The 57,671-nt window shown below is 57.2% G+C and carries 48 protein-coding genes, 1 pseudogene and 1 CRISPR repeat array (2 of these 50 only partly in view); of the genes and pseudogenes, 21 read left to right on the top strand and 28 right to left on the bottom strand.

What is annotated here, in order from left to right; all coding sequences use genetic code 11:
* The 4 genes in view from cas7e to cas2e are tightly spaced (at most 25 nt apart) and all read left to right on the top strand, a layout consistent with a single transcriptional unit that may run on beyond the window.
* Positions 1-794: the 3' portion of a type I-E CRISPR-associated protein Cas7/Cse4/CasC gene (gene cas7e / locus ABLV78_RS14315; protein ID WP_047046565.1), read on the top strand. 241 nt of this gene lie to the left of the window's left edge; the window shows 794 of its 1,035 coding nt (coding positions 242-1,035); its start codon lies off the left edge, out of view; it ends in the stop codon at positions 792-794.
* A gap of 12 nt (positions 795-806) precedes the next feature.
* Positions 807-1,523 carry a type I-E CRISPR-associated protein Cas5/CasD gene (cas5e, locus tag ABLV78_RS14310; protein ID WP_047046562.1) on the top strand — a complete coding sequence of 239 codons (717 nt, stop codon included), beginning with the start codon at positions 807-809 and terminating at the stop codon, positions 1,521-1,523.
* Positions 1,523-2,398 carry a type I-E CRISPR-associated endonuclease Cas1e gene (cas1e, locus tag ABLV78_RS14305; protein ID WP_047046557.1) on the top strand — a complete coding sequence of 292 codons (876 nt, stop codon included), beginning with the start codon at positions 1,523-1,525 and terminating at the stop codon, positions 2,396-2,398. Before cas5e ends, cas1e begins: the two co-directional genes overlap by 1 nt.
* A gap of 25 nt (positions 2,399-2,423) precedes the next feature.
* A complete protein-coding gene (gene cas2e / locus ABLV78_RS14300; protein ID WP_047046555.1) occupies positions 2,424-2,663 on the top strand; it encodes a type I-E CRISPR-associated endoribonuclease Cas2e in 240 nt (79 codons plus the stop codon).
* A gap of 47 nt (positions 2,664-2,710) precedes the next feature.
* A CRISPR array of direct repeats spans positions 2,711-4,324; the repeat unit is 28 nt; unit sequence GTCTTCCCCACGCACGTGGGGGTGTTTC.
* Between the two features lie 68 nt (positions 4,325-4,392).
* On the opposite strand, the gene ABLV78_RS14295 is transcribed toward cas2e, so the two are convergent.
* Complete coding sequence (locus ABLV78_RS14295; protein WP_047046552.1) at positions 4,393-4,767, bottom strand: VOC family protein; 375 nt, start codon at positions 4,765-4,767, stop codon at positions 4,393-4,395.
* Between the two features lie 511 nt (positions 4,768-5,278).
* Between ABLV78_RS14295 and ABLV78_RS14290 the strand changes: the two genes are divergently transcribed.
* The 5 genes and pseudogenes from ABLV78_RS14290 to ABLV78_RS14270 all read left to right on the top strand — a co-directional run bounded on the left by ABLV78_RS14290 (position 5,279) and on the right by ABLV78_RS14270 (position 11,951).
* Positions 5,279-6,028 carry a gluconate 2-dehydrogenase subunit 3 family protein gene (locus ABLV78_RS14290; protein WP_161799853.1) on the top strand — a complete coding sequence of 250 codons (750 nt, stop codon included), beginning with the start codon at positions 5,279-5,281 and terminating at the stop codon, positions 6,026-6,028.
* A 2-nt stretch (positions 6,029-6,030) separates the two neighbouring features.
* Positions 6,031-7,815 (top strand): GMC family oxidoreductase, encoded by a 1,785-nt coding sequence (locus tag ABLV78_RS14285; RefSeq protein ID WP_045397725.1) that lies wholly within the window; start codon positions 6,031-6,033, stop codon positions 7,813-7,815.
* A gap of 10 nt (positions 7,816-7,825) precedes the next feature.
* Positions 7,826-9,169 (top strand): c-type cytochrome, encoded by a 1,344-nt coding sequence (locus ABLV78_RS14280; RefSeq protein WP_165430695.1) that lies wholly within the window; start codon positions 7,826-7,828, stop codon positions 9,167-9,169.
* A gap of 79 nt (positions 9,170-9,248) precedes the next feature.
* Positions 9,249-11,360, top strand: a pseudogene (ccmI, locus tag ABLV78_RS14275) (c-type cytochrome biogenesis protein CcmI); the annotation flags it as partial.
* 66 nt (positions 11,361-11,426) lie between these two features.
* A complete protein-coding gene (locus tag ABLV78_RS14270) occupies positions 11,427-11,951 on the top strand; it encodes a tetratricopeptide repeat protein (RefSeq protein WP_430915640.1) in 525 nt (174 codons plus the stop codon).
* 265 nt (positions 11,952-12,216) lie between these two features.
* On the opposite strand, the gene ABLV78_RS14265 is transcribed toward ABLV78_RS14270, so the two are convergent.
* The 3 genes from ABLV78_RS14265 to budA are packed head-to-tail and all read right to left on the bottom strand — an operon-like array spanning position 12,217 to position 15,478.
* Positions 12,217-12,987: a (S)-acetoin forming diacetyl reductase gene (locus ABLV78_RS14265; protein WP_045397690.1), complete on the bottom strand. Its 771-nt coding sequence runs from the start codon at positions 12,985-12,987 to the stop codon at positions 12,217-12,219.
* Positions 12,988-13,009: 22 nt separating this feature from the next.
* Entirely contained in the window at positions 13,010-14,689 is a 1,680-nt protein-coding gene (gene alsS / locus ABLV78_RS14260) for an acetolactate synthase AlsS (RefSeq protein ID WP_047046546.1), read from the bottom strand.
* 9 nt (positions 14,690-14,698) lie between these two features.
* The gene (gene budA / locus ABLV78_RS14255) at positions 14,699-15,478 is read right to left on the bottom strand and encodes an acetolactate decarboxylase (RefSeq protein WP_015705188.1); all 780 of its coding nucleotides are present in this window, start codon (positions 15,476-15,478) and stop codon (positions 14,699-14,701) included.
* Between the two features lie 106 nt (positions 15,479-15,584).
* Between budA and ABLV78_RS14250 the strand changes: the two genes are divergently transcribed.
* On the top strand, positions 15,585-16,457 hold the full coding sequence (locus ABLV78_RS14250) for a LysR family transcriptional regulator (protein ID WP_045397688.1): 873 nt from the start codon (positions 15,585-15,587) through the stop codon (positions 16,455-16,457).
* Between the two features lie 62 nt (positions 16,458-16,519).
* On the opposite strand, the gene ABLV78_RS14245 is transcribed toward ABLV78_RS14250, so the two are convergent.
* The 6 genes from ABLV78_RS14245 to ABLV78_RS14220 are packed head-to-tail and all read right to left on the bottom strand — an operon-like array spanning position 16,520 to position 22,245.
* Positions 16,520-17,290 carry a 3-hydroxybutyrate dehydrogenase gene (locus ABLV78_RS14245; RefSeq protein ID WP_032707870.1) on the bottom strand — a complete coding sequence of 257 codons (771 nt, stop codon included), beginning with the start codon at positions 17,288-17,290 and terminating at the stop codon, positions 16,520-16,522.
* Between the two features lie 23 nt (positions 17,291-17,313).
* A complete protein-coding gene (locus ABLV78_RS14240) occupies positions 17,314-18,705 on the bottom strand; it encodes a GntP family permease (protein WP_045397687.1) in 1,392 nt (463 codons plus the stop codon).
* Positions 18,706-18,752: 47 nt separating this feature from the next.
* Positions 18,753-19,676 carry a 3-hydroxyacyl-CoA dehydrogenase family protein gene (locus ABLV78_RS14235; protein ID WP_047046543.1) on the bottom strand — a complete coding sequence of 308 codons (924 nt, stop codon included), beginning with the start codon at positions 19,674-19,676 and terminating at the stop codon, positions 18,753-18,755.
* 11 nt (positions 19,677-19,687) lie between these two features.
* Positions 19,688-20,869 (bottom strand): acetyl-CoA C-acetyltransferase, encoded by a 1,182-nt coding sequence (locus ABLV78_RS14230; protein ID WP_047046541.1) that lies wholly within the window; start codon positions 20,867-20,869, stop codon positions 19,688-19,690.
* Between the two features lie 9 nt (positions 20,870-20,878).
* The gene (locus ABLV78_RS14225; protein WP_047046538.1) at positions 20,879-21,535 is read right to left on the bottom strand and encodes a CoA transferase subunit B; all 657 of its coding nucleotides are present in this window, start codon (positions 21,533-21,535) and stop codon (positions 20,879-20,881) included.
* A gap of 2 nt (positions 21,536-21,537) precedes the next feature.
* Complete coding sequence (locus ABLV78_RS14220; protein WP_047046533.1) at positions 21,538-22,245, bottom strand: CoA transferase subunit A; 708 nt, start codon at positions 22,243-22,245, stop codon at positions 21,538-21,540.
* A 140-nt stretch (positions 22,246-22,385) separates the two neighbouring features.
* Between ABLV78_RS14220 and ABLV78_RS14215 the strand changes: the two genes are divergently transcribed.
* The gene (locus ABLV78_RS14215; protein ID WP_020079025.1) at positions 22,386-23,276 is read left to right on the top strand and encodes a LysR family transcriptional regulator; all 891 of its coding nucleotides are present in this window, start codon (positions 22,386-22,388) and stop codon (positions 23,274-23,276) included.
* A 45-nt stretch (positions 23,277-23,321) separates the two neighbouring features.
* On the opposite strand, the gene ABLV78_RS14210 is transcribed toward ABLV78_RS14215, so the two are convergent.
* Positions 23,322-23,462 carry a hypothetical protein gene (locus ABLV78_RS14210; RefSeq protein ID WP_015705194.1) on the bottom strand — a complete coding sequence of 47 codons (141 nt, stop codon included), beginning with the start codon at positions 23,460-23,462 and terminating at the stop codon, positions 23,322-23,324.
* 314 nt (positions 23,463-23,776) lie between these two features.
* Here ABLV78_RS14210 and ABLV78_RS14205 point away from each other — a divergent pair, with 314 nt between their 5' ends.
* Together ABLV78_RS14205 and ABLV78_RS14200 are read left to right on the top strand one after the other, a co-directional pair.
* Positions 23,777-24,691: a DUF535 family protein gene (locus ABLV78_RS14205; protein WP_047046530.1), complete on the top strand. Its 915-nt coding sequence runs from the start codon at positions 23,777-23,779 to the stop codon at positions 24,689-24,691.
* Positions 24,692-25,011: 320 nt separating this feature from the next.
* Complete coding sequence (locus ABLV78_RS14200; protein WP_047046527.1) at positions 25,012-27,411, top strand: membrane-bound PQQ-dependent dehydrogenase, glucose/quinate/shikimate family; 2,400 nt, start codon at positions 25,012-25,014, stop codon at positions 27,409-27,411.
* 68 nt (positions 27,412-27,479) lie between these two features.
* On the opposite strand, the gene ABLV78_RS14195 is transcribed toward ABLV78_RS14200, so the two are convergent.
* On the bottom strand, positions 27,480-27,938 hold the full coding sequence (locus tag ABLV78_RS14195) for a winged helix-turn-helix transcriptional regulator (RefSeq protein ID WP_047046525.1): 459 nt from the start codon (positions 27,936-27,938) through the stop codon (positions 27,480-27,482).
* Positions 27,939-27,998: 60 nt separating this feature from the next.
* Between ABLV78_RS14195 and ABLV78_RS14190 the strand changes: the two genes are divergently transcribed.
* Positions 27,999-28,229 (top strand): tautomerase family protein, encoded by a 231-nt coding sequence (locus ABLV78_RS14190; RefSeq protein ID WP_045397673.1) that lies wholly within the window; start codon positions 27,999-28,001, stop codon positions 28,227-28,229.
* Between the two features lie 17 nt (positions 28,230-28,246).
* Here the strand turns inward: ABLV78_RS14190 and ABLV78_RS14185 are convergent, their stop codons facing one another.
* From ABLV78_RS14185 to ABLV78_RS14155, 7 genes are all read right to left on the bottom strand, one after another.
* Entirely contained in the window at positions 28,247-29,239 is a 993-nt protein-coding gene (locus ABLV78_RS14185) for an ABC transporter ATP-binding protein (protein WP_047046522.1), read from the bottom strand.
* Complete coding sequence (locus ABLV78_RS14180) at positions 29,236-30,216, bottom strand: ABC transporter ATP-binding protein (protein WP_047046519.1); 981 nt, start codon at positions 30,214-30,216, stop codon at positions 29,236-29,238. Before ABLV78_RS14180 ends, ABLV78_RS14185 begins: the two co-directional genes overlap by 4 nt.
* On the bottom strand, positions 30,213-31,160 hold the full coding sequence (gene opp4C, locus ABLV78_RS14175; protein WP_045397668.1) for an oligopeptide ABC transporter permease: 948 nt from the start codon (positions 31,158-31,160) through the stop codon (positions 30,213-30,215). The genes ABLV78_RS14180 and opp4C overlap by 4 nt, the downstream gene beginning before the upstream one ends.
* A gap of 2 nt (positions 31,161-31,162) precedes the next feature.
* On the bottom strand, positions 31,163-32,119 hold the full coding sequence (locus tag ABLV78_RS14170) for an ABC transporter permease (protein WP_015705201.1): 957 nt from the start codon (positions 32,117-32,119) through the stop codon (positions 31,163-31,165).
* 44 nt (positions 32,120-32,163) lie between these two features.
* Positions 32,164-33,867 carry an ABC transporter substrate-binding protein gene (locus ABLV78_RS14165; protein ID WP_047046514.1) on the bottom strand — a complete coding sequence of 568 codons (1,704 nt, stop codon included), beginning with the start codon at positions 33,865-33,867 and terminating at the stop codon, positions 32,164-32,166.
* Between the two features lie 183 nt (positions 33,868-34,050).
* A complete protein-coding gene (locus ABLV78_RS14160; protein ID WP_047046932.1) occupies positions 34,051-34,701 on the bottom strand; it encodes a CatA-like O-acetyltransferase, family 1 in 651 nt (216 codons plus the stop codon).
* A 29-nt stretch (positions 34,702-34,730) separates the two neighbouring features.
* Positions 34,731-35,114: a VOC family protein gene (locus ABLV78_RS14155; RefSeq protein WP_047046511.1), complete on the bottom strand. Its 384-nt coding sequence runs from the start codon at positions 35,112-35,114 to the stop codon at positions 34,731-34,733.
* 92 nt (positions 35,115-35,206) lie between these two features.
* Here ABLV78_RS14155 and ABLV78_RS14150 point away from each other — a divergent pair, with 92 nt between their 5' ends.
* The 3 genes from ABLV78_RS14150 to ABLV78_RS14140 all read left to right on the top strand — a co-directional run bounded on the left by ABLV78_RS14150 (position 35,207) and on the right by ABLV78_RS14140 (position 39,984).
* Positions 35,207-35,977 carry a DeoR/GlpR family DNA-binding transcription regulator gene (locus ABLV78_RS14150; RefSeq protein WP_045397662.1) on the top strand — a complete coding sequence of 257 codons (771 nt, stop codon included), beginning with the start codon at positions 35,207-35,209 and terminating at the stop codon, positions 35,975-35,977.
* Between the two features lie 289 nt (positions 35,978-36,266).
* Positions 36,267-39,482 carry a molybdopterin cofactor-binding domain-containing protein gene (locus ABLV78_RS14145; protein ID WP_047046508.1) on the top strand — a complete coding sequence of 1,072 codons (3,216 nt, stop codon included), beginning with the start codon at positions 36,267-36,269 and terminating at the stop codon, positions 39,480-39,482.
* Between the two features lie 43 nt (positions 39,483-39,525).
* Entirely contained in the window at positions 39,526-39,984 is a 459-nt protein-coding gene (locus ABLV78_RS14140; protein WP_015366918.1) for a (2Fe-2S)-binding protein, read from the top strand.
* Between the two features lie 187 nt (positions 39,985-40,171).
* Here the strand turns inward: ABLV78_RS14140 and ABLV78_RS14135 are convergent, their stop codons facing one another.
* The 4 genes from ABLV78_RS14135 to ABLV78_RS14120 form a co-directional block, all read right to left on the bottom strand.
* Positions 40,172-40,579 (bottom strand): hypothetical protein, encoded by a 408-nt coding sequence (locus ABLV78_RS14135; RefSeq protein ID WP_226473579.1) that lies wholly within the window; start codon positions 40,577-40,579, stop codon positions 40,172-40,174.
* A gap of 118 nt (positions 40,580-40,697) precedes the next feature.
* Positions 40,698-42,845: a formate dehydrogenase subunit alpha gene (gene fdhF / locus ABLV78_RS14130; RefSeq protein ID WP_165430645.1), complete on the bottom strand. Its 2,148-nt coding sequence runs from the start codon at positions 42,843-42,845 to the stop codon at positions 40,698-40,700.
* A gap of 11 nt (positions 42,846-42,856) precedes the next feature.
* The gene (locus ABLV78_RS14125; RefSeq protein ID WP_015366915.1) at positions 42,857-42,985 is read right to left on the bottom strand and encodes a hypothetical protein; all 129 of its coding nucleotides are present in this window, start codon (positions 42,983-42,985) and stop codon (positions 42,857-42,859) included.
* A 2-nt stretch (positions 42,986-42,987) separates the two neighbouring features.
* Positions 42,988-44,457, bottom strand: a complete 1,470-nt coding sequence (locus tag ABLV78_RS14120; protein WP_015366914.1) for a nucleobase:cation symporter-2 family protein — start codon at positions 44,455-44,457, stop codon at positions 42,988-42,990.
* Positions 44,458-44,989: 532 nt separating this feature from the next.
* Here ABLV78_RS14120 and ygfT point away from each other — a divergent pair.
* On the top strand, positions 44,990-46,927 hold the full coding sequence (gene ygfT / locus ABLV78_RS14115) for a formate-dependent uric acid utilization protein YgfT (protein WP_045392547.1): 1,938 nt from the start codon (positions 44,990-44,992) through the stop codon (positions 46,925-46,927).
* Entirely contained in the window at positions 46,927-47,403 is a 477-nt protein-coding gene (locus ABLV78_RS14110) for a 4Fe-4S dicluster domain-containing protein (RefSeq protein WP_047042737.1), read from the top strand. Before ygfT ends, ABLV78_RS14110 begins: the two co-directional genes overlap by 1 nt.
* Positions 47,404-47,538: 135 nt before the next feature.
* Here the strand turns inward: ABLV78_RS14110 and ssnA are convergent, their stop codons facing one another.
* The 3 genes from ssnA to ABLV78_RS14095 form a co-directional block, all read right to left on the bottom strand.
* Positions 47,539-48,873, bottom strand: a complete 1,335-nt coding sequence (ssnA, locus tag ABLV78_RS14105; protein ID WP_047042739.1) for a putative aminohydrolase SsnA — start codon at positions 48,871-48,873, stop codon at positions 47,539-47,541.
* Positions 48,870-51,974, bottom strand: a complete 3,105-nt coding sequence (gene ygfK, locus ABLV78_RS14100; protein WP_047042741.1) for a putative selenate reductase subunit YgfK — start codon at positions 51,972-51,974, stop codon at positions 48,870-48,872. The genes ssnA and ygfK overlap by 4 nt, the downstream gene beginning before the upstream one ends.
* A gap of 269 nt (positions 51,975-52,243) precedes the next feature.
* Positions 52,244-52,813 carry an NTP transferase domain-containing protein gene (locus ABLV78_RS14095; protein ID WP_047042744.1) on the bottom strand — a complete coding sequence of 190 codons (570 nt, stop codon included), beginning with the start codon at positions 52,811-52,813 and terminating at the stop codon, positions 52,244-52,246.
* A gap of 34 nt (positions 52,814-52,847) precedes the next feature.
* Between ABLV78_RS14095 and yqeC the strand changes: the two genes are divergently transcribed.
* Positions 52,848-53,606 (top strand): selenium cofactor biosynthesis protein YqeC, encoded by a 759-nt coding sequence (yqeC, locus tag ABLV78_RS14090; protein ID WP_047042747.1) that lies wholly within the window; start codon positions 52,848-52,850, stop codon positions 53,604-53,606.
* Between the two features lie 42 nt (positions 53,607-53,648).
* Entirely contained in the window at positions 53,649-55,274 is a 1,626-nt protein-coding gene (gene yqeB / locus ABLV78_RS14085) for a selenium-dependent molybdenum cofactor biosynthesis protein YqeB (protein WP_047042750.1), read from the top strand.
* A 232-nt stretch (positions 55,275-55,506) separates the two neighbouring features.
* On the opposite strand, the gene arcC is transcribed toward yqeB, so the two are convergent.
* Positions 55,507-56,439 (bottom strand): carbamate kinase, encoded by a 933-nt coding sequence (gene arcC, locus ABLV78_RS14080; RefSeq protein WP_047042754.1) that lies wholly within the window; start codon positions 56,437-56,439, stop codon positions 55,507-55,509.
* An 11-nt stretch (positions 56,440-56,450) separates the two neighbouring features.
* On the bottom strand, positions 56,451-57,671 hold the 3' portion of the coding sequence (gene hydA, locus ABLV78_RS14075) for a dihydropyrimidinase (RefSeq protein WP_047042757.1). The gene runs 186 nt beyond the window's last position; only the last 1,221 of its 1,407 coding nucleotides appear in the window; its start codon lies beyond the right edge, outside the window; the stop codon is at positions 56,451-56,453.

Genomic DNA, 57,671 nt, shown 5'->3' with positions numbered 1-57,671 from the left:
CACTAGGAGCGAGCGATGAGCAGGCCAACCGCTGCGGTGAGGCGATGGCTGCTTTTTTCTCCGATGATACCTTGTTGTTTCTCAGCGAGTCTGAGGCCGCCGCTTTCGCCGCTTACGCGCAGGAAAAGGACTTTGAGGCCGCGAACCTGAAAGACAAAGAACTGGTAAAGGTCGCCAAAAAAACGGTTAACAAAACGCTGGACGCCCTGGATATTGCGCTATTCGGCCGCATGGTGGCCAAAGCGGCGGATATGAACGTTGAGGCGGCGGCCTCGTTCGCGCATGCGATTTCAACGCATAAAGTGAGTAACGAGGTCGAGTTTTTTACCGCCGTGGATGATTGTAAAACGGAGGAAGAAAGCGGTTCGGCACATATGGGCAGCCTGGAGTTTAATTCGGCGACCTATTATCGCTATGTGAGTCTGGATCTGGGGCAGCTGAAACAGACGTTGGGTGAGGATGCTGACATCAAAACCGCCGTCGCCGCGTTTGTTAAGGCGCTGTATGTCGCCGTTCCCGCTGCCCGACAAACAACGCAGTCCGGGGCCTGCCCGTGGGATTATGCCCGCGTGTTGTTGCGTAAAGGCCAGGGTCTGCAGGCTTCTTTCGAACAGCCCGTTAAGAGCCAGGGCGAAGGCTTCTTATCCCCCAGTAAAGCGGCGCTGAAAGAGTGGCTGAATAAAAAAGAAAAACTCTCAGGTTCCCTGTTTGGCAAACAAGGCGATTACGAGTGGGGCGAGGATCTCGACTACAGCATTGACCGCCTGATTGCTGACTTACAGTCACATCTGTAATGGACGGTGGAGATGAGCCAATCTATGCGATATATGCTGCTGTGGCTTGAAGGGCCGCTGCAGTCCTGGGGATTCGATTCAAAATTCGGCGTACGCGATACGCTGAATTTCCCGACCCGCTCGGGCATTCTGGGGCTGATTTGCTGTGCGCGAGGCGCCGCGGGGCCAGAAGTCGAGTGGCTGGCGGAGATGAATAACCTGGCGATGGAAGTTCGCGCCTATGCCCGTACCGACAAGCAGGGCCAGCCGCAAGTCCGTGAGCCGACGCTGTGCGACTTCCATATGGTCGGCAGCGGTTATGACGACAGCGATCCCTGGCAAAGTCTGCTGATTCCCAAGACATCAGATGGAAAGAAAGCGGTGGGTGGCGGAACTAAAATGACCTACCGCCACTACCTCCAGGATGCGGTTTTTGCCGTGGTGATGGCGCTTGGCCGCCAGCAGGCCGAGTCGTTGCCGGAGGCTTTACAAAACCCCGTCTGGGATTTGTATCTGGGGCGTAAAAGCTGCGTGCCCAGCGAGCTGATCTACCAGGGGATATATGACAGCGCCGGGGAGGCCTGGCAGCAGGCGCAGAAGTTAGCCGACAGCAAGCAGCGCACGCTAAGCTATACGGTTATTGAAGGGGAAGGAGAGGGTGACATCATCACGCTAAACGATGTCCCGGTGCAGTTCGGTCGACATAAGCGTTATCGGGATCGTCAGGTGACCGTGCTGGAGTGCCGCTAATGGCCCAGGGAGAGAGGCTGTTTGTTAAGGTCACCCGCGAACTACTGCCACAGGTGAAGGACAAATATCCTTTTTTATACCTTGAGCGCGGGCGGCTGGAGATTGATGACAGCAGTGTTAAATGGGTTGATGCCGATTGCAACGTAGTACCTCTGCCGGTGGCGACCATCAACGCGCTGCTGCTTGGCCCAGGAACCACGGTGACACATGAGGCGATCAAAACCGCGACCGCCGCTAACTGTGCGGTGTGCTGGGTGGGCGAGGATAGCCTGCTGTTTTATGCCGCCGGTTTTTTGCCCACTGCGGATACCCGCAATCTCAAAGCACAGATGGCGCTGGCCTGCAATGAGTCGTCTGCGCTCAAGGTTGCCGCGGCGATGTTTGCTAAACGCTTTCCGGATGCTGAGCTCGAGGGCAAAAGTTTAAATAGCATGATGGGCATGGAGGGGAGCCGGGTTCGCGCGCTGTATCAGCAGAAAGCGCAAGAGTATGGCGTCGGTTGGAAAGGACGTCAGTTTACCCCCGGAAAGTTTGAACTGAGCGACCTGACAAATCAGGTGCTGACCTCCACCAACGCGGCACTGTACGGCATTTTATGCTCAGTGGTGCATGCGATGGGGTACTCGCCGCATATCGGTTTTATCCATTCAGGTAGTCCTTTACCGTTTGTCTATGATCTGGCTGACCTTTACAAAGAGCGGCTCTGTATCGATCTGGCGTTTTCGCTGTCGAGGGAGATGGCGGGGCGATACGATAAACATAAAGTTTCTGAGGCATTCAGAAAACGAGTGATAGCCCTGGATTTGCTCAACCTGATTGCGGCCGATATTAATGAGCTAATGGGAGGAAAACGTGCTCGTCGTACTGGCAAATGATTTGCCGCCAGCGGTTCGAGGGCGAATGAAACTGTGGTTTGTCGAACCCCGGCCGAACGTTTTCGTCTCAGGCGTCAAAGATTCGGTTGCGCAAACCGTCGTTGATTACCTGATGCAGTACACGCCCGCGGAATCAGGCCTGATGCTGTTTCGCAGTATTCCTCAACCGCCTGGCTATGAAATTCGCTACAAGGGCGAGGTCAGGAAGCCGATTATTGAGGTCAGTGGGTTACAGCTTATTATTGAGACCCTAAAACTGTCGTAATACATGGATATAGTGTTTTAATTGTCGCTCTTTCACAATATATTGGTGTCTTCCCCACGCACGTGGGGGTGTTTCTTGAGGTAATGGCGCAGTCTTCACAGCAAACACGTCTTCCCCACGCACGTGGGGGGGGTTCTTATCCTGCTGCCAGCCTAAGCGCCCGTAGTTTGTCTTCCCCACGCACGTGGGGGTGTTTCTAGTTTGCTCTGGCAGCATCGATTAAAAATTTTGTCTTCCCCACGCACGTGGGGGTGTTTCCTTATCAACCTCTATCGCTGAGGGGTCAGGCGCGTCTTCCCCACGCACGTGGGGGTGTTTCTATTGTCCCAACCAGCGCCCTCTTTCGGGTACAGTCTTCCCCACGCACGTGGGGGTGTTTCCGTAGCCAGGCTTGCTCGTACACCTCAAGACGAGTCTTCCCCACGCACGTGGGGGTGTTTCTTGTAGAAATTAAGACCTGCTATATCCTGTAGCGTCTTCCCCACGCACGTGGGGGTGTTTCTCAACATTGCTGAAAAAGCTGAACGACGGAAATGTCTTCCCCACGCACGTGGGGGTGTTTCTTCCGGGTTGGTGATGATGATCATATCGGTACCGTCTTCCCCACGCACGTGGGGGTGTTTCCCGGGGAATCTACTGCCTGAAGGGTTGAGCCAAGTCTTCCCCACGCACGTGGGGGTGTTTCTAAATTTTATCGTCGCGGTCTTTGTGGTCGGGGGTCTTCCCCACGCACGTGGGGGTGTTTCCACACACCAGGAGAAATAAGTGTCGACTATTGGGTCTTCCCCACGCACGTGGGGGTGTTTCCACCGATTGATGCCGCGCCGTAAGCACGATTGAGTCTTCCCCACGCACGTGGGGGTGTTTCTTTATCGACTGGTCGAAAGATGCGCTGCTCACTGTCTTCCCCACGCACGTGGGGGTGTTTCCGACAGCCACAAGTGAATGAGGTTAATAGTGGCGTCTTCCCCACGCACGTGGGGGTGTTTCCGGTGAACGCGTTGCACTGCGTAGCGGTGGCGTGTCTTCCCCACGCACGTGGGGGTGTTTCTCCGCTTTAACAGCCAGCGACGCCAGCGCGTATGTCTTCCCCACGCACGTGGGGGTGTTTCTCCTCAAGTGGTACGAGGACGGCGACAATAGCGGTCTTCCCCACGCACGTGGGGGTGTTTCTAATTACCGCGCCTTGCGGGACGTAGGTCTCGGGTCTTCCCCACGCACGTGGGGGTGTTTCTGAGCACGGGCTGACCATCAGTTTTGCTCGCAAGTCTTCCCCACGCACGTGGGGGTGTTTCCAATTCACTGCGCTTGATGGCAAGGTGGATGAAGTCTTCCCCACGCACGTGGGGGTGTTTCCGGGATTATCTCACCCTCAGAGAGCGAATCGCCGTCTTCCCCACGTACGTGGGGGTGTTTCTTGTTTTTCTGCCTGGGGGATTGTGCCGCCTGCGTCTTCCCCACGCACGAGGGGGTGTTTCTGGACGGCGACGTTGATCCAACCTGGTACCCTGGTCTTCCCCACACACGTGGGGGTGTTTCTACGGCACCGAATCGCAGCTGCTGGCTCAGGTTGTCTTCCCCACGCACGTGGAGGTGTTTCCGATGAATGGCCAATGATGACGGCATCCCAGTCGTCTTCCCCACGCAGGTGGGGGTGTTTCCAACTTCGACTGCGTTATCGCCCGTAGTGTGGAAGCTTGCTCCCAGCAGGCAAGGCGTTTTATGGGTTTTAGCCGTCTGCCAGATGACACACCGCTTCGATATTGTGTCCATCTGGCGCAATGACAAAGGCGGCGTAGTAATTGGCGTGGTAATTAGGCCGCAGTCCCGGCGCGCCGTTATCCTTGCCTCCGGCGGCCAGCGCCGCGTGCCAGAAGGCATCAACCTGCTCGCGGCTGTCGGCGCAAAAGGCGATATGCAGCGGCGCGGGTTTATCTTCGCTTTGATAGAGGCATAAAGAGGCATCGTTCGCCCCGGCTAGCTCCGCGCCGTAAGCCGGCTCGCCTTCGCCTGCCAGCGTCACGCCGAGCGGCGCCAGCGCCTGTAAAAAGAATGCCTTGCTCGCGGCATAATCACTGACGCCAAATTTGACATGATCGAACATAAATTCTCCTCGGTATTGGAAATATCTGTACGACATCACCGTGTCGTTAAAATGAGAAGGACACAGATACTGTTTTAATTAACAACGGTGATTAACTAATTTAACAGCTCGAATTGTTTAATTATTCATTAAGCGAGTATTTACAGGTGCTTAATCTGCCATGTACCATAAACAAAAAATAACAAATGTGATACATATCACCCTTTATTGGCGCTTTGGTAAAACCAAAGGCGCGTAATTTCCGCATGACTTACCGCACTCAGGTTATTAAATGCCCGATCTTATCGTGACAACCCGGTGAATATTTACGCCATTTTCCCGCGTTACGTTGAGAATCGTCTAATATCCAAACGATAACCCTATAAATCTTATCGCTATTGGCGATTTATTGTACGTCTTATTGGCCAAAGCCAGACGGTCTGTTTCGCAACAGTTCAATGGTATCGGTACCAGAGCGGGATTTGCTGGGCTTGTAAGCGACAAAACAGTATTTTTAATTGACAGGAATGTGATTATGTCGAGCGAGAAAACCAACAATTCAAGGCGTGATTTTTTAGTAAAATCAATGGCCTTGATTCCAACGGTCGTCATCGGCGGCGGCAGCGTGGGCGCCATTGGCGTGGCGGCGAGCGCCACGGCACAGGCGGCCTCCGCACCCTCAGCCGGTGGCAACGCGGCATCCAGCGACTGGAAGCCGCAATTCTTCAACGATCGCGAGTGGCTGTTTATCAACGCCGCCGTCGCTCGCTTAATCCCGGCTGATGAACTCGGTCCAGGCGCCAAAGAGGCCGGTGTGCCGGAATTTATCGACCGTCAGCTCAACACCCCTTATGCTACCGGTTCCATCTGGTATATGCAGGGGCCATTTAACCCCGACGTGCCGAAAGAGATGGGCTACCAGCTGCCGCTGGTACCAAAACAGATTTATAACCTCGGTATCGCCGATGCCGAAGAGTGGTGTCAAAACCAGTATCACAAGAGCTTTGCTGAACTGAGCGGCGAGCAGCAGGATGAGGCGCTCGGTCTGTGGGAATCCGGCAAGGCGCAGTTCAAACAGCTGCCGGCCTCGCTGTTTTTCTCCTATCTGTTGCAAAACACCCGCGAAGGCTTCTTTAGCGACCCTATCCATGGCGGCAATAAAGGTATGGTCGGCTGGACGCTGATTAATTTTCCCGGCGCGCGCGCCGACTTTATGGACTGGGTTGAACGAGGCGAACGCTATCCCTTCCCACCGGTATCAATTAATGGGGAGAGGGCGTAATCATGGCGACCGTATTGAAAAAAACCGATGTGGCGATCGTTGGCTTCGGCTGGGTTGGCGCGATCATGGCCAAAGAGCTGACCGAAGCGGGGCTCAACGTCGTCGCGCTGGAACGCGGTCCGATGCGCGATACCTGGCCGGACGGCGCTTATCCGCAGGTTATCGATGAACTGACCTATAACATCCGCCGCAAGCTGTTCCAGGATCTCTCTAAAAGCACGGTGACGATTCGTCACAATACCAGCCAGCAGGCGGTTCCCTACCGTCAACTGGCCGCCTTCCTGCCGGGCACCGGCGTTGGCGGCGCGGGTTTGCACTGGTCCGGCGTGCATTTCCGCGTCGATCCGATCGAACTGCGTATGCGCAGCCACTATGAAGAGCGCTACGGCAAAAACTTCATTCCCCAGGATATGATCATCCAGGATTTCGGCGTCACCTACGACGAACTGGAACCGTTCTTCGATAAAGCGGAAAAAGTCTTTGGCACCTCCGGTACCGCCTGGTCGGTCAAAGGGAAGGTTGTCGGTAAAGGCCGCGGCGGTAACGCCTTCGCGCCGGATCGCTCGGACGATTTCCCGCTGCCGGCGCAGAAAAATACCTGGTCGGCGCAGCTGTTTGAAAAAGCGGCGCTGGAAGTGGGCTATCATCCCTATAACCTGCCGTCAGCAAACACCTCCGACTCCTATACCAACCCGTATGGCGCGCAGATGGGGCCGTGTAACTTCTGTGGTTTCTGCAGCGGCTACGCCTGCTACATGTATTCGAAAGCCTCGCCGAACGTGAACATCCTGCCGGCGCTGCGCCAGGAAAAACGCTTTGAACTGCGTACCAACGCCAACGTACTGAAGGTCAATCTGACTGACGATAAATCCCGCGCCACCGGTGTGACCTATGTCGACGGTCAGGGCCGTGAAATGGAACAGCCGGCGGATCTGGTGATTATCGGCGCCTTCCAGTTCCATAACGTGCATCTGATGCTGCTTTCCGGGATTGGTAAACCGTACAATCCTGAGACTGGCGAAGGGGTGGTCGGGCGTAACTTCGCCTATCAAAACATGACCACTATCAAGGCCATTTTCGATAAAGATACCTTCACCAACCCGTTCATCGGTGCGGGCGGCAACGGCGTTGGCGTCGATGACTTCAACGCCGATAACTTCGATCACGGCGCGGCGGGCTTCGTCGGCGGTTCGCCGTTCTGGGTTAACCAGGCGGGGACCAAGCCTATCTCCGGCCTGCCGGTGCCTCCGGGTACTCCGGCGTGGGGCAGTAAGTGGAAATCGGCGGTGGCCGACACCTACACGCACCACCTGTCGATGGATGCCCACGGCGCGCATCAGTCCTATCGCCAGAACTATCTCGATCTCGATCCGAACTACAAAAACGTCTTTGGTCAGCCGCTGCTGCGCATGACCTTCGACTGGCAGGAAAACGACATCAAGATGGCGCAGTTTATGTTCGATAAGATGGCGCCAATCGCCAAAGCGATGAAACCGAAATATATGCTCGGCAGCCCGAAAAACGCCAATAGCCACTTTGACACCACCAGCTACCAGACCACCCATATGAACGGCGGCGCGGTGATGGGCGAAGATCCGAAGACCAGCGCGGTGAACCGTTATCTGCAGAGCTGGGACGTGCATAACGTCTTTGTCATCGGCGCTTCCGCTTTCCCGCAGGGGCTGGGCTACAACCCGACGGGTACCGTTGCCGCGCTGGCCTACTGGTCGGCGAAGGCTATCCGCGAACAGTACCTGAGAAATCCGGGTCCATTGGTGCAGGCATAAGGGAAAGCAAATCATGAAAATGCAATGGTTATCGGCACTGGTTCTCGGTGCGTTAAGCTGCGCGGCGTTCGCCGAAGAGGTGCCCGCGGACAGCAATCTGATTAAGCAGGGCGAATATCTGGCGCGCGCCGGCGACTGCGTGGCCTGCCACACCAACGGTAAAGAGGGCAAACCTTTTGCCGGCGGTTTGCCGATGGAAACGCCGATCGGCACCATTTATTCCACCAACATCACGCCGGACAAAGCGAACGGTATTGGCGGTTATACCTTCGAAGAGTTTGACGACGCGGTGCGTAAAGGCGTGCGTAAAGACGGCTCCACGCTCTATCCGGCGATGCCGTATCCTTCCTTCGCCCGTATCAACGAAGCGGATATGCGCGCCATGTACGCCTACTTTATGCACGGCGTGGAGCCGGTGAACGTCGCCAACAAAGACACGGACATCCCGTGGCCGCTGTCGATGCGCTGGCCGCTGGCGTTCTGGCGCGGCATCTTCGCTCCGACGCCGAGCGACTTTGTCGCCAATCCGCAGGTGGATCCGGTACTGGAGCGCGGTCGTTATCTGGTGGAAGGGCTTGGCCACTGCGGCGCCTGCCACACCCCGCGTAGCCTGACGATGCAGGAAAAAGCGCTTAGCGAAAGCGAAGGCGATGATTACCTGGCGGGTAGCAATGCGCCGATTGACGGTTGGGTGGCTTCCAGCCTGCGCGGTGAAAATCGCGACGGTCTGGGGAGCTGGAGCGAAGCCGAGCTGGCCGAGTTCCTGAAAACCGGGCGCAATGATAAATCCGTGGTCTTCGGCGGCATGAGCGACGTGGTTGAGCACAGTCTGCAGTATCTCTCGAATGACGATATCACCGCTATTGCCCGCTATCTGAAGTCGTTACCGCCGCGCGGCGGTAAACAGACGCCAGCTCCGGTTGAAGATAGCGTGGCGAAAGATCTGTGGAAAGGCGATGACAGCAAAACCGGCGCGGCGCTGTACGTCGATAACTGCGCCGCCTGCCACCGTACCGACGGCGTCGGTTATAAACGCGCGTTCCCGTCGTTGAAAGGCAACCCGGTGGTACAGACTGAAGATGCGACCTCGCTGATTCACATCATTCTGACCGGCAACACCACGCCGGCGGTGAAGGATGCGGTCTCGAACCTGACCATGCCGTCGTTCGGCTGGCGCCTTGACGATCAACAGGTCGCGGATGTGGTCAACTTCATCCGCACCAGTTGGGGCAACAACGCGCCGCCGGTGAGCGCCAGCGATGTGGCGAAAGTACGTAAAGATAAGTCGATGATTCGCGATGAAAAGGCGTTAGGTAACGCCGACGTCTCGAAACTGCCGGCTGCTGCAGAGTAACTGGGCCGGGGCGGGGCACTGGATTCGCCCCGCCTGAGGTAAAAAACGTGATGACACCTGAACAACAGGGGACACAGCCATGATGCCGGAACTGGGCAACTATCTGCTGTGTCTGGCGGCGGGGCTGGCGCTGCTGCTAAGTATCTTTCCGCTATGGGGCGCGGCGCGTCAGGAACGATGGTTGATGGCATTAGCCCGGCCGCTGGCCTGCGCGCTGTTTATTTGCATCATCGGCGCGTTTGCGCTGCTGGTGCATGCCTATGTAATCAATGACTTCACCATCCGCTACGTGGCGGAAAACTCCAACACCGCGCTGCCGGTGTGGTACCGGGTGGCGGCTACCTGGGGAGCGCACGAAGGCTCTTTGCTGCTGTGGGTGCTGCTGCTCAGCGTGTGGACGTTCGCCGTCGCGCTCTTCAGCCGACAGATGCCGTCCGACGCGGTGGCGCGGGTGCTGGCGGTGATGGGGATGATCGCCTTCGGTTTCCTGCTATTTATCCTGTTCACCTCCAATCCGTTCAGCCGCAGCCTGCCGCTGTATCCCGTAGATGGCCGCGATCTCAATCCTATGTTGCAGGATATCGGGATGATTTTTCATCCACCAATCCTTTACATGGGCTACGTTGGCTTCTCGGTGGCCTTCGCCTTCGCGATTGCGTCGCTGCTGGCGGGGCGGCTGGATACCGCATGGGCGAGATGGTCGCGCCCGTGGACGCAGGCGGCGTGGATGTTCCTGACACTTGGGATCGTGCTGGGCTCGGCGTGGGCCTATTACGAACTGGGCTGGGGCGGCTGGTGGTTCTGGGACCCGGTGGAAAATGCCTCGTTTATGCCGTGGCTGGTTGGCACCGCGTTGCTGCATTCCCTGGCGGTAACCGAAAAGCGCGGCAGCTTCCGCGCCTGGACCGTGCTGCTGGCGCTGGCTGCGTTTTCGCTGTGCCTGTTGGGGACTTTCCTTGTGCGATCTGGCGTGCTGGTATCGGTGCACTCCTTTGCCTCCGATCCGGCGCGCGGGATGTTTATTCTTGCCTTGCTGACCCTCGCGATTGGCGGCTCGCTGCTGCTGTATGCGGTGAAAGGTGGGCGAGTGCGGGCGCGAGTGGAACATACGCTCTGGTCGCGCGAGTCGTTCCTGCTTGGCAACAATATTCTGCTGATGGCCGCGATGCTGGTGGTGCTGTTAGGCACGCTGCTGCCGCTGGTGCACAAAGCGCTGGGTCTGGGGACGATATCGATCGGCGAACCGTTCTTCAATACCATGTTCACCGCGCTGATGGCGCCGTTTGCGCTGCTGCTGGGGCTGGGGCCGCTGATTCGTTGGCGGCGCGACCAGCCGGGTAAACAGCTTAAACGACTGGCGATATCTCTTCTGGTGACGTTGTCACTTTCTCTGGCGTTGCCATGGCTGCTTCAGGACCGCATCACCGCGATGGCGGTCATCGGCCTGATGATGGCGCTGTGGGTGCTTATCTTCGCGCTGATTGAAGTCCACGAGCGGGCCACGCATCGCCACGGTTTCTGGCGCGGCCTGCGTACCTTAACGCGCAGCCAGTGGGGCATGGTGCTCGGCCATGTCGGCGTGGCGGTAACCGTTATTGGCATCACCTTCAGCCAGAACTACAGCATCGAGCGCGATGTCCGCATGCGGGCTGGCGACAGCCTCGATATTCATCGTTATCACTTCGTCTTCAAGGGCGTGCGTAATATCGTCGGGCCGAACTGGAGCGGCGGCGAGGGCGTGATTGCCGTCAGCCGCAACGGTCGCCCGGAAGCCACGCTGTATGCTGAAAAACGCTTTTACACCGCCAGCCGAATGATGATGACCGAAGCGGCCATCAGCGGCGGGTTTACCCGCGATCTTTACGCCGCGCTGGGTGAAGAACTGGATGATGGCAGCTGGGCGGTGCGTCTGTACTATAAACCGTTCGTGCGCTGGATCTGGTACGGCGGCGTACTGATGGCGCTGGGTGGGCTCTGTTGCATGCTCGATCCGCGTTACCGCCGGTCGCGGCAACAGAAAACAGCAGCGGATCGCAATGACATCAACCGCTCGCTGTACCAGTCCCGACTGCGCGAACTTGAGCAGGAGCGTACTGATAGTAATGAAGCGATGATCGTCGAGCTGCAACGTACGTTGTTGGCGGATATTTCGCCGCAGGAACCGACGCGCGTTCGGCCGCTTAGCCGCTGGTTGCTGTTACCGGGGGCGCTATTATTGGTTTTCGTCAGCGGCGGGCTCTATCTGAAAACCAGCGATGTGGGTCAGGTGCTGCTGTGGCGACAAAGCGAGCGCCATTATCCCGCGCTGCTGGCGCAGGCGAAAGATCCGACCGCGGCGCCGCTGCGGATGGATGAGTTGGCCCAGTTGAGGCTTGGGCTGCGCAGCCATCTGCAGGATAGCCCTGACGATCTCGCCGGCTGGCAACTGCTTGGGCGGCTTGGCCTGCTGCTAAACGATGGCGAGACGGCGATCGGCGCGTTCGGGCGGGCGCATAAGCTGGCGCCGGATGACCCGGCGGCAAGTTTTGATTACGCCAGCGCGCTGGTACGGGCGGGCGATAACGCGCAGATGCGGATGGGCGAGCTGTTGCTGCGCGAGCTGCATCAGCGGCAGCCGAAAAACCTGCCGGTGCTGGAGATGCTGGCGCTCAGCGCGGTACGTAATGAAGACTATCCGCAGGCGGTAGCGGCGCTACAGCAGCTACTGATGTTGTTGCCGGAGGGCGATGCCCGCCGCGAGGCGATTGCCCGCCAGTTGGCGCAGGCGCAGCAGGCTCGGTAGTAGATACTGTTATCGGTTGGCAACGGTTTTGTCGCACAGGGGGGGGCCCGGAGGCGGCGCGTTGCGCCTTCTCCGGGCTACCAAACCGTACAGCGCTGTAGCCCCGGTAAGCGGCAGCGCCACCGGGGGTTTGGAGGCCATTGGTACCGGCAGGGCCGCAGGCCGGGTAAGGCGTAGCCGCCATCCGGCAAAATAACGGCGTAACAGACGAAAAAAAGCCCCTGCGAACAGGCAGGGGCAAACCATGTCAGAGCTTATTTTTTTATTAATTAAATACCATGCCGCCATCGATCAGCAGCGATTGACCGGTCATATAATCGGAATCCGGGCTGGCAAGATAAGAGACGCAGGCGGCGACATCTTCTGGCTCCGACAGGCGACCAAGGGTGATGCGTTTGGCGAATTCTGCGGTGCCATAGCCCAGAGGTTTACCGGCCGCTTCAGAGACCTGACGATCGATCTCGGCCCACATCGGCGTTTTCACAATCCCCGGGCAGTAGCCGTTGACGGTAATACCCAGCGGCGCCAGGTCGCGGGCGGCGGTTTGCGTTAAACCGCGTACAGCGAATTTGCTCGAGCTGTAGACCGCCAGTTCCGGGTTGCCGACGTGGCCGGCCTGCGAACAGGCGTTGATGATTTTGCCGCCGTGACCCTCTTTTTTAAAGGCATCGACTGCCGCCTGAATCCCCCAGATCACCCCTTTAACGTTGATGTTGTAGACCTTGTCGACAATCTCCGGCGTAATGGATTCGATAGGCGTCGATGGCGCAACCCCGGCGTTGTTGACGATGACGTTGAATCCGCCCAGCGTTTTCCGCGCCTGTTCGACGGCGGCAAACACCTGCTCGCGGTCGGAAACATCGACTTTGACTGCGATTGCCCGGCCGCCGTGCTGATTGATTTCATCCGCCACGGCTTTTGCAGTAGCGTCATTGTAATCGGCGATCGCCACGGCAAAACCGTCCTTCACGAGGCGTAACGCGATAGCTTTACCAATGCCCTGACCGGCGCCGGTGACAAGTGCGACTTTTTTCATTTCCATTTCCTTTTGTGATGACTTAAAGAATCTGACTCAGGTGTAGCTGGCCCATCAGCAGCGGGTTATCGCGATAATCCACGGGGATGGCGACCACCGCAGGGCCGTCGACGTCCATCGCCGCGCGTAGCGTCGGCTCCAGCGCATCAGCGCTTTCCACCGCAAACCCTTTCGCGCCGAAGGATTCGGCATAGGCTTTAAAATCCATTGGCCCGAACTCGACGCCGGACAGGCGTTGATATTTTTTCTCTTCCTGGATAGCAACCATGTTGTAGCCGTTATCGACCCAGATAAGATGCAGGATGTTGGCTTTGAGGCGGACCGCCGTTTCCAGCTCCATACTGGATTGCAGAAAACCGCCATCGCCGGAGACCGAGACCACTTTGCGCTGCGGATTGACCAGCCAGGCCCCGATGGCCCACGGCAGGGCGACGCCCATGGTTTGCTGACCATTGGAGATCATCACCTGACGGGCGCGGAAGCTGTAGAGATAGCGGGCGATCCAGATATGGAAGCTGCCCATATCGACCGTCAGCGTGACGTCGCTGTTGACGATATCCTGCATGGCGCGAACGATGCGCAGCGGGTGCAGGGCGAACTGATTCAACTGCGCTCCGCGGCGGTCAAGCAGTTCCCGCTGATGCTGGCGGTCGTGGAGGATTTCAGCGGCCTGCGGCGAGAGCACCAGCCGATGATCGATATTTTGCGCCAGCTTGTTCAGCGTGCCGGCGATGTCGCCCACCAGCTCGACATCCGGCGTGTAGTTACGCTCTTCATAGGCGGGCAGTACGTCGATATGTACCAGCGTCGCGTTGCCGCTGTTCCACATCGCCGGTTCGTATTCCACCGGGCTATAGCCGATGCAGATAACCAGGTCGGCCAGTTGCAATAAGCGGTCACCGGCCTGATTGTTAAACAGCCCGACGCGCCCGGCGAAGCGCGAGAAGTTATCCTGATTGACCGCCCCGGCTGCCTGATAGGTGCTGGTGACCGGAATATGGCTGGTTTCCAGCAAACGATGCAGCGCGGCGCTGTTTTCCGTCTGGCTGGCCATCAATCCAAGCAGGAACACCGGATTCTTCGCCTGGGCAATCAACTTCGCGACCTGATTGATTGCCTCGTCAGGCGCGGCGCCCATCTGCGGCGCGCTGCTGGCGGGCAGCACTTTGCCGGTCGCCGGACCATCGACGACATCCTGCGGCAAGCTGACGAAGGCGCTGCCCGGGCGCCCCTGCTCGGCGGCGCGAAAGGCATTAGAAACCACTTCCGCCAGCGCATCCGGCGAGGTCACTTCCACGGCGTATTTGGTGACCGGGCTGAACATCGCCACCGTGTCCATACTCTGATGCACCTGTTTGGCTTTATCGGCGCGTTTGACCGCGCCGCCCAATGCCACCACCGGGTCGCCTTCGCTATTAGCGGTGGCCATGCCGGTTATCAGGTTGGAACAGCCCGGACCGGAGGTCACCAGCGCGACGCCCGCTTTGCCGGTAATACGCCCGACCGCGGCGGCCATAAAGGCGGCATTGGCCTCGTGGCGCACTGGAATAATGCGGATTGAGGAGTCCAGTAACGAGTCGAAAACCTTATCGATTTTAGCGCCGGGGATCCCGAAGACCTGGCGTACACCTTGCGCTTCCAGTTGGCTGACGACCAGATCGGCGCCGTGCGCCCACTGGCGCAGCGGATACTGTTTGTCCATGTGAACCTCCTAACTTTCTACTGAACGGATGGCGGCATCGAGATTGTCGGGATGCAAATTGGCCTGCAGGAACGCGCTGTCGGCGGGAAGATCGATCATCAGCTTATGAATTTCGCCGAAGGTCAACACCCCATGGTCGAGCTGGTAGTCCAGCAGGTGGCCGCCGCCCTGGCGGTCATCGGTGATAAAGTGTTCGTGATAGCCGGCGACGTTAATTCCCTGCATATGCTGTGGGGTACGAAAACCGACCAGTACGCCGTCACGCTGGTTAAAGCGGAACACCGGCTGATCGTCGAGTACGTCGGTCATCGCCCGGTAGGGCGGCGTCTGACGCGGCACGGTGCGGGTATGGGCGTGGCGGAAATGACCATCGATTCGCAGCGCGCAGAACAGATTGTCGGAAGGGATTTGCTGGTCAATAACCTCATGCAGCTGCTGGCGGCTGACCGGATGGTCAAAGGTTTTACGGTACTGCGGCTGAAACCAGGTCATTACCGCAAACGGGGTTTTCTGTTCCGGACGCGCTTTACGCGCGCTGCCGTCGGCACGCAGTTGATACACCTGGCTGCTAAACGCGATCAGCTCGCCGTCGAGTTCATTAAAAGTGCCGAGCCCGAAATCGCCGTGCTTCAGCAGGTCCGCAATGGTGGTGGTACCTTCGTAGACGCCGCTAAGCAGGGCGCTCATCAGCGAAGTTTGATATAGCACGCTATCGGGATGCTGGGCGGAAAACGCGCGTAGCGTTTCACACAGACTCTCTTCGCAGGTGCAATCTGAAGCATGATTCATGAGCCACTTCCTCGTTCAACAAATATAAGAAAGGTTAAATAAAGGTTGACCCGATTCAGCTCACAGTTCCAATATAGAAACCATGCTGGTTTGAGACGTTTTCGATATGGAACTTCGTTATCTACGCTATTTTGTCGCCGTCGCCCGGACGCGGCACTTCACCCGGGCAGCGAAAGAACTGGGTATCTCACAGCCACCGTTAAGTCAGCAAATTCAGCGGCTTGAGCGAGAGGTTGGCACTCCGCTGTTGCGTCGGCTAACCCGCGGGGTGGAGCTGACCGAAGCCGGGGAGTCCTTTTATGAAGATGCCTGCCAAATCCTCGCGCTGAGCGATGCGGCGCTGGAAAAGGCCAAGGGCATTGCCCGCGGCATGAACGGCAGTCTGTCGTTAGGTATTACCAGTTCTGATGCTTTCCATCCGCAAATCTTCACCTTGCTGCACCGTTTTCAGCTAGAACATCCGGGCGTCGCCCTCCATCAACAGGAAGGCAACATGGCGAATTTGATGGCGGCGCTGAGCGAGGCGGAGATCGATATCGCCTTTGTCCGCCTGCCGTGCGAAAGCAGCAAGGCGTTTAATCTGCGTATCATTGATGAGGAGCCAATGGTCATCGCACTGCCGCGCGATAATCCATTGTCAGCGGAGCCAACGCTGGCGCTGGAGCAGCTGCGGGACGTCGCGCCGATCCTCTTCCCGCGTGAAGTGGCGCCGGGTTTGTATGAGCTGGTGTTCAATAGCTGCCTGCGCGCCGGTATTGATATGAACCGCGCCAGGCAGTCGTCGCAGATTTCATCGTCGCTGAGTATGGTAAACGCCGGATTTGGTTTCGCGCTGGTGCCGCAGTCGATGACCTGTATCGCGCTGCCCAACGTCAGCTATCAATCGATACAGGGGACGCCGGTTAAGACCGATATTGCCATCGCCTGGCGCCGTTTTGAGCGCTCGCGTACGGTGAAGCGATTTTTGGAGATGTTCTAATTCCCGGGGCGCATAGCGTGACCCAACGGAGATACGCTGACCTTTTCTCCGTTGGGTTAGCGTTACTGCGCCACCCAGCCGCCATCCATATTCCACGCCGCGCCGCGAACCTGCGCGGCGGCGTCGCTGCATAAAAATAGCGCCATTTCCCCCAGTTGCTGAGGCGTCACGAATTCGCCGGAGGGTTGTTTTTCGGCAAGCAGCTGCGCTCTGGCCTGCTCCGGGTCGGCCCCCTCGGCGATACGTTTATCGATCTGCTGCTGAACCAGCGGCGTCAGCACCCAACCGGGGCAAATCGCGTTGCAGGTAATGCCGGTACGCGCGGTCTCCAGCGCCAGCGTTTTGCTAAAACCAATCACCCCATGCTTAGCGGCGACATAGGCGGATTTCTCTTTCGAGGCGACTAACCCATGCACGGAGGCAATATTAATAATCCGCCCCCAGTTGCGCTCGCGCATGCCCGGCAGCGCCAGGCGGCTGGTGTGGAAAACGCTGGACAGATTTATCGCCAGAATATCGTTCCATTTTTCCACCGCGAACTGCTCCACCGGCGCAACATGCTGGATACCGGCGTTATTAATCACAATATCGACGCCGCCAAATTCGCTTTCGGCATAGCGCATCATGGCTTCAATTTGCCCGACGTCGCGCAGGTCGGCATCGTGATAGCCGGGAATTTTACCCAGCGCGGCAACCTCGGCTCGCGCGCTCGTGCTGTCGCCAAAACCATTCAACACCAGCTGCGCGCCGGCCTGCGCCAGTACTTTGGCAATGCCTAAACCAATACCGCTGGTGGAGCCGGTGACCAACGCTGTTTTACCGTTTAAATTCATTTCGTTACTCCTTACATCAGGCATCAGACAATGCCGGTTAAATAGAACACGGCAATGACAAACAGAACCGCGAGGCTTTTGATAAGCGTAATGGCGAAAATGCCGCCGTAAGCCTGGCGATGACTTAAGCCGGTGATTGCCAGCAGCGTGATGACGGCGCCGTTATGCGGCAGGGTATCCATGCCGCCGCTGGCCATCGACGCGACGCGGTGCAGTACCTCAAGCGGGATATTGGCGGCGTGCGCGGCGGCCACGAAGGTATCTGACATCGCCGCCAGCGCGATGCTCATTCCGCCGGAGGCGGAACCGGTGATCCCGGCCAGTACGGTGACGCTTATCGCCTCGTTTAACAGGGGATTGGGAATAGCGGTCAGTGCTTTCGACAACACCAGGAAACCCGGCAGGGCGGCAATCACCGCGCCGAAACCATATTCCGAAGCGGTATTCATCGCCGCGAGGATCGCGCCACCCACCGCCGTACGGCTGCCTTCCGCCAGACGGCCGCGGATATTGCGAAATCCGAACAACAGCACCACGACGATGCCGGACAGCAGCGCGGCCTCGACGGCCCAGATAGCGGTGATTTTGCCGACCTCGGTGACGATGGGTTTGGCAAGCCCAGGCAGGGTCAGCTCGTGGCTGGCGCCATACCACTGCGGGATCCAGCGGGTAAACAGCAGGTTCAGCACGCCGACCAGCAGCAGCGGGGCAATGGCGATCAGCGGATGCGGCAGATTGATGTTATCCGGCGTCTGCGGCTCGTTTTGCAGATCGGTACCGTAACCCTCGCCATTCGCGAGCGCTTTACGCCGCTGTCGTTCCAGCCACAGTAAACCGAAGGTGATGATAAACAGTGAACCTATCAACCCAAGCCAGGGGGCGGCCCAGGCGTTGGTGCCAAAAAAGCTGGTGGGGATAATGTTCTGGATCTGCGGGGTGCCCGGCAGGGCATCCATAGTGAAGGAGAACGCGCCCAGCGCGACGGTTGCCGGGATCAGCCGCTTCGGGATACCGCTCTGGCGAAACAGTTCGGCGGCAAAGGGATAGACCGCAAACGCCACCACGAACAGCGAAACGCCGCCGTAGGTCAGCAGGGCGCAGACCAGCACGATCACCGGGATCGCATGTCGCCGCCCGAGAATTTGAATCGCGGCGGCGACGATGGAGCGCGAGAAGCCCGATAGTTCAATCAGCTTGCCAAAGACGGCTCCGAGCAGGAATACCGGAAAATAGAGCTTCACGAAACCGACCATTTTTTCCATAAACAGGCCGGTAAAGGTGGGGCCTACCGCGCTCGGGTCGGTGAGCAAAACCGCTCCAAGCGCGGCGATAGGGGCAAACAGGATAACGCTGTATCCACGATACGCAGCCAGCATCAGTAATGCCAGCGCGGCCAGGGCAATCAACACACTCATTACGACTCCTCACTATCATTGTTATTGTCGGGGTACAAAACGAGAAGTTACGGTTTCAGGGCGTAGCGCAGCTGATGTTCACGGCGCGACTGTATTCGTTTCTGCCGGGCCTCATCCCAGCGATAAAAACCTTGCCCGCTACGGGCGCCGGTATCGCCTTGCGCGACCTTGTCGGCGACCAGCGACATCATGTCGCTGCCCGTGGCCAGTTCCGGCAGCAGGTGCTGGCAGATATCCTGGACCGTCGCCAGACCGGTCATATCGGCGGCTTCCAGCGGGCCGACCATCGCGTAACGGCGGCCGAGCGAGGCGCGCATCACTTTGTCGACCACTTCTGGCGAAGCGATGCCGCTCTTGACGATATGCAGCGCTTCGCGCAGCAGGGCGAACTGTAGTCGGTTGCCGACGAACCCCGGCGCGGCGCGGTTGAGTACTACCGCTTCCAGCGAGCAGGAGGATAAAAAGTCGCTGACCTGGTTGGCGAGATGCGGCAGGGTAGCGCTACCCGGCACCACTTCCACCAGCGGGATAAAATGCGGCGGATGCCAGAAGTGGGCGATTAACAAGCGCTCCGGATGCCGCATCCCCTGCGCCAGCCGATCCGGCGGTAGTCCGCTGGTGTTGCTGGCGATGATAGCTTCGTCGGCGATCAGCGTTTCCAGTTCCCGGTATAAGGCGTGCTTGAGCGCCAGACGCTCCGGAATCGCTTCGATCAGCAAGCTGGCGTCAGCAAGATCGCCTAATGCCGTGGTGCCGGACAGGCGCGAGAGCACCGACGCACGCTGAGCGGCGTCAAACTGCTCGCACTCTTCAAGCTCGCGCAAAATGGCGGCGGCGACGCTCTGGATCTCGCTAATGCGCGCCGGGTCGGTGTCGTAGAGGCGTACGGCGTGGCCGTGGCGGGCAAAATGGCAGGCGATGCCGACGCCCATCAGGCCGGCGCCCAGTACCGCCAGTTGTAGTGTAAACATAGTGGCTCCTGTTAACGTTCGATGGTCATCGCGATACCCTGACCGCCGCCGACGCAAAGCGTCGCCAGGCCTTTGCCGACATCGCGGCGCTGCATTTCGTGCAGCAGACTAACCAGAATGCGACATCCTGAGGCGCCAATCGGGTGGCCGAGCGCGATAGCGCCGCCATTGACGTTGACCTTCTGGTTGTCCCACTCCAGCAATTTACCGACTGCCAGCGCCTGTACGGCAAAGGCCTCGTTGGCTTCGATGAGATCCACCTCATCCAGCGCCCAGCCGGCGCGCTGCAGCGCCTTCCGGCAAGCGCTTACCGGACCGATACCCATTACGGACGGATCGACGCCGGCCACCGCAGAGCTGACTATTCGCGCCAGCACCGGCAAGCCAAGCTGCCGCGCTTTATCGACGCTCATCAATAAGACTGCCGCCGCGCCATCGTTGAGTGAAGAGGCATTGCCCGCGGTAACGCTGCCATCTTCTGTGCGGAAGGCCGGGCGCAACTGCGCCAGCTGTTGTTCGCTGGTTTCCGGGCGCGGCTGTTCGTCTGCGTCCACCCTGCGCGGCGCTTTTTTACCCTGAGGGACGCTCAGCGGCACTATCTCAGCCTGAAAGCTTCCGGCGGCTATCGCGGCGGCGGCTTTGCGCTGCGAAAGGGCGGCGAAGGCATCCTGCTGGGGGCGGGAGATGTCAAAGGCGTCGGCAAGGTTCTCGGCGGTGATGCCCATGTGATAGTCGTTAAACGCATCCCATAATCCGTCCTGAATCATGCTGTCCTGCATGCTGGCATGGCCGAAGCGCAGGCCATCGCGCGCGCCCTGAACCAGATACGGGGCATTGCTCATGCTCTCCTGGCCGCCGGCGATAACGATCTCCGCCTCGCCGCTGCGAATGGCCTGTACTGCCTGTTGCACGGCTTTCAGCCCGGAACCGCAAACCAGATTGACGGTAACGGCCGGGGTTTCGACCGGTAGCCCGGCGCGCAGCGCGGTTTGTCGCGCCGGATTCTGTCCACAGCCGGCGGTTAATACCTGACCAAAAATCAGTTCGTCAACGGCGCTGGCCGGTAGCTGTGTGCGTTCAAGCAGACCACGCACTACGGCGGCGCCAAGCTCGACGGCGGAAAGGGAAGATAAGGCGCCGCGAAAACTGCCGATTGGCGTACGTAGCGCGCAGACGATAGCGACTTCTTTCATATTGCCTCCTTAGTTGAAGCGCATTTCGCGGACGTCATCGGCAATGACCAACCGTCCAGCCGTTTTACGGGCAATTTCGTCAATGCTGACGCCGGGAGCGTATTCGCGCAGAACAAAGGCGCCGTCGCTAATTTCCAGAAGCGCGAGATCGGTCAGTACCCGGCGAATACAGCCCGCGCCGGTGAGCGGCAGGGTGCACTGCGCCAGCAGTTTGGATTCGCCGTTTTTCGAAGCGTGCGTCATCACCACGATGATGTTTTGCGCGCCGGCCACCAGATCCATGGCGCCGCCCATGCCTTTCACCATTTTCCCGGGGATCATCCACGAGGCGATATTGCCCGCGACATCGACCTCAAAAGCGCCCAGAACCGTGAGATCGACGTGGCCGCCGCGGATCATGGCGAAGGACTGGGCGGAGTCAAAGATAGCCGCCCCGGTTTGTGCGGTAACGGTCTGCTTGCCGGCGTTAATCATGTCGGCATCAATCGTTGACTCATCGGGAAATTCGCCCATCCCCAACAGGCCGTTTTCCGACTGCAGCATCACTTCAATACCGGCGGGAATATAGTTAGCGACCAGCGTGGGAATGCCGATACCGAGATTGACATAATCGCCGTCGCGCAGTTCCTGGGCGACGCGCATCGCCATTTGTTCGCGAGTTAACATGTTCAGTTCCCTCCGGCGCGCAGCGTGCGCTGTTCAATACGTTTTTCGAATTGCCCGACGATCAGCCGGTCGACATAAATACCGGGCGTGTGGATGGCGGAAGGAGGGAGTTCGCCTGGCGCGACGATTTCTTCGACTTCCACTACCGTGATCCGCCCGGCGGTGGCCATCAACGGGTTAAAATTCTGCGCGGTATGGCGGTAGACCACGTTACCGTACCAGTCGGCTTTCCAGCCCTTAACAAGGGCGAAATCGCCGCGAATGGCCTCTTCGAGAATGTAATTTTTACCGTCGAACTGACGCACTTCTTTGCCTTGCGCCACCGGCGTGCCGTAACCGGTCGCGGTATAGAATCCGGGGATCCCGGCGCCGCCGGCGCGAATTTTCTCGGCAAGCGTCCCTTGCGGCGTCAGCTCCACGGCGAGTTCGCCGCTTAGTACCAGCTGTTCGAAGAGGGCGTTTTCGCCCACGTAGGAAGCCACGACTTTGCGCACCTGGCGCGTTTCCAGCAGCATGCCGAGACCAAAGCCATCGACGCCGCAGTTATTAGAAACTACCGTCAGGCCCTGTACCTGGCGGCGTTTGACCTCGGCAATTAAGTTTTCCGGAATGCCGCACAGGCCGAAGCCGCCGGCCAGTAACGTCATGCCATCGGTTAATCCGTCCAGCGCCGCTTCATAGCTGGCGACGCGCTTATCCAGTCCTGCCATCATTTTTCTCCTGCCTTGCGATGGCTCTATCATTAAGGGCGCCGACTGATTTGATAATTTTGAATTTGTGACCCACTCATTTGGATTTTTTATTAATTTATCGTTAACTAAATTATTTCAATTAGTTAACAGGTGGAAAAATGAGAATGAGTGTCAAACAGTTACGCGCGTTTCTAGCGGTAGCTCACACTCTCAATTTCGCCCACGCCAGCGAGCGCCTGAACCTGTCGCAGCCGGCGCTGAGTTTGACCATCAAGGGGCTGGAAGAGGCGCTTGGCGGCGCGTTGCTGCAGCGCAGCACCCGCAAAGTGACCTTAACCCAGGAGGGAGAGACCTTTCTGCCGATGGCCCGCCAGCTGCTGGCGGACTGGGACAATGCCGAAGAGGCGATGCGGCAAAGTTTCACCCTGCAGCGGGGAAAGATCTCCGTCGCCGCGATGCCGTCGTTTGCCGCTAACGTGCTACCGGAAGTGCTTAAAGCCTTTCGCGACCGCTATGCGGGAGTCAACGTGACGGTGCATGACGTGATTAATGAGCAGGTCATTGAGATGGTGCGTGAAGGCCGGGTGGAGATGGGGATCGCGTTTGAGCCATCGCCAGGCAACAATCTGTTGTTTACGCCGCTGGCGGTGGATCGCTTTGTGGCGATCGTACCGAAAACGTCGCCTTTAGCGAGTAAAAAGCAGTTAAGCTGGCGTGAACTGCTGACGCTGGATTTCATTACCCTGCAGCGACCGTCGGCGGTGCGTTTGATGCTGGAAGAAGAGCTGGCGCGCAGCGGCAGCCAGTTGGACGTGGCGCTGGAAAGTCATCAGTTGGTCACCGTTGGGCGGATGGTCGCCAGCGGTCTGGGCGGCAGCGCGGTGCCCGCGTTATGCCAGTCGCAGATGCAGTCGCTGGGAGCGGTTTGTCTGCCATTAAGCGATCCGCCGATTGAAAAGTGTATTGGCGTTATTCACGCCGGACATATGCAGTTGTCGAAAGCGGCGCAGGCGCTGCTGGAAACGCTGAAGGGTTTTTTGCCCGCTTAGGTCGTTTACAGATAAAAAAACCGGCCTGGTTAGCCGGTTTAATCATTAGATTTTGCAGGCATCGCCGCAATCATCATCGGCAACAATCGCCTGCGCTTTTTTGTCTGCTTCGTCCAGGCGTTCAGCGTTACGTTCTTCCGCTTCTTCCAGGCCGCTAAACACCAGGTTGTCGAGATCAATTTCCATGAGTTACCCACTTTGCTACTTTTTTGACTGTCGGCAGAGTATAGGTCAAAACAATGGAAGGTTGCACCCCGCGCCCGAAGCTATCGCACAGAGCGTTAATCGTCAGCTTGTTTTTGGTAGCGGAGTGGAGGGGTATTAGTCAATAACCGCTATTATTCATAGTTGACATTATTCATTTATTATATGAAAGCATAAAATGATAATTTTCGGATTGTTTCTTAAATGAAATGACAACGAACCAGTAAATAACGATTGACCCGTTTCAGATATGGTAATATGGCCGCGATTATGGATGAGTCTATGGACCTTGATCAATGGTATCGATAACAGCATCTGCCATCAAAGAATGGCGGAGAAATAATAAAGTCATTTGTCACGTAAAACTTAAATATAAAAAGGTATTGCGAAAATGTCGCGAAATACCTTTAACAGGAGGTAAGTACAAGGAATATCAACGGCTTTGCCAGACATACACATGTGCAAAATTGACCAGTGCGACACCGGGGCTGGTACATTTTGAAGATAAGCCTTTTAAGGCATATTTAAATAAGCGAATGTCGAAAAGAGCTAAACTGAATATTGCCCATGGCGCTTTGAATTTTATTGAAAAAAGCTTTCAGGCGGAAATATTACCGCAGTTGTATAATGTATCGTCGTTCGGTTGCTCGATGATTACCATCCCGTTGAAGAATGGAACCAGCCTGGAAGTGAAACTTCTGGCCTCGCCGTTCCAGGAAGAGGGGGAACTGATGCTGCAGATGTTCTTTGAAAATAAACGCGTATATAGCGTCTGTTTTTCCTGCACGGATCAAGGAAGCGCGTGGATTGGCGGTATTCAGGGCGGTAAAGACATTAGCAACGATGAAGTGAAGTCGTTGACCAAAGAGCTCTACGGCACGCGGCCAAAAAACCTGATTATCACCTTGCTGTACGGGTTATTGCGCCACTTTAATATCCGTGAGATCTACGCCATCGACAGCGACTACCATGTGAAGAGCGACAAGGTGAAAGCCAGTTACTCAGAGTTGTGGTTAGAAATCGGCGGCGAGAAGCAGCGGCGCGGTTGGTACAAATTACCTCCACAAGAGATTAAAAAAAGTCTTGAAGAGGTGAAAAGTAAACATCGCAGCCAGTTCATTAAACGTGAGAGTTTAAAAGAGCAGGCGCAGTTGGATCTGATCGCAGCATTACGGCAGATTAGCGTAGGTAACAACACCAACCAACCATAATACTGGATTGCCGATTCGCCGGGGGCGGCGGGTCGGCAAGCCATGATTGATGCCATCTTCTTCCTTGCGGCCCCGTCTAACACCACTCTCCTTTACAACCTGCTCATCTATCAAATCCAGTTTATAAATTAAAAAATTTTAAACATTTTATGCGGTTAAATTTTACATAAAATTTACATGTCCATATACTTTCTTACGTTCTTCGCCCTGGTTTGGGGCGTCCAACCAACAGGTTAACTGCGCTGTACGGCATCGCTTATCGATCGGCGCTTTAAAATAAATGCTTTGGTTATATCGACATATGTCGAATGGGATGAAATATGGACGAACAAAAAGGTCATGGTCGAAGGATCTTCTTCACCATATACCGATTGCTTTTTGTGTTACTGAGTTTTGGCATTGGGATTTTCTTAACTATCTGGGGGGGCAAGCTGCTCTCGCTCGGCGGCAGCGCCTGGTATCTGTTAGCCGGTCTCGCTTATCTCATCATCGCCGTCGGTTACTTCACTCGTAGTCAATACGCGCTTCCTCTTGCTGTTCTTACCTTTCTGTTAACGCTGGCCTGGGCGCTGTATGAAGTGCAGCTCAGCTACTGGGGCTTGATCCCTCGTCTGGTGGTTCCTGCGCTGATGCTGATGCTGGCCCTGTGGCTGGCGGCGGCGATGCCGGTGGCTCGCGTGCGTCTGGCGAACTGGAGCGCGACGGTTATCTTTATTGCGCTGCTGGCGACGCTGGTTTCGGCGTTCTACCCGCACGGCGGCATCCATAATGGCGTCGTGAAAGCGGCGAATGGCAACAGCGCGACGCAGGCGGCAAAAAGCGATAACTGGGAATTCTTCGGCCGCGATGCCTCCGGCACCCGTTTTGCGCCGTATACAGATATTACCCCGGAAAACGTTCATAAGCTGAAAGTTGCCTGGACCTACCACACAGGCCGCCGCCTGACCGGCCCGGCCATTGGCGTTGACGAAAATACGCCGCTGCAAATTGGCGATACGCTGTATTCCTGTACGCCGCTTAACGTGGTGACCGCCATTGATGCCGATACCGGCAAGGCGCGCTGGCGCTTTGACCCGCACGCGCAGACGGCGGAACATGTGACCTGCCGCGGCGTGGGTTACTATGATGTGCAGAGCGACGATACGCTCAGCGCGGAAGAAAAAGCGAGCCCGGCGCTGCAACAGTGTTCGCAGCGGATCATGGTATCGACCGTGGATGCGCGCCTGCTGGCGCTGAATGCGAAAACCGGCGAACTGTGCGATGACTTCGGCGACCACGGCAGCGTGGATCTGAAGCAGGGCATGGGCGACACCGAAAACAGCAAACGCTACCATCCGACTTCAACGCCGGTGATCATGGGGCATATTGCGGTGCTGGGCGGCTGGGTACGCGATATCGTACACGGCGAGCCATCCGGGGTCGTACGCGCTTATGACGTACGCGATGGTAAAGTCGTCTGGGCCTGGGATGTCGGCAAGCCGGAAAATATCACCGATCCGGAAAAAGGCCGCGTTTATACGCTCGAAACCCCGAACGTGTGGACCATTCCCGGCTTTGATAAAGAGCTGAATCTGGTTTATCTGCCGACCGGTAACGGGCCGCCGGACTACTGGGGCGGCGATCGGAATGAAGCGAAAGAGAAATATGGCTCCGCGGTGGTGGCGGTGGATGCCAGTACCGGTAAAACAAAATGGGTTTTCCAGACCGTTCACCACGATATCTGGGATTACGACCTGCCATCGCAGCCGGTACTGTTCCACATGAAAAACGAGCAGGGCGAGGACGTCCCGGTTCTGATCCAGACCACCAAAACCGGACAGATTTACGTGCTCGACCGCCGCACCGGCAAACCGGTGACCCGCGTCGAAGAACTGCCGGTCGCTCATCAGGGAGCGGAGGGCGAACATCTGTCTGCCACCCAGCCGTTCTCTACCGGCATGCCGCAGTTAGGCGTCGAGCCGCTGAGCGAAAAATCAATGTGGGGCGTGACGCCGTTCGACCAACTAATGTGCCGTATCGATTTTAAAGAGTCGACCTACCTTGGCATGTATACGCCGCCGTCAGAGAAACCGTATATCGAGTGGCCAAGCCTGCTCGGCGGCATGAACTGGGGCGGCATCACCATCGATGAACGTACCGGCACGCTGTTCGTCAACGATATGCGTATGCCGTTGCGGATGTCGCTGGTGCGCAAAGAAGAGATGGCGAAATACAAAGTCTCCACCGACGAAGTCCCTGGCTTTATGGGCACCGTTCGCCCGCAAGTTGCCGGGCCTTACGGCGGCGTACGTATCGACATCCTGCAGTCCGCGCTGGGCGTGCCCTGTAATACCCCGCCGTTTGGTACCATGAGCGCTATTGACCTGAACAACCGTCAGCTCTTGTGGCAGGTGCCGATGGGCTCGGTAGAAGATACCGGGCCGCTGGGGATGAAAACCCATCTGCATATCCCGTTGGGAATGCCGACGCTGGGCGGCCCAACCTCCACCGCCTCGGGCCTGGTGTTCTTCGCCGGTACCCAGGATAACTATCTGCGGGCGCTGGATTCCGCCAGCGGTAAAGAGCTGTGGCGCGCTCGCTTGCCGGTTGGCGCGGTAGCGGCGCCGCTGGTCTACAAATCGCCGAAAACCGGCAAAGAGTACGTGCTGATTTCCGCCGGCGGCGCCAGCCACTCGCCGGACGTCGGTGACGATATCATCGCCTACGCGCTGGAGGAATAACGTCTCTAAACGAAACAGGTCCCGGAAACGGGACCTGTTACTGACTGACAGCCCGCGCGTAGCAGGGGTCAATCCTGGACTTTTACTATCTGAACATCGCTTTGCGCAATACGCTGCCCTGCGGCATTGACGTAGGCCAGAGACACCGGCGCACCGCTGGTTTTATCTACTAACTGGATATGCGGCGACGTATGTAAGAGTTGCTGATGTCCCCATTCCATCAGGGCAAAAAGAACCGGCGCCAGGCTGCGGCTCTTTTCGGTCAGCGTATATTCATAACGCTCACGCGCCCCCGCTTCGCGATAGGGAAGTTTACGTAGTAGCCCCACATCAACCATCAATTTTAAACGCTGAGTTAACGTCTGTTTGCTCATTCCGGTATGAGCGCGAATCGTTTCGAAACGCGTCACGCCGTAAAACGCCTCTCTTAAAATCAATAAAATCCATTGATCGCCAACAATTTTAGCGCTTTCCGCCAGGCCGCAAAGTTCCGCGGGCAGGTAAGGGGATGAATTATCTTTTGACATGATTTAGGTTATCTCCTAACCTGAGTTTGAAATATAGACTCAGTTAATCAGGAGAATACTGTGCCTTTTGTTAATGTGCAAACGATTAAAGGGATCATGACCGCTGAACAGAAGAATGAACTGCTGCGTCGCATGACTGACCTCATGGTGGAAATTGAAGGCCGGGGCGATCCGCAATTCCGTCAGTCCGTCTGGATCCGCATTGATGAACACGAGCCGGAACAGTGGAGTCTCGGAGGAATACAGCCGACAGCGGAGATGATAGCGGCAAAATTTGCCGCTAAACGATGATCTTATTGCCGTTATTGTTATGCGATAACCACGCGCGATTCAGCCTCAATTTCATGACAGGCGACCTGGTGCCCCGGCGCGATTTCGCGCAGACGCGGCGGTTCGCGACGGCAACGTTCGTTTGCCTGCGGGCAGCGAGATGAAAAGCGGCAGCCGGCAGGCGGTCGGGAAGGGTCGGGAATTTCCCCCTGAACGACCGCCAGCGGCTCGCTATCAGGATCCAGCGTGGGCACTGCGGCCAGCAGCGCCTGGGTATAGGGATGAAGAGGGCGGCTAAACAGCGCATCGCGGCTGGCCGTTTCCACCAGTTGACCCAGGTACATCACCGCCACGTCGTCGCACAGATGCTCCACTACCCCGAGGTCATGTGAGATGAATAGAAAAGTGACGCCACGTTCGTCGCGCAGGTCGGCAAACAGATTGATAATCTGCGCCTGAATCGACACATCGAGTGCGGAAATGGGTTCATCGGCGACGATAAAGTCCGGATTCAGAATCAGCGCGCGGGCGATGCCGATGCGCTGCCGCTGACCACCGGAAAATTCATGCGGATAGCGGTGATAATGCTGAGGCGCCAGCCCGCATATCTTCATCACCGCAATGACTTTCTCATAGAGTTCAGCGCGCGAGCACAGTTTATGCTGCAGCATCGCCTCGCCAATCGCCTCGCCGATGCGGATGCGTGGATTCAGTGAACTATAGGGGTCCTGAAATACCAGCTGAATTTTTGGCCGTAAAGCCTGCATTGCTGCCGCTGACAGTTCGGATAACTCCTGACCGCGGAATTTAATGCTGCCGGCGGTTTTTTCATACAATCCAAGCAAGGTGCGGCCAACGGTGGTTTTACCGCTACCGGATTCTCCGACGAGGCCGAAAATCGTTCCCGGACGGATATTAAAACTGACGTCATCGACCGCGCGCAGTTCCCCGGTCTGCTGGCCGAACAGGCCGTCGCGCAGCGGAAAATACTTTTTCAAGCCATTAACTTCAATGATATAGGGCTGATTCATGCCACCGACTCCGTGAATTCACTATAAAAACAGGCCGCCTGGTGAGAGGGCCCCAAAAGTGGTGGTGTATCCTGGCGGCAGCGCGCGGTTGCCTGTTGGCAGCGATCGGCAAACGCGCAGCCCGCAGGCAGTTGCGCGAGGTCCGGTACCTGGCCGGGAATGGAGTAAAGCCGCCGGCGGCGTGCGCCCGGCACCGGGCGAGAGGCGATAAGACCGCGGGTATAGGGATGCTGCGGCTGGCGCAGTACCTCGGCGGTGGTTCCCTGTTCGACGATCCGCCCGGCATACATCACCACTACCCGTTCGGCCATCTGTGCGATCACTCCCAGATCGTGGGTGATCAGCAGCAGAGCCATCTGGTTTTCGCGCGCGCGGTCGCGCAGCAGTCGCAGGATCTGCGCCTGTACGGTGACATCCAGCGCGGTTGTCGGTTCATCCGCTATTAATAATTTTGGCCGGCAGCTCAGCGCCATGGCGATCATTACCCGCTGTAGCATGCCGCCGGAAAGCTGGTGTGGATAGTTCGCCATCAGGCTTTCGCTGCGCGCCAGTCCCACCTCGTTTAACAGTTGTATTGCGCGCTGCCAGGCGGCTTGCGGCGAGTCACCGCGATGACGTATTAGCGGCTCGCAGAGCTGTTCGCCTATGGTCAGTACCGGGTTGAGCGCCGACATCGGCTCCTGGAAGATCATCGCCAACTGGTTGCCGCGCAGGTCGGCCATGTGACGGGCTTTCAGCTTGAGCAGATCGCGTCCTTCGAAATGGATCTCGCCGCCGTCAATGCGAGCGGCCTGGGGAGGCAGCAGGCCCATTAACGACATGGCGGTCACGCTTTTGCCGCAGCCGGACTCACCGACGATACCTACCGTTTGCCCGGCCTGAATCGAAAAAGAGACCTCCTGTACCGCGCGCACCCGGCTACCTTCAGCAGCGAAAGAGACAGAAAGTTGCTTAAAAGAAATTAATGGCGTGCTCATTTCAGCCTCTGTTTCATTTTCGGGTCCATTGCGTCGCGCAGGCCGTCGCCCAGCACATTAATAGCAATCACAGTAATAAAGATGGCAATCCCGGGAGGCATCCATAGCCACGGTCGCCGCTGAAAATCAATCAGGCTGTTAGCAGCATCCATCATGTTGCCCCACGATGGTGTCGGCGGTACCACGCCGAGGCCGAGATAGCTCAGCGCCGATTCGCTCAGAATGGCGTTAGCGACCGCCATTGTCGCCATCACCACCAGAATCGGGATGGTATTGGGCAGCAGGTGACCGAACAGCCGGCGACGCGCCGAGAGTCCCAGTACCTGCGTCGCCAGCATAAAATCGCGCTCGCGTAGCGACAGGCACTGCCCGCGCACCAGCCGCGCCAGCTTCGGCCACTCCAGCAGGCTGAGCATAATTACGACCATCCAGATGCGGGAATCCGGCGAAAAGTCGAGCTCGGAGAGCATCGCGCCGGCGACGATTAATAATGGCAGGCCGGGTATCGTCATCACCAGATCGGCTAGCCGCATGATCAGTTTATCGGTGAGCCCGCCGACATAGCCCGACAGCGCTCCCAGCAGGTAGCCCAGCGTTACCGATAGCAGCATAGTCAACAGGCCGATTATCAGTGAAATGCGCCCGGCCAGCAGTAAACGCGTATAGATATCGCGGCCAAGAAAATCGGTACCTAACCAGTGTTCGGCGCCGGGTGGTTTGTTGATCATCAGCGCATCGGTGGCGTCATCTTTCCACGGCGACCACATCGGCCCGAGCGCGCACCACAGGGCCATCACCGCAAGCAGGATTAAACACAGCATCGCCATTCGGTTGCGGCGCAGTTGGCGCCACGCCTGATGCCATGGAGAGGGAGTTATTTGCGCGAGCGCGGGGATTGTCGCCTGGCGCAGGCGGCGACGGTGGCCAAACAGGGAAGTTATCATCATTACCTCACTCGAATGCGCGGATCGGCCCACGCGTAGAGCACATCGGCCAGTAAATTACCGATGATCGTCAGCACCGCCAGAAACAGGGTAAACCCCATCAATACCGGATAGTCGCGAGCGGCCAGCGAATCGATATGAATGTGTCCGGCCCCCGGCCAGTTAAATACTTTTTCGGTAATGATGGCGCCAGAGAACAATCCCGGCAGTTCAAAGCCAAGCAGGGTGATGACCGGCAGTAGCGCATTGCGCAGCGCGTGTTTCATGATAACCGTGCGTTCTCGCAGCCCTTTAGCACGGGCGGTACGAATGAAATCCATCTTCACCACGTCGAGCATGCTGGCGCGAAAATAGCGCGTCAGGCTACCGGCCTGCAGCATCACCAGCGCCAGTACCGGCAGTACCAGATGGGCGGCGACCTGCAGCACATACTGCCAGCCGCTATCGTCGCTGCCGGTATTGGTCATCCCGCCTACCGGCAGCCAGTGAAGGTCGACGGCAAACCACTTAATTAGCAGCAGGCAGAGGAAAAAGGTGGGAAAGGACATCGCGGCGAACACCGCGATACTCACCAGATGATCAAACCAGGAATTAGGTCTGAGCGCGGAGACCACGCCAACCGTCAGGCCGATACCCCAGTAGAAAACCAGCGCCACGCTCGCCAGCAGGAAGGAGTTCCAGATGTACTGGTTCAGTAACTGGCTGACCGGAATTTGGTATTGCAGCGAGAAGCCTAAATCCCCGCGCAGCAGTTGCCCCAGCCAGTGAAGGTAGCGGGTGAAAAGCGGCTGGTCGAGGCCGTATATCGCCTTCAGTTCGGCGGCGCGGGCGGCCGTCAAGGTGATATTGCCATCGATAAAGTCGCCGGGGGTTTTGGCAAAGAGCATAAAAATGATAAAGGAGGCCAGCAGCAGCATCGGCAGCGTTTGCAATAAGCGCCTCAGGATGAAATTTTTCATAACATTCTCACATCAGCCGCCGGGGAGGCCGGCGGCTGGGGGATTTACTTCACGATTTTCACGCCTGGCAAACTGCCGGTGAGGCCGTTATAGATATCCGGCTTAAAGCCGGTCACGCGGGCGCTGCTGGCGGAAAGAATCTCCCGGTATCCAAGCAAGATAACCGGCGGATCCTCGGCCAGCACCTGGTACAGCTGGTGATAAATAGGCTTGCGTTGTTCGACATCCAGCACTGCGTTACCCGCATTGATAAGCTTATCGACTTCAGCATTGTGGTAGCCCGACTCTTTGGCTTCGCTGCTGTAGAAGTCCCACACGCCGTCATGCGGATCGTTGAGGGTGCTGGTGCTAAACGACGCCAGATCGTAATTACCTGCTTTGCGCTGCGCCATCAGCGCGTTGAAATCAACCACCTGCGGTTTCAGCAGCACGCCGATCTGCCGCCAGTTCTCTTTGGCAATCGGAATCAGCGCGTCGTTAATGACTTTTTTGCTCGCCAGCAGGGTCAGCTCCAGCCGTTTACCGTCTTTCACGCGGATGCCATCGGCGCCAGGCAGCCAGCCCGCTTCATCGAGCAGTTTTTTCGCCTGCGCCGGATCGTAATGATAGGGGTTGACGCCCTGCGCGTTGAAAGCCCAGGAAATAGGCGCGATCGGTTCAATGGCTACCTTGCCGTATCCCTGATACACCACGTCGATTAACTTCTGGCGGTCAAGCCCGTAAATCAGCGCCTGACGCACTTTTTTATCCTGCAGCGCCGGGCGATGGACGTTGAACTCCACCTGGCTGTAGTCGCTGGAACCGTAGAGGTTGATATTGGCAAAACCGAGCATCTTAAGCTGCTCAATATCATCCGGACGCGAGGTGAAGGCGTCGTAGTCGGTTTCGCCGGTCTGGAATAACTGGAAATTGGTGGACGGATTGGTCACGCGATAGATAAAGCGTGGCGTTGGCGGCGTACCGCGGTAAAAATGCGTGTTGGCGTGGAAGCGAATCTCCTGACCGGGAATATATTTATCGTAGACATACGGGCCGTTACCCAGCGGTTTTCCGTGCAGAGAACGCAGATAATCCAGATTTCCGCGTTGATACCCTTTGCCGTACCAGGCTTTCGATAATACCGGACCGCCGATTTTCGCCAGCGTCGTCGCGCCCGGCTGAGTGGTGGTAACCTGCAGGGTCAGCGGATCGATAACTTTCAGGCCACTCACGCTATCGGCTTTGCCGGCTTTATATTCTGCGCCGCCGGCGATATTGGCCAGAGTAATATCGGTGTCGCCGTCATATTTCGGGTCGAGCAGAACGGTCAGCGTAAAGGCGACATCCTCCGCGGTGAGTGGCGATCCGTCGCTGAAGGTCAGGTTAGGGCGTAATTTGATGGTATAGACTTTGTTATCCGCGCTCACCGTCCAGCTCTCAGCCAGCCCCGGCACCAGCTTACCCTGACTGTCCCAGTCAATCAGGCGCGAGAAAATAACGTTGGTGACGTTCTCATCCCAACCGTTGACGAAGAAGTAAGGGTTAAAGATCCCCTGCGGTTCAGAAATGCCGGCCACCACCGTGTCTTTACGCAGTTTGGCGCTTGCCGGGATCTGGCTGGCATCGGTTGCGGGAGTGATCCCTTCTTTAAGGATATCGTCGGCGTTGGCGACAGAAGAAAATGCCACCATGCTACCGAGTAGCGCCACTTTCAGCGCCAGCGCGAAGCGCGTTTGTCTGGTTTTTAATCCTTGCCGTAATCTGGACAAAAGTGCTACCTCATCAAATGATTGCGTTGTTATTTACAATTCATGACGAAGATAAGAGGCGCGCTGAATACTGTCTAACAACGAAACGCTATGGTTTATAGCCATTTCGCATTAGCAAAAAACCGGCAATATAATGCCGGTTTTCGGGGAAGTCATAGTGGATTGTTCTTTATGCCGCGGCAGCTAATCGCGGGCCTCAACCGGCAGCCACAGAGTCTGCGGATTGGCGAAATAATATTCAACTTCGGCATAAAAACGGCTGGCGTGCAGGCCATCCACAAAAGCGTGATTAAATCGGCCGGCAACCGGAATGATGCCATTTTTCAGTTTCCCCCACGTCAGGGCGGGCACCGCCGCGCCAACGTAGTATTCCGCATGGGTCATGGCGCTGAAGTGCAGCCACGGCAGGCAACTGGCGCAAAAGAAATTTTCTTCTTCCACAATAAGCGGTGAGGGATTGGTGCTTCTTGCGGCCTCAATGCGCGGCGTTGCGGCGGCGCTAAACGCGGGGAAATCAGCGGCGTTATCGCACCATACCTGCCGAAAACCTTCGCTGGTCGTCATGATCGGCGTCATCACCGAGATGGCGTCATATTCGATGATATCGTCGTTGCGCAGGCGCTGTCTTAGCTGCGGTACGGCGTTGGCCGCGCGCAACAGGCCGAATAATGCCAGTTGAAAGAAGGAGACGCCGTGGTCCTTCGCGCAGGTATATAACTGTTGCGCTTCGACCGGTACGCACAGATTGAAGCTGGGATTGGCAAAGGTACGGTAGAACGTAAAATGATCCAGGCGAGGCCAGCTCGCTTTATCAATGACGCGATAATGTGCCACGGTTGACTCCTTCATGTGGGTTTCCCTTACTATGCGACGATTTCCACCAGGTTACCATCCGGGTCTTTGATAACCGCCTCATAATAGCCATCACCGGTGGTGCGCGGGGCAGAGACTAAAATTCCCGCCATTTCAGCGCGTTTGGCTAACGCATTAACCTGATCCACGCCGCCGACGGCGATCGCCAGATGCGCCCACCCCGTATGGTTGTTATCGCGGGGCGAGTCCTGTAAGCCGGGTTTGGCCATTAACTCAATTGCCACGTCAGAGCCAATTTTTACAAAGTAGGATTCAAAACCAGGATTGGTCTTACTGTGGTACTTTTCGTTGATTTCACCGGCAAAAAACTCCACCCAAAAGCGTGCTTGTTGCTCAAGATGGCGGGTCCAGAGGGCGATATGGGCAACTTTCATAATTTACCTCGTAAGGGTTCGGGTTGACAGCATGCGCATGAGTGAATGATTATGCTCTTTGCTGCTCGTTATGTTTATTTAAAGGAGTTATTGTGCTCGATTATGCTGCTTTCCCTCAGCAACGACAAGCGCTGATTTGTCAGATCCTGCAGGAGGACGGTAGGGTCGTCTGCGCCGATTTGGCCCAGCGCTTACAGGTCTCTGAACATACTATTCGCCGCGATCTTCATGAGTTGAGCAAAGAAGGATATTGTAAGAAAGTCTACGGCGGCGCGGTGATGACCCTGCCGGAATCCATGGAGTACAGCGAACGTAAAGAGAAAAACAGGGCAACAAAGAGCAGGATCGCACAGAAGTGCGCACAGCTAGTGAAACCGGGCGGCTGTATTTTTATTGATACCGGCACCACCAATCTGGCAATGGCGGAAGCGCTACCGGGCGAGCTGGCCTTAACCGTGGTCACCAATTCTCCGGAAATCGCGGCGGTTCTGCTTAAAAAACCGCTTTACGAGGTTGTGATGCTCGGAGGTCTGGTGCAACGCGCGGCTGGCGGTTGTGTCGGCGCATCGGCGGTGGCCCAGGTGCAGGGGATCCTCTTTGACCAGGGGTTTATTGGCGGCTGCGCGATGGCTCCGGAGTCAGGTTTAACCGGCTTTGATCACGCCGATTGTGAATTTAAGAAAGCGGTTATCAAACAGTGCAGTGAGATTATCGTTGGCTTAACCTCAGATAAAATCCCCGCCGTCGCGCGTTTTGTGGTAGCTGAAAGCAGCGCCATTGACGTGCTGGTGGTGGAGGAAAACATTAGCCGTAAATACCGGGATGCTTTCCGTGAACACGAGATCCGTATCTATACCGTCTAGTACAGGGGCAAATTATTAATTTGAGAAAACCGGGCTATCACTTTGATAAAAATGGCGGCGAAATGTTTCTGCCCTGCGGGCCGCGGCCTTAGTAGCGCTATTTTCTCCGCACTTTAGCCGTATTTTGCGCGGCGACTCACAAAAACGAAGCTTACGCAGCACCTCATTGATTTCTGGCACAAATCTTGGATTTGTTATCGGTGAAGTGGCTTTTCCCATGGGTTATGGATAGCGCGACGTTTAGCGAACCCGGGATTGCCCGCAACGGATAATCATTGAGGGGACTGTTATGTGTGCTTCACCTTCAGCGCCGCTACGGCGCGTGGATGGACTGGCGAAAGTCAAAGGAACGGCCGTTTATGGCGACGATATTACCTTACCGGGCATGCTGTATGGCGTTTGCCGCTTTGCGGATATACCCGCCGGGAAAATCGAGGCGATAGATCTTAGCGAGGCGCTGAATGTTGCAGGCGTAGTAAAAATCGCCACCTGGCAGGATATCCCCGGTACACCGGTCGTGGGGATCATCGTCAAAGATTATCTGCCTATCGTCAAAGACGAGGTGGTCTTCCACGGCGATGTCGTCGCCGTGGTGGCGGCAACCAGTTATGAAGCCGCCTGCGAAGCGGCGGATAAAATACATGTGCGCTATACGCCTTATGAGCCGCTAACGGACGTAGAAGCCGCGCTGGCGGCGGACGCCCGGCGAATTCACCCGGAGCGCAGCGATAATATCGCCGCCCATCACCACACCGTTAAGGGCGACATCGCCAAAGGCTTTGCCGAAGCCAGTCACGTGATTGAACGTGAATATGAAGTGGGCTTCCAGGAACACGCCTACATCGAACCGGAAGTCGTACTGACCTGGCTTGATCCTACCGATGGTAGCCTGATTATCTCCGGCTCCATTCAGAACCCGCACCGCGTACGCAGCTTCGTGGCTAAGTTTATGGGCTGTCCGCAAAGCCAGATTAACGTCAAACGCGCGGTGATGGGCGGCTCGTTCGGCGGGAAAGACGACATCATCGATCATCTGGCCTGCCGTTCCGCATTGATGACGCGGCTTACCGGTCGTCCGGTTAAATTTACCTACACCCGCGAGCAGTCCATTATCGAAAGCTGTAAGCGCCACCCTTATAAAATGAAGTATCGCGCCGGGGTGGACGACAACGGGCGTATTCTGGCGATCAAAATCGATATTCTTGCCGATAGCGGCGGTTATGCGGCGTCTTCCCCGTTCGTCACCTGGCGTTCTTCGGTGCAGGCGGCGGGGCCGTACAATATTGATAACGTCCATATCGACGTCAAAGCCGTCTATACCAACAACAGCTATACCTCGGCGATGCGTGGTTTCGGTTCACCACAGGTGGTTTACGCCAACGAATCCTTTATGGATGAAATTGCCGAAGTGCTCAATCTCTCGCCGGTGGCGGTGCGTGAAGTGAATGCGCTGCGTCAGGGAGATACCTCGGTCACCGGGCAGCGGTTTGATAAACACACCGTCTCGGCGACTGAAGTCCTGAGTAAGGCGGTGAATGCCTCGGAATTTGCGGCAAAACGCCAGCACTATCGTGAATTGAACCAAAAAGGCGGCGTTTATCGATATGGTATTGGCCTGGCGCTGAGCTATCGCGGCTGTTCCATTGGCGCGGAAGGGGTTGATACTTCGACGGCGCTTATCCAGGTCAATGAAGACGGTAGCGTCAATCTGGCGACATCGGTATCGGAAAACGGTCAGGGTCTGCAAACCGCGATGTCGCTAATCGCCGCGGAAGCCTTTGGTATTCCTCTTTCTGAACTGCATTTTATGGAGCCGCCGACCTCGGTTATCGGCGACGGCGGATCGACGGCGGCGACCCGCGGGACAATGGTCGGCGGCGGGGCGATTCTTGACGCCGCCGACAAGATAAAACGCCGTATTCTTAGTGTCGTCGGCGACAGCATCGGCACCCGCGAGTTGGAAGAAACCCTGTGGCAGGACGGCTTTATCATCAACGCCCAGGACAGTGAACGGCGTATTGACTTCAAAACCGCGGTTAATAAGACCAAATGGGCCAGCGTCAGCCTGACCGAGTACGGCTGGTTTGTGCCGCCGCCTATTCATTGGGATGAAGAAAAAGGCTGCGGCAGCCCGTACTTTACCTGGGTCTACGGCTGCCAGGTGGCGGAGGTACGGGTGAATACCAGCACCGGTAAAACCGATTTGCTGCATGTTACCGCCGCCCATGACGTGGGCCGGGTACTCAACCCGGTGGGTTTTGAAGGCCAGGTTTACGGTGGGGTGGCGCAGGGTTTCGGCTATGCGCTGCTGGAAGACTTCAACATTGAAAACGGCCGGGTCAAATCGGAAAACTTCGACAGCTACCTGCTGCCGACGATGAAAGATATTCCGCCGATGACGATTATCGGCGTAGAAAACCCGGATATCGCCGGGCCTCTGGGGGCGAAGGGGATCGGCGAACCAGCCACTGAACTCGCGGCGGCGGCTATCAACAACGCGGTAAGTTTTGCCCTCGAGACGCGGTTTAATAAATTACCGCTGACCCTTGAACAGGTGATCCTCGGCTACAACCTGAAAAAGCCGGTTCGCCAAAGCGAAATGATGCTGGAGGCGGAAAACAAGAAGCAGGTGCTGCGTCTCACTGACGTGGAAGTGACTCGCGCGAAAAGCCTGCAGGAGGCGTTAGCCCTGCTGGCGCAAGAGGGCGTGACGGCTATCGCCGGCGGTACCGATGTAATTGTGCAGGGGCGTCTGCAAACCCGCGCGATGCGGCTGGTTGATATTTCCCGTCTGCCGGAGTTGACGCAGGTGAGCGAAGATCCGGTCAGCCATGAGGTCATCATTGGCGGAGCGATGACCTTTAACCGTATTACCGATCATCCGCTGTTGCGCGAACGTTACCCGCTGCTGGTGCAGGCCTGTCATACCGTCGGTTCGCACCAGATCCGCAACCGCGCCACCATCGGCGGCAATATCGTCAACGCCGCGCCCTGCGGCGATTCCATTCCGCCTGCCATCCTCTATGACGCGCGCATCGAACTGCGCTCGCTAAATGGCGTACGCACCCTCGGTCTGGCCGAGTTCTTGCTGTCCGGCTACAAGACCCAGCGCCAGCCGGATGAACTGCTGACCAAAGTGATACTGCCGCCGCCGGCGCGCCCGCAGGCGAAAGGGTTTTATCACCAGTTAGGGCGGCGCAACGCGCTCAACATCACTCGTCAGAGCCTGAGCGCGTTACTGGACTTTGCTGATGATGGTACGGTGAGCTACTGCCGGCTGGTGGACGGCGCGCTGTTCAGCAAGCCGCAGCGGCTGCTCGATATTGAACGCTGCCTGCTGGGGAAACCACTGAGCAACGACACTATCGATAGCGCCTGCGAAGTGCTGGACAAGCTTATCTATGCGGCCATCGGCAAGCGCTGGTCGGCGGCATATAAGCAGCCGGTGTTCGTCAACATGTTCCGCGACATGATGGCCGAGGCGCAACGGGCCTCAGGGATTTAATGATTCAATCAGGGCGCCAGAGCGCCCTGTACAGGATAAAGCTATGAGCACAATTAAAGTGAAGGTAAACGGCAAGCTGGTGGAAGCAAAAGTAGAAGGCAATATGCGCCTATTGGATCTGGTGCGGGATACATTGCATCTTACCGCCACCAAAGAGGGATGTTCGATTGGCGAATGCGGCGCCTGCACGGTGCTGATGGACGGTAACGCCGTTTGTTCTTGTCTGGTACTGGCCGAACAGTGTGATGAAGCGGAGATCGAGACCCTGGAAGGGTTAAACGATAATCCGATTACGCAAAAATTACAGGATGCGTTTATTGAGAAGGGCGGCGTGCAGTGCGGGTTCTGTACGCCGGGAGTATTGGTCAGCGCCACCGAGTTGTTAACCAAAGAGCCGCACCCGGACGAAGCGCAAATAAAGGATGTATTAGAAGGCAATATGTGCCGCTGTACCGGCTATCAGCCGATTATTGACTCCATTCAACACGCGATTAAATCGTGATCTTGTACCGGGGCTGCTGTTTTGTGCGATTTGGTGGCCGGATAAGGCGCCACCGGGGGAGAATTCCCGGATAGCGGCGCATGGCGCCTTATCCGGGCTACGGTTTGATATTCGTTTGGTAGCCCCGGTAAGCGTAAGCGCCACCGGGGAGGGTTCCCGGATAGCGGCGCACAGCGCCTTATCCGGGCTACGGTTCGGTAGTCGGTTGGTAGCCCCGGTAAGCGTAAGCGCCACCGGGGGAGAATTCCCGGATAGCGGCGCACAGCGCCTTATCCGGGCTACGGTTTGGTATTCGGTTGGTAGCCCCGGTAAGCGTAAGCGCCACCGGGGAGGGTTCCCGGATAGCGGCGCATGGCGCCTTATCCGGGCTACGGTTCGGTAGTCGGTTGGTAGCCCCGGTAAGCGTAAGCGCCACCGGGGAGGATTCCCGGATAGCGGCGCATAGCGCCTTATCCGGGCTACGGTTCGGTATTCGGTTGGTAGCCCCGGTAAGCGTAAGCGCCACCGGGGAGGATTCCCGGATAGCGGCGCACAGCGCCTTATCCGGGCTACGGTTCGGTAGTCGGTTGGTAGCCCCGGTAAGCGTAAGCGCCACCGGGGAGGATTCCCGGATAGCGGCGCACAGCGCCTTATCCGGGCTACGGTTCGGTATTCGGTTAGTAGCCCCGGTAAGCGTAAGCGCCACCGGGGAGGGTTGGTATGGCCGTCGAACCTTAACCCATCGCGCTTTCGCGCAGGCGGGCTTTCAGCTTGTTGTACTCATCGATCACGTACTGCTCCGCCGCGCGCTGATCGGCAATCCGCTCAACGTTAACCGCGCAGTACTTGTACTCCGGCGTTTTGGTTATCGGGCTCAGGTTCTCCGACACCAGCTCGTTACAGGCGCCAATCCACCACTGGTAGGTCATGTATACCGCGCCTTTATTCGGCCGATCGCTGACCTGCGCGCGGGTGATGATGCGGCCTTTACGCGAATTGACCCACACCAGCGCTTCATCCTCGATGCCTAACCGTTCGGCGTCGGCGGTGTTGATTTGCGCATAGCCCGGTTCATCCTCCAGCGCCGCCAGCGCCGCGCAGTTGCCGGTCATCGAACGGCAGGAGTAGTGACCGACCTCGCGCACCGTTGAGAGCACCATCGGGTACTGTTCAGAAAGTTTATCTCCCGGCGCGACCCAGTCGCAGGTGAAAAACTGGGCTTTACCGCTCGGCGTAGAGAACGTCTCTTTAAACAGATACGACGTCCCCTGGTCGGCGTCGGACTCATCGCGGCATGGCCACATGACATAGCCGAGCTCGCCCATTTTTTCATAGGTGGCGCCGTAGAAGTTCGGGCACAGATGCCTCAACTCGTCCCAGATCTCCTGGGTGTTGTTGTAGTGCATCGGATAGCCCATCCGGGTGGCGATTTCGCTGATGATCTGCCAGTCGGTTTTCAGGTCCCACTTCGGCTCCACCGCTTTAAAGAAGCGCTGGAAGCCGCGGTCCGCTGCGGTATACACGCCTTCGTGCTCGCCCCACGAGGTGGATGGCAGGATGACGTCGGCCGCGGCGGCGGTTTTGGTCATGAAAATATCCTGGACGATAACCAGTTCCAGCTGTTCAAACGCCTTGCGCACCGCGGAAAGCTCGGCATCGGTCTGCAGCGGATCCTCGCCCATAATGTAGGCGGCGCGAACTTCGCCGTGTTCGGCGCGGTGCGGCAGCTCGCTGATGCGGTAGCCGGTATGCTCCGGCAGGCTGTCGACGCCCCACGCTCTGGCAAACTTCTCGCGGTTTTCCGGGAACTTAACGTACTGGTAGCCCGGATAGGTATCCGGCAGCGCGCCCATATCGCAGGCGCCCTGAACGTTGTTCTGTCCGCGTACCGGGTTGACGCCGACGCTCGGCTTGCCGAGGTTGCCGGTGAGGATCGCGAGGCTGGTCAGCGACCGCACGGTCTCCACGCCCTGGTAGAACTGGGTGACGCCCATGCCCCACAGGATGGCGGCGGATTTGGCGCTGGCGTACATCCGGGCGCAGGCGCGGATCTCCTGAGCGCTGACGCCGGTTATCTCTTCCACCGACTCCGGCGTGTAGCCTTCGACGATTTTGCGATACTCCTCGAAGCCCTCGGAACGGCTGGCGACGAAGGATTTATCGTACAGATCCTCTTCAATAATAACGTGGCCAATGGCGTTGAGCAGCGCGATATTCGAGCCGTTCTTCAGCGCGATGTGCATGTCGGCGATGCGCGCGGTTTCAATCTTGCGCGGGTCGCAGACGATGATTTTTGCCCCGTTGCGTTTGGCGTTAATGACGTGATTCGCCACGATAGGGTGGGAATCCGCCGGGTTGTAACCGAAGATAAACACCAGATCGGTGTTATCAATCTCCGTGATGGCATTACTCATGGCGCCGTTACCGACCGACTGGTGCAGACCTGCAACCGAAGGGCCGTGTCAGACGCGAGCGCAGCAGTCGACGTTATTGGTACCAATAACGGCGCGCGCGAATTTTTGCATCACGTAGTTGGTTTCATTACCGGTCCCGCGGGAGGAGCCGGTGGTCTGGATCGCGTCCGGGCCATATTTTTCTTTAATGGCGCCAAGGCGGGTGGCGACGTAATCGAGCGCCTCGTCCCAGGAGACGGCTTCCAGTTTGCCGCTGCGCTTACGACGGATCATGGGGGTTTTGAGACGCGGGGTCAGGATCTGGGTATCGTTAATGAAGTCCCAGCCATAATAGCCTTTCAGACACAGGGTTCCCTGATTGTTTTTCCCCATGGCCGCTTCGGCGCCGACGACCATGCCGTCGTCCACCACCAGCCGCAGCTTACAGCCAGCGGCGCAGTAGGGACAGACGGTGGTTACTTTTTCCATCGTGTGACTCCTTAAAAATAGTACGGCAGCAGATAGATAAAACGGCTGTTAATTCCGAGGGTAATGGCGTCCTGGATGGCGGGAACCGCCATCAGGGCCATCATCAACAGTGCAAAAAGCAGACGTTGCGACATAGACATAATCACTCCTGGCCGTCAGCGGCGGTTTGACCTTTCTGTACCTTGCGCAGCAGTAGCCACATGCGCACCGTACGCACGGCCATGTTGCGGGCAGCCGCGCTCGGCGGCGCCGGGTCCGGTTCCGGGACATCGTGAGAAATACGGAACGGCACGCTGCCGTTCAGCGTCAGGTTGGCGACAATCGCCGTCAGGGTGCCGATAGTGATGCCGCTATGCAGAAACAGCTGCATCATCGGCGGGAACTGGGTAAACAGATTCGGCACCAGTACCGGCATCATGCCGAGACCAAGGGTGAGCGCGACGACCATCCCATTGTTATTGTTGCGATAGTTGACCTGGCCGAGAGTACGAATACCGGAAACGGCAACCATGCCGAACATAACGATACCGGCGCCGCCGAGGATCGGTTTCGGAATCAGTACCACCAGCGCCGCCATTTTGGCGAAAATGCCCATTAGCATCAGGATGACGCCCGAGACCGACACCACGAAGCGGCTGCGTACGCCGGTCAGGCCAATCAGGCCGACGTTTTGCGCAAAGGCCGCGTAGGGAAACAGGTTGAAGAAGCCGCAGATCGTCGTCGCCAGTCCGCAGGTATTCAGGCCGTTACGCAGCATGCTGGCCGTGACCTGTTTACCGACGATATCGCCGGTCGCCATGATGGACGACATGGTTTCGACCATCACCACCACCATGACCATCGACAGCAGGGCGACCGGCACGATATGAAACTCAGGCCGGGCGAACTGCATCACCTGTGGCAGATGCAGCCAAGGCGTAGCGTTGACGAGGTTAAAATCCAGCGGCTTGAAGAAGCTCCATAAAATAGTGCCGATCACCAGCCCGATCAGCACCGAGGTGTTCTTGACCACGCCGGTGGCGAAGGTATAAAGGTTAAGAATAATGACCAGCGTGATGGCCGCCATCAGCAGCGAGAAGAGATCGCCGAAACCGGCCATCTCGCTGCTGCCGCCGCCAATCCATCCTCCCGCGACCGGCATAATAGAGAGGCCGATCAGCGTCACAATGCCACCCATCACCACCTTCGGAAAGAAGCGAATGAGACGGCTAATCCACGGCGCGCAGCAGAGGATAAAAATGCCGGAGACGATAACCGAGCCGGAGATCGCCCCGATACCGTACTCTTTGCCGATAAGCACCATCGGGATCAGCGCGGCGAAAGTACAGCCCTGGATCAGCGGTAAGCGGCAGCCCAACCACTGCTTGATGCCCATCGATTGCACGATGGTTGCGGCGCCGCAAATAAACAAATCGGCGCTGATTAATAAAATAATATGCTCCGCAGGCAAACCGACCGCGTTACCCACCACCAGCGGCACCGCCACCGCCCCGGCGTACATCACCAGCACGTGCTGCAATCCATAGAGAATCATTTGCGTAATTGGCAGGACCTCATCGACCGGCGCGACAGTCGCCGTATTGCGTGAGGCCGGAATGGCAAAATCTTTCATGAAGTAGTTGTCTCCTTTACGACTTCTTCCCGTGCCGAACTGAAAGGGCAGAAGTTACGATTCGAAGGCCATTGCCTCCCTCTGCTGATGATGTTCACCAGCGTATAACGCGCACGGAGTTGCTTATGCGTTAGGAGGGTTATGCGTAAGCTGTGCCAAAAATGAGCGAAGCGGCAGTGGAAGAATATATTTGTGAAATCAATCACGGGTTGGCATGTTTATTTCTTGCAGGCCCGTTTAACGCTGCGAGCGGGCATCAGAAATAAAAATGGCGAATATCAGTTTGAGATATATGCCGTCTCATTTTGGTAGGCGAAATAAGCGCTAAGAAGGTAAAAATGATAAAAAGGCAGGGCGGGCTTGAGATGCCATCCCGGTGATTTGATGAGCTTTTATTTATTCGAGAGTGACAGGAGAGTAATAATTTGAGCTGACTCGCAAAAATGAATGGCAGCAGAAGGTGAGCGCCCAATATCGCCCGAATATTGCAATCCATCCCTGAGACTATTCCAGAAGAATAAAAGGGAAGCAAATGAATCGATTTATTGTGGCCGATGTTGCGAACTGTATTGGATGTCATGCCTGCGAAGTAGCCTGCGTCACGGCGCATCATCAGGATGCCTGGCCGGCACAGCGCAGCGCCTTTGTTCCGCGCATCCATGTTGTCTTCCACCGGAATGCCAGTACTGCGACCACTTGCCACCATTGCAACGACGCGCCTTGCGTCACCTCCTGTCCGACTCAGGCGCTGTATGTCGCCAACGACAGCATCCAGTTTACCCAGTCCGAGTGTATCGGTTGCAAAAACTGCGTCGTCGCTTGCCCATTTGGCGCAATCGAGATGGTCGCCAGCGGGGAAGATGGCCCGCAGCTGGCGCAAAAATGCGATCTTTGTCGCGAGCGCCCCTCCGCAGAACAGGCCTGCGTGGCCAGTTGCCCGACTCAGGCGCTGCGCGTAATGGACGAGAGCGCGCTCCAGCGGTTACAGCGGGAAAGACAAATCCGCTCCGCCCAAGGGCAGCCGCTGGCCGAGCGTCGTGGCGCAAGGCGCGAAGCGATCCTGGATAAAGCGCCGCGGGTGGGGGCGAAGAAGCTTGCCGCGGAGGAGCGAAAAGCGCATTTTGCCGAGATCTACCAGCGCCTTAGCGAATGTGATGCCGAATATGAAAGCGAGCGTTGCCTGTACTGCGCGCAAAAAGCCTGGTGCAACTGGACCTGCCCATTACACAACCATATTCCCGATTTCATCCGACTGGTGCGTGAGGGCAAAATTATTGAGGCCGCAGAACTCTGTCATCAAAGTAGTTCGCTTCCGGAAATCTGCGGCCGGGTCTGCCCACAGGACAGGCTATGTGAGGGCGCCTGTACGCTGAAAAACGAAGGCGGCGCGGTGGCGGTTGGCAATCTGGAACGCTATATCACCGATACCGCGCTGGCGATGGGCTGGCGGCCAACCACAGGCGAGGTTGCGCCGCGTCGGGAACGCGTGGCTATTATCGGCGCCGGACCGGCGGGACTGGGCTGCGCGGATATTCTCGCGCGCGCCGGGGTACAGGTTGATGTTTTTGATAAACATCCTGAAATTGGCGGGCTGCTGACTTTCGGCATTCCGTCTTTCAAGCTGGAAAAAACGGTAATGGCGCTGCGGCGTGAGATCTTCAGCGATATGGGGATTCGTTTCCATCTCAATCAGGAAGTGGGGCGCGACGTGGCCTTCAGCGACCTGGTTGCTAACTATGACGCGGTCTTTTTAGGCGTCGGCACCTATGGGCTGATGGGCGCTGGTCTTGATGGCGAAGACGCGCCAGGTGTTATTCAGGCGCTGCCGTTCCTGATTGCCAATACCCGTGAGGTGATGGGGCTTGAAGAGAGCGCCGAATATCCGTTAACCGACATTAAGGGTAAGCGGGTGGTGGTGCTGGGCGGTGGCGATACGGCGATGGACTGTCTGCGCACCGCGGTGCGTCGCGGAGCTGAGAGCGTGACCTGCGCCTATCGTCGCGATGAGTTAAGCATGCCGGGCTCGAAAAAAGAGGTGGTGAACGCGCGGGAGGAGGGCGTGGCGTTTCAGTTTAACGTTCAGCCGCAATATATCCTGCGTAACCGTAAAGGCCAGGTCAGCGCCGTCGGGATGATCCGTACCGAAATGGGTGAACCAGGGCCGGATGGCCGCCGCCGCCCGCGGCCAATTGCCGGTTCAGAATTCGAACTCCCGGCCGATGTGCTGGTGCTGGCGTTTGGTTTCCAGGCCCATGACATGCCGTGGCTGCGGGGGCACGGCATCAAACTTGACCGCTGGGGGCAGATTGTGACGGGCGGCAAAGGTCGCGGCACCACGCAGACCAGCCATGACAAAATCTATGCCGGCGGCGATGCGGTGCATGGCGCCGATCTGGTGGTGACGGCAATGGTTGCCGGGCGCCAGGCCGCAAGCGAAATGCTGGCGCGATTTGACCATAAGGAGCGGTGATGACCCATTTTATTCTTGCCAGTTCACAGGCCTGTATCGGCTGTCGTACCTGCGAAGTTGCCTGCGCACTGGAGCATGTGGCGGAGGGGGCGGAATTTCATCCGCGATTGAAGGTGATGCGACTCGACACGTTGAGCGTGCCGGTGATGTGCCATCAGTGTGAGAACGCGCCATGCGTTGGGGTCTGTCCGACCGGCGCATTGGCGATGGGCGCCGAACGGGTCGAGGCCGATGCCGGGCGTTGTATTGGCTGCCAGAGCTGTGTCGTCGCCTGCCCATTTGGCGCGATTACTATCGAGACATCGGCGGCGCATCCGCCGGTTATCGTGAAGTGCGATCTCTGCGAGCAGCGAGACGGCGGCCCGGCCTGCGTATCGGTATGCCCAACGGCGGCGTTATCGCTAATGACCGATGACGCGCTGGCGGCGCTGCAGAAACAGAGAACGATCGCCAGCGCCAGCTTGTTGAGTTTGTAGGAAAGTCCCGGATGGCGACGCGCCGCGCGTCTTATCCGGGCTACCCGAACGATGTTTCTGCGCTATTTATAGCCCCGCTAGAAGCCAAAAAATAAACCCGGTACAGTGACCGGGTTTTGTTTTGCCGTGATGGGATTACGGCAATGCATCCATCCGCTGCCACATCTTCTTCGCCACCTTCCGCGCTTCGGCGAAAATCGTATCGCAATCAATAGCGAACTGCCGATCCTCATAGATCATGACGCCATTCACCATCACGCTATGAACGTGGCTGGCCCCCATACCGAAGGCGATGTGCCCGGCGAGATTAGCCGCCAGCAGCGGCGTCGGCGGAATATAATCGCTGATGGTTAAATCCGCCTTATAGCCCGCCTCAATACGGCCGAAACGGTCGTTAAAGTTGCGGCTAAGCAGCGTGTTGCCGTTGCTTAATGCCCGCGCAAAGCTATCCGGCCACAGCGGTCCGCCGGCATCACGGTGTTTAAAGAAGGCGAACTTGAGCTCTTCAAACATATCGGAGCCGATACCGTCGGTGCCCAGCGCCAGGTTGCGAAATGCCGTCAGCTGCTGGTTATAGCCAACATGGTTGTTCATGTTAGAGCGGGCGTTATGGACAAGAAAACCATCGTGCGCGTTCAGTAGTTCAATATCCGCGTCCGACAGATACAGCCCGTGAGCCACCAGCGTTTTACTATCGATGAGATCGAACTCTGCCAGGCGTACCAGCAGATCTTTACCGTAGTGATGGTGGCTGTGGGAAACGTCGTAACGGTCTTCCGCCATATGAATATGCAGGCCGCGCCCGGTTGCTTTTAATGCTTCGCGAAGCATCAAAAGCCCCTCGTTGGGAACCGTAAACGGCGCATGGGCGCCGATATGCGCTTCTACCAGATAGGGTTCGTCGCCGTTTTCCCGCGCCCGATCGATTTCGTGGGCAAAACGGATATTTTCCTCCACGCTTGCCTGAAGTTCCTGCAGGCTGCCGTTACGGTCGGTGGTTTCAAAACAGGTCATGCCGCGCAGGCCGACCTTGATGAAAGCGTTACGTAACTGACTTAATGATCCAGCGATATAGTTCGGCGACGCGCTGTGGTCAATGACGGCGGTACAGCCGCTGCGAATGGCCTCCAGCGAACAGATAAGCCCGCTGTAGTATAAGGACTCCTCATCCAGCGCGCGGTCCAGGCGCCACCACAGGTTTTTCAGCGTGGAGATAAAATCGGGACTCGGCGCAATATTGGCCTGAATTCCGCGCGACAGTCCGGAATAAAAATGGTTATGCGAGCAGACCATTCCCGGCATCACCAGCCGGCCGCGCATTTCTTTAATACGCGCCTGCGGATAACGCTGGCTCAGGTTCGCGCCTGTTTCGATAATTCTGTCATTTTCGATGACGATATCGACACCTTCTTCCACTTTTGCCGGATGAAGCTGGGCAAGGGTGGCATTTTTAAGCACTAAGATACTCATACTTCGACGGCTCCCAGCAAATAGTGATGATGTTGATGGACGTGGCTGATGATGCGGCACATGGCATCCAGCTGCGGCGGAACTTCAGCGAACTGACCCTGGGGATCGATTTCCAGCTGCCAGATCAGGCCATCCTGACGGACATGAACCCGCTGCTGTTCCACGAGGAAACCCGGATTGCTGCTGTTGTTGAAATCCTGTTCGAGGCTAAAAACGGTGACTTTGTCCTTATAAGGTTTGCCTTGCCATGGGCAGAACTGCGCGCAGTTGCCGCATTCGTTGCAGTACGCGTCGAGGTGCAGCGTCTGGAAGCGGTTTTCGAAACCCGGCACCGCGATTGAGACGTTGGCGCGGTTCGGGCAAACATCCACGCACTTGCTGCAGACGTAATTACATTCGAGGCAACGCTCTGCCTCCTGCGCGACAAAGGCATCGCGGTCGTCTTTATCAACCTGAGCGATAGCAATGGTTCCTTTGCGGCGGTAGATATCCGCGGGATCGACGTTATTCCACTGTTTATCGCCGAAGTGGCTGCGGATATTCTCGCGCTTCAGGATCGCATCGCTGGCGCGACGGGCGTTGCCTATCGCCGAGACGATCGAAGAAGGGCCATGCTGTACATCGCCAATCAGGAAGACGTTAGCCAGACGGCTTTCGCCATCAGCATTGACCTCAGGCCAGCCGTGGTCGTTGAGCGGGATCCCCATCGCCGCCAGCGCTTCGCCATCCTGCTGTTCGCCGATAGCGGTAATCAGCGTATCGACCTGCAGCGTCCAGGTTTCATCGGTGGGCAATGGGCGACGTCGACCCTGTTCATCAGGTTCGCCGAGGGCCATGGCGCGAACGGTCAGCGTGCCGTCAGCGGCGAAGTGCTCCGGGTTACTGAGGAAGCGGAACGTAACGCCATCCTGAAGGGCTTCTTCGTACTCCTCGCGCCATGCCGGCATCTCCTGCTGCGAGCGGCGATAAATCACCGTCGCTTTCTCAACGCCGGGGATGTGCAGCGCCGCGCGGGCGCAGTCCATTGCAGTATTGCCCGCGCCGACAATGGCCACGTGTTTACCCACGTTCAGGCGATCGCCGCGGTTGAACGCGCGCAGGAAGTTGAGCGATTTATGAATATTCGTGTTGTCGCCGCCAAGCTTCACGCCGCTGTTTTTGTCGGTACCAGTGCCGACCAGTACATAGCGATAACCCTCCTGACGGAGTTTTTCGACGGTGAGATGCGGGTCGCAGCCGTAGACAATATTGACGCCGTGATTAACAACGAACTCAATATCCTGCTGGATAAGTTCCGCGGGAATGCGGAAATGCGGAATGATGTTTTTTACCACTCCGCCAGCGTTAGCTTCGCGCTCAAATAGCGTGACCGGGTGGCCGGCGCGGGCGAGGAAGTAACCCGCCGCCAGCCCAGCCGGGCCTGCGCCAATCACCGCCACCGGGTTACGGCTACCGGAACCAGCCGGTTTATGCCAGCGGCGTTGGTATTCCGGCCAGCCTTTCTCAAGGGCGATTTTTTTCAGCTCGCGGATATTTAACGCGCTGTCATAATCAAGACGCGTACAGTTGTACTGGCACTGGTGATCGCAGATATGGCCGGTGATCGCCGGCAACGCGTTACGTTGATAGATAAGCTCCAGCGCATCGGCATAGCGCTGCTCGCCCATCAGGCGAATGTATTCCGGAATATCCTGTTTGATGGCGCAGGCGCTGACGCAAGGGGCGACGTAGCAGTCGGTTAACGGCAGCGGCTCGCCAACGTCGATGCGATCGTCCGGCTTCCAGTGTTTTTGCGTGTACTCCATGCTCACCGCTTTTTCCGCCAGCGCGTTCAGGCGCTTGACGTCGACCTGATTCAATTCCCAGCCATCGGCCTGTTCCAGCTCGCGCATGCACTGGCTAAGACGCAGGTAACCACCGGGTTTTAGCAGATCGGTCGCCATGGTAATGGGGCGGATCCCGGTTTCAAAGATATCGCGGATATTGAGCTGGCTGGCGCCGCCGGAGTAGGAGATCGGGAGTTTGCCGCCGAATTCACGCGATAGCAGCGCCGCAACGTTGATGGAGAGGGGGAACAGGGCGCGGCCGGACATATACATCTCATCGCCGGGCAGCGCGCCTTTATTGTTGACCGTGCCGAGGGTGTTGGTTAGCTTCACGCCGAAGCCGAGTTGTTTACTTTTCGCCAACGCCATCAGACGCGTTAACATTTCCAGCGCCTGGCCGATTTTAAGATCGTGTTCAAAAGATTCTTCATTCAGACCGATATAGTCAAAGCCGCAGGTGTCGAGAATTTCGCGTACGCGCGGGTAGCCCAACAGCGTCGGATTGAGCTTCACGAAGGTGTTGAGCTGCTTCTCTTCCAGCATATAGCGGCAGATGGCTTCGATTTCATCCGGCGGGCAACCATGCATGGTAGAGAGAGTAACCCCTTGTACCAGTTTTGCCGGAATGCGCTCCGCGAGCGTCGCCAGCCGCGGGCGGATATCATCCAGCGACAGGCGGGCAAGGAAGGCGTCATCATGCAGCCAGCGGTTCAGCGTGTCGCGGTACTGGGTAAATTTCGGCTGCCCGGCGGCGTTCATCATATTATCGATAAACTGCTGCATCGGCGGTTGTTTGATGCCTTCCAGGTTATAGCCGACGCTCATATTGAAAATAAATGACTTGCCGTTTTGCGCCGGCGTGAACGGGAAAATCTCTTCCAGCAGATGCAGAATAAACCATGCTTTAAGGTATTCATCCCACGCTTTTTGCAGCGTGAATTCCGTAGACCATTCGGTATTAAAGCATTCGTCTTCCGCGTCGATGCAGGGCTTTTCCAGCTCAAGTCGGTCGAGGATCTGTACGGTTTTCAACTCGATAAACCGCCCGCCGGTGAGCCAGGCGGTGATGATATTCTGCGCCAGTTGGGTATGCGGGCCGGCGGCCGGGCCGATTGGGGTGGCGCAGCTTTCGCCGAAGACGCTTACCCGGCGTTGGTTGGTGGGCGAATAGAACTGCTGCTCAGGAATACCAAAAATGGAATGGTGTTGTTGATACTCATCGAAAATGCGCGTCAATAATTCCTCAAACGGGACGGGACGCATGATATCCCCCATAACCCTCTCCTTTATCTGTGCAATCAAATTTGCCGGTTAGTGGTGCTTATTCCGACGGATAGTTAAGGAAGAGCAACAATCGAACCAGTTATTAAAGGCAGAAGGTTTGAATAATTAAAAATGTGAGAGAGATCTAAAGAACACCTGGCTTTGTGAATAGGCTCACGCTATGGTAATGAGAATTAAAATCACTCTATATTTTTATCCGCCGGGATTTCTCAAAATAAACGGCGAAATATCACAATGATAATTTCCCGACAAAGGCATTATTAATCCTGGTTTTGCAGGCGAATAAAATCAGCAGGGGTATCGATATCCCAGACCATTTGCGGAAAATCTAACTCCAGACAGCGATGGCGGCTTTGTAATAACCGTTTGCGCATTGAGCCGGGTCCATCGTGAGTGATAAGTTGGCGCAACTGCGTGCCGGCAATAAGGATTGGATGACCCGGTACGCCTTGATATTGCGGAAGAAGCGCGCTGTCGCCCCGTTGTTGCCACAGCCGCTGGAAAAGCGCAGTCGGCAGGCAGGGTAAATCGCCGAGGGTGATAAAACAGTAGTTGTTTCGCACCTGGCTTGCGCCGGCGCAAACAGAAGTAAACAGACCCTGCTGATAGTTGGGATTATAAACCAGGGTTATTTTCGGATGCGCCGAATAGCGTTGATGTAACTCCTCTGCGCGAAAACCGCTCACCAGAATAATACGCGAGCAGAATTGCAGGGCGTTTTTTATACTTGCATCAAGTATTGTCGTTCCGCGCCAGGGTAACATCATTTTCCACTGTCCCATCCGGGAGGACAATCCGGCGGCGGTAATAATACAATCGACCTGTTTCATACTCCTCCCTGAATAATGGAATCCTGTCCAGCGCATGGAAAATATACCGCATCTGCAATCGCTGTTTTGTGATTTAGGCGTAAATGATGGTCCGCTGCTGATTTCCGCCGTCGGCGCGGGAGGTAAAACCAGTACCTTAATGTGGCTGGCGCAGCGTTTTCGTGAGGCTGGCCGGCGAGTTCTGCTCACCACGACCACCCACATGTATCTTCCGGCAACCCTACCTGTGCTGATTTGCCGCGATCCGCTGGCGCTGCCTGACGAGGTTTGGCAGCGGCCGCTACAGGCCTGCTACGCCTCATGGCTCGCCCCTGCGGGTAAAGTTCGTGGGTTTAGCCCGCAACAGCTTGATGCGCTGGTTGCCGCAGGTTGCGTGGACGTGGTGCTGGTAGAAGCTGACGGGGCTCACGGTTTCGCCTTAAAAGCGCCAGCTGAGCACGAACCTTGCATACCTCAATCCTGTTGCTGCGTTATTGCCGTCATGGGGGCCTGGAGGCTCGGGCAAAACGTTGGGCCAGCGACCGTTCATCGCTGGCCCCTTTTTTCCCGGATAACCGGCGCGGCGCCGGATACAGCGCTGAGTTGGCCGATGCTGCATCGCTTGATCGCGCATCCGCAGGGAGCGTTTAAAGGCGTTCCGCCCGCCAGTCGCCGGATCCTGCTGCTGAATCAGCTTTCTCAAAATGAGAATTTACCGGAGGAGGCGCTGTTGCAGCAGTGGGGGATTAACGCACTGTGGGCGGGAGCAGTACAAGAGCAACCCGCGATAACGCGGCGACGAACAACAGAGTGACGCCCCGGCTTGGGCGCATGGCGGATATCCATTGAGGTTGTTATGAATATTTTCTCTGAAGCGGCAAAACTCGAAGCACAGAATCGCCCGTTTGCCCTGGCGCAGATTGTCGATAGCCGCGGCTCAACGCCGCGCCATTCGGCGCAAATGTTAATCCGTGAAGATGGTTCGATAGTCGGCACCATCGGCGGCGGCATGGTTGAGCGTAAAGTGATTGAACAGGCGCTGGAAGCGCTCAGCGAAAAAGCGTCGCGCATGTTTCATGGGCGGATGGCGCGCAGCGGCAGCGATGCGGTCGGCTCCGATTGCGGTGGGGCGATGTCGGTCTATATTAGCGTACATGGCCTGCGCCCGCGGCTGGTGCTGATCGGCGCCGGGCACGTTAACCGCGCGGTGGCGCAAAGCGCGGCGCTGCTGGGTTTTGAGGTGGCGGTGGCCGATATCTATTCTGAAAGCCTGAACCCCGACTATTTTCCGCCGACAACGCAGTTGCTGCATGCTGAAACCTTCAGCGAGGCAGTGGATTCCCTGGCGATCCGCGGTGATGACTTTGTGTTAATCGCCACCAATAACCAGGACCGTGAAGCGCTGGATAAACTGATTGAACGGCCGGTCGCCTGGCTTGGGCTGCTGGCCAGCCGCCGTAAAGTCCAGGTATTTTTACGCCAGCTGCGGGAGAACGGCGTTGCCGCAGAACATATTGCCCGCCTGCACGCGCCGGTTGGCTATAACATTGGCGCCGAAACGCCGCATGAGATAGCGATTAGCATTCTGGCGGAAATCCTGCAGGTAAAAAATCGCGCGCCCGGCGGCCTGCTGATGGCGGCTGCCACGCCTGCGCAGCAGCAGTTGGTCGCTATTCGCGGCGCCGGCGATATCGCCAGCGGCGTGGCTCTGCGCCTGTGGCATGCGGGGTTCAAAGTGGTGATGCTGGAAGTGGCGAAGCCGACGGTTATCCGCCGCAGCGTCGCTTTTGCCCAGGCAGTCTTCGACGGTGAAATGACGGTAGAAGGGGTGATGGCGAAGCGGGTGTCATCCGCTCAGGAGGCCATCCAGGTGATTGAGAATGGCGTGATTCCGGTATTGGTGGATCCGCTGTGCGAATCGCTGACTGAACTGCGTCCTGTCTGCGTCGTGGATGCCATTCTGGCGAAAGAGAATTTTGGTACGCAACGAGAAATGGCGCCGGCGGTAATTGCGCTGGGCCCGGGTTTTTGCGCCGGCGTGGATTGTCATGCGGTGATTGAAACCAATCGCGGCCATTGGCTAGGGCAGGTGATTTACGATGGCAAAGCCCAGGAGAACACCGGGATTCCTGGTAATATTCTTGGGCATACTTCACGACGGGTGATCCGCGCCCCGGGTGCCGGGGTGATGCATGCGAAGGTGGCGCTGGGGGATATCGTTAATGAAGGCGATATCATCGCCACTATCGGCGAGGCCGAGATTATTGCGCCACTAAGCGGTATGGTGCGAGGTTTGCTCAGCGATGGGTTAGTGGTCGATAGCGGCTTTAAAATTGGCGATATCGACCCGCGCGGCGCCAGCGCCGATTTTACCAGCGTCTCCGATAAGGCGCGCGCCATCGGCGGCGGGGTGCTTGAGGCGCTGATGACGCTGATGAATCAGCGGGTAAAAGAGAAAAGCGTATTGTTGTCGGTGGCGTAGATAGCGGCACGAAGCCGCTTTTTTGCCGGGTGGCGGCTACGCCTTACCCGGCCTACCGTTCGTGCGACCGGCCTTTAATTTATTCACTACGCTGGATGAAGCCGGTGTTGGTGGCCTCAAAATCCCCGGTGGCGCTAACGCTTACCGGGGCTACAGTACTGTGCGGTCTGGTAGCCCGGATAAGGCGCAACGCGCCGCCTCCGGGAAAACAGTATCTACATTTCGTACCTTTTTACCCTTCAATAACCGTACCGGTTTTTCCTTCAATTCCTTCTTTGGCTTTATTTAATACGGTGATGAGCGCTTTGCGCCCCGGACGTGAACGGGCGAATGACGCGGCGGCCTCAACTTTCGGCAGCATCGAACCCTTAGCGAAGTGACCCTCACGAATGAACTGTTCAGCATCGCTGAGCGACAGCTTATCCAGCCACTGCTCGTTGGGTTTGCCAAAGTTGATCGCCACTTTCTCGACCGCGGTCAAGATGATCAGCATGTCGGCGTCGATCATCGCCGCCAGTTTAGCGCTGGCCCAGTCTTTATCAATTACCGCGCTGGCGCCGCGCAGATGATTGCCTTCGCGGATTACCGGGATCCCGCCTCCGCCCGCGGTGATCACCACGTGACAGGCATCCATTAGCGCTTTTACCGTCTCTTTCTCAATAATATCGACCGGCTGCGGCGAGGCGACAACCCGGCGATAGCCGCGCCCGGCATCTTCTTTCATGACGTAGCCCTGACGCGTGAGCTGTTCCGCTTCCTGCTCGGTGAAAAAAGAGCCGATAGGTTTGGTCGGATTTTTAAACGCCGGATCGTTGGCGTCGACTTCCACCTGGGTGATGATTGTCGCCACCGGGATATGCATCGATCGCGACAGCAGCTCCTCGCGCAGGGCGTTTTGCAGGTCATATCCGATATAGCCCTGGCTTAGCGCCACGCAGACCGACATGGGCAACATCGGGGTATGGGCCTCGGTTTTGGCTGCGGCTTCGAAAGCAAGGTTAATCATCCCAACCTGCGGGCCGTTGCCGTGGGTCACGACCACCTGGTGGCCATGGGCTATCAGGTCGACAATAGCCTGCGCGGTTTGCTTGACGGCCTGCATTTGCCCGGCCAGATCCTCGCCAAGTGCGTTACCGCCGAGGGCGAGTACAATTTTCTTACTCATGAATGCCTCACTTAAGATGTGGTTCCGCTGACCGGAAGGTGAGCGGTAGAAAAGGGGTCGCGGCGTAAAAAACGCCCCTGGCCAGCGCTGCCGGTGAAGGTGCCGTTATCGAAAATAACCCGGCCATGCGATAAGGTCTGGCGAATCGCGCCCTGGCAAATAAAGCCCTCCCAGGGCGAATAGTCGGCGTTGTCATGCAACATCTCATGGCGGATCGTGGTGGTGCGCTGCGGATCGATTATGACGACATCGCCGTCTGCGCCGGGTGCCAATAGTCCTTTTTTCGGCCACAGGCCAAATAGCTTCGCGGGGGTGGCGCTGGTGAGCGCGACGAAACGCTGCGGTGAGATCCGCCCGGTCATGACGCCGTGGGAAAACATGAGCAACAGGCGGTTTTCCACCCCAGGTAGGCCGTTCGGACAGCGGCTGAAATCGCCGCCGGAGAGCTGCTGGCGTTGGGCCATCGAGAAAGCGCAGTGATCGGTCGCCACCACGTCGATCGAGCCATCGGCGATACCGCACCACAGCGCATCATTGTTGCTGGCGTTGCGCAGCGGCGGGCTTAACAGATATCCCAGCGCGTCTTCGCGTTCATAGCACCGGTCGTCAAGCAGCAGATATTGCGGACAGGTTTCAATCCACACCGGCTGATGCCGCCGCTGGGCGAGACGCAGATAATCCAGCCCCAGGCCGTTGGAGAGATGAACGATATACAGCGGCGCATTGTCGGCGAGCTGGGCGAGGTTGATCATCCGCGCGATAGCCTCCGCTTCACACTCCAGCGGGCGGCTAAGGGCGTGGTAGCGCGGCGCGGTTTTGCCGGCCGCCAGAAATTCGGCCCGTTTACGGGCGATAGCGGCGTCGTTTTCCGGATGAACGGTGGTTAGCGCGCCGGCGCGGTGGAGATGGCGCATCGCCTGAAGCACTTCGTCATCGTTCAACTTATACTGGTAGGTCAGGTAGAGCTTGAAGCTGCTAATCCCGGCATCCACCATCATCGGGATTTCATCGAGGATGGCATGGTTGATATGCTGGATAACGCCGTGAAAACTGTAGTCGATCACCGCTTTGTAGGCGGCATATCCGTGATAGGCCTCTAGCTGGTGACGAAGGCGGCAGCCGGCGGGGCCGAAGCCCATATGGTCGACGATAGTGGTGGTACCGCCGCAGGCGGCGGCGCGGGTGCCGGTGAAGAAATCATCGCAGCTGCGGGCGTGCCCGGTATCGATATT

The organism is Klebsiella sp. CN_Kp075 (assembly GCF_040065055.2).
GTDB classification, from domain to species: domain Bacteria; phylum Pseudomonadota; class Gammaproteobacteria; order Enterobacterales; family Enterobacteriaceae; genus Klebsiella; species Klebsiella aerogenes.
Note: the sequence above shows the minus strand (reverse complement) of the source record. Positions and strands in the feature narration are given on the sequence as shown.

What these genes read in the sequence shown, in the direction of transcription:
- cas5e (WP_047046562.1), top strand. Translation starts at nt 807, where the DNA reads ATGAGCCAATCTATGCGATATATGCTGCTGTGGCTTGAAGGGCCGCTG.
- cas1e (WP_047046557.1), top strand. Translation starts at nt 1,523, where the DNA reads ATGGCCCAGGGAGAGAGGCTGTTTGTTAAGGTCACCCGCGAACTACTG.
- cas2e (WP_047046555.1), top strand. Translation starts at nt 2,424, where the DNA reads ATGAAACTGTGGTTTGTCGAACCCCGGCCGAACGTTTTCGTCTCAGGC.
- ABLV78_RS14295 (WP_047046552.1), bottom strand. Translation starts at nt 4,767, where the DNA reads ATGTTCGATCATGTCAAATTTGGCGTCAGTGATTATGCCGCGAGCAAG.
- ABLV78_RS14285 (WP_045397725.1), top strand. Translation starts at nt 6,031, where the DNA reads ATGGCGACCGTATTGAAAAAAACCGATGTGGCGATCGTTGGCTTCGGC.
- ABLV78_RS14265 (WP_045397690.1), bottom strand. Translation starts at nt 12,987, where the DNA reads ATGAAAAAAGTCGCACTTGTCACCGGCGCCGGTCAGGGCATTGGTAAA.
- alsS (WP_047046546.1), bottom strand. Translation starts at nt 14,689, where the DNA reads ATGGACAAACAGTATCCGCTGCGCCAGTGGGCGCACGGCGCCGATCTG.
- budA (WP_015705188.1), bottom strand. Translation starts at nt 15,478, where the DNA reads ATGAATCATGCTTCAGATTGCACCTGCGAAGAGAGTCTGTGTGAAACG.
- ABLV78_RS14250 (WP_045397688.1), top strand. Translation starts at nt 15,585, where the DNA reads ATGGAACTTCGTTATCTACGCTATTTTGTCGCCGTCGCCCGGACGCGG.
- ABLV78_RS14245 (WP_032707870.1), bottom strand. Translation starts at nt 17,290, where the DNA reads ATGAATTTAAACGGTAAAACAGCGTTGGTCACCGGCTCCACCAGCGGT.
- ABLV78_RS14240 (WP_045397687.1), bottom strand. Translation starts at nt 18,705, where the DNA reads ATGAGTGTGTTGATTGCCCTGGCCGCGCTGGCATTACTGATGCTGGCT.
- ABLV78_RS14235 (WP_047046543.1), bottom strand. Translation starts at nt 19,676, where the DNA reads ATGTTTACACTACAACTGGCGGTACTGGGCGCCGGCCTGATGGGCGTC.
- ABLV78_RS14230 (WP_047046541.1), bottom strand. Translation starts at nt 20,869, where the DNA reads ATGAAAGAAGTCGCTATCGTCTGCGCGCTACGTACGCCAATCGGCAGT.
- ABLV78_RS14225 (WP_047046538.1), bottom strand. Translation starts at nt 21,535, where the DNA reads ATGTTAACTCGCGAACAAATGGCGATGCGCGTCGCCCAGGAACTGCGC.
- ABLV78_RS14220 (WP_047046533.1), bottom strand. Translation starts at nt 22,245, where the DNA reads ATGGCAGGACTGGATAAGCGCGTCGCCAGCTATGAAGCGGCGCTGGAC.
- ABLV78_RS14215 (WP_020079025.1), top strand. Translation starts at nt 22,386, where the DNA reads ATGAGAATGAGTGTCAAACAGTTACGCGCGTTTCTAGCGGTAGCTCAC.
- ABLV78_RS14210 (WP_015705194.1), bottom strand. Translation starts at nt 23,462, where the DNA reads ATGGAAATTGATCTCGACAACCTGGTGTTTAGCGGCCTGGAAGAAGCG.
- ABLV78_RS14205 (WP_047046530.1), top strand. Translation starts at nt 23,777, where the DNA reads ATGGTATCGATAACAGCATCTGCCATCAAAGAATGGCGGAGAAATAAT.
- ABLV78_RS14200 (WP_047046527.1), top strand. Translation starts at nt 25,012, where the DNA reads ATGGACGAACAAAAAGGTCATGGTCGAAGGATCTTCTTCACCATATAC.
- ABLV78_RS14195 (WP_047046525.1), bottom strand. Translation starts at nt 27,938, where the DNA reads ATGTCAAAAGATAATTCATCCCCTTACCTGCCCGCGGAACTTTGCGGC.
- ABLV78_RS14185 (WP_047046522.1), bottom strand. Translation starts at nt 29,239, where the DNA reads ATGAATCAGCCCTATATCATTGAAGTTAATGGCTTGAAAAAGTATTTT.
- ABLV78_RS14180 (WP_047046519.1), bottom strand. Translation starts at nt 30,216, where the DNA reads ATGAGCACGCCATTAATTTCTTTTAAGCAACTTTCTGTCTCTTTCGCT.
- opp4C (WP_045397668.1), bottom strand. Translation starts at nt 31,160, where the DNA reads ATGATAACTTCCCTGTTTGGCCACCGTCGCCGCCTGCGCCAGGCGACA.
- ABLV78_RS14170 (WP_015705201.1), bottom strand. Translation starts at nt 32,119, where the DNA reads ATGAAAAATTTCATCCTGAGGCGCTTATTGCAAACGCTGCCGATGCTG.
- ABLV78_RS14155 (WP_047046511.1), bottom strand. Translation starts at nt 35,114, where the DNA reads ATGAAAGTTGCCCATATCGCCCTCTGGACCCGCCATCTTGAGCAACAA.
- ABLV78_RS14145 (WP_047046508.1), top strand. Translation starts at nt 36,267, where the DNA reads ATGTGTGCTTCACCTTCAGCGCCGCTACGGCGCGTGGATGGACTGGCG.
- ABLV78_RS14140 (WP_015366918.1), top strand. Translation starts at nt 39,526, where the DNA reads ATGAGCACAATTAAAGTGAAGGTAAACGGCAAGCTGGTGGAAGCAAAA.
- ABLV78_RS14125 (WP_015366915.1), bottom strand. Translation starts at nt 42,985, where the DNA reads ATGTCTATGTCGCAACGTCTGCTTTTTGCACTGTTGATGATGGCCCTG.
- ABLV78_RS14120 (WP_015366914.1), bottom strand. Translation starts at nt 44,457, where the DNA reads ATGAAAGATTTTGCCATTCCGGCCTCACGCAATACGGCGACTGTCGCG.
- ygfT (WP_045392547.1), top strand. Translation starts at nt 44,990, where the DNA reads ATGAATCGATTTATTGTGGCCGATGTTGCGAACTGTATTGGATGTCAT.
- ABLV78_RS14110 (WP_047042737.1), top strand. Translation starts at nt 46,927, where the DNA reads ATGACCCATTTTATTCTTGCCAGTTCACAGGCCTGTATCGGCTGTCGT.
- ssnA (WP_047042739.1), bottom strand. Translation starts at nt 48,873, where the DNA reads ATGAGTATCTTAGTGCTTAAAAATGCCACCCTTGCCCAGCTTCATCCG.
- ygfK (WP_047042741.1), bottom strand. Translation starts at nt 51,974, where the DNA reads ATGGGGGATATCATGCGTCCCGTCCCGTTTGAGGAATTATTGACGCGC.
- ABLV78_RS14095 (WP_047042744.1), bottom strand. Translation starts at nt 52,813, where the DNA reads ATGAAACAGGTCGATTGTATTATTACCGCCGCCGGATTGTCCTCCCGG.
- yqeC (WP_047042747.1), top strand. Translation starts at nt 52,848, where the DNA reads ATGGAAAATATACCGCATCTGCAATCGCTGTTTTGTGATTTAGGCGTA.
- yqeB (WP_047042750.1), top strand. Translation starts at nt 53,649, where the DNA reads ATGAATATTTTCTCTGAAGCGGCAAAACTCGAAGCACAGAATCGCCCG.
- arcC (WP_047042754.1), bottom strand. Translation starts at nt 56,439, where the DNA reads ATGAGTAAGAAAATTGTACTCGCCCTCGGCGGTAACGCACTTGGCGAG.